Origin of the sequence: Pseudoalteromonas sp. EB27 (genome assembly GCF_001974875.1) — a bacterium.
Classification (GTDB): Bacteria; Pseudomonadota; Gammaproteobacteria; order Enterobacterales; family Alteromonadaceae; genus Pseudoalteromonas.
Genome location: NZ_MTQD01000009.1, coordinates 115344 through 173014, shown reverse-complemented (window position 1 = coordinate 173014; position 57671 = coordinate 115344). Strand labels below are relative to the sequence as shown.

General features: G+C 38.8%; 43 protein-coding genes and 1 pseudogene (2 of these 44 cut by a window edge). 27 read left to right on the top strand and 17 right to left on the bottom strand.

The genetic code is table 11. The features are described 5' to 3' along the window. Nucleotides 1-296, top strand: partial view of a hypothetical protein gene (locus tag BW142_RS11835; protein ID WP_076924966.1) — the 3' portion only. 190 nt of this gene lie to the left of the window's left edge; only the last 296 of its 486 coding nucleotides appear in the window; its start codon lies beyond the left edge, outside the window; the stop codon is at nt 294-296. 27 nt (nt 297-323) lie between these two features. On the opposite strand, the gene BW142_RS11830 is transcribed toward BW142_RS11835, so the two are convergent. Continuing rightward, entirely contained in the window at nt 324-1529 is a 1206-nt protein-coding gene (locus BW142_RS11830; RefSeq protein ID WP_076924965.1) for an anhydro-N-acetylmuramic acid kinase, read from the bottom strand. A 149-nt stretch (nt 1530-1678) separates the two neighbouring features. Between BW142_RS11830 and BW142_RS11825 the strand changes: the two genes are divergently transcribed. The 4 genes from BW142_RS11825 (at nt 1679) to BW142_RS11810 (ending at nt 5901) form a co-directional block, all read left to right on the top strand. Continuing rightward, complete coding sequence (locus BW142_RS11825; protein WP_076924964.1) at nt 1679-2167, top strand: GNAT family N-acetyltransferase; 489 nt, start codon at nt 1679-1681, stop codon at nt 2165-2167. A gap of 181 nt (nt 2168-2348) precedes the next feature. Continuing rightward, a complete protein-coding gene (locus BW142_RS11820; protein ID WP_076924963.1) occupies nt 2349-3377 on the top strand; it encodes an NADP-dependent oxidoreductase in 1029 nt (342 codons plus the stop codon). A 50-nt stretch (nt 3378-3427) separates the two neighbouring features. Then, the gene (locus tag BW142_RS11815; RefSeq protein WP_010554991.1) at nt 3428-4045 is read left to right on the top strand and encodes a glutathione S-transferase; all 618 of its coding nucleotides are present in this window, start codon (nt 3428-3430) and stop codon (nt 4043-4045) included. Nucleotides 4046-4281: 236 nt separating this feature from the next. After that, nucleotides 4282-5901, top strand: a complete 1620-nt coding sequence (locus BW142_RS11810) for a methyl-accepting chemotaxis protein (protein WP_076924962.1) — start codon at nt 4282-4284, stop codon at nt 5899-5901. A 74-nt stretch (nt 5902-5975) separates the two neighbouring features. On the opposite strand, the gene BW142_RS11805 is transcribed toward BW142_RS11810, so the two are convergent. Together BW142_RS11805 and BW142_RS11800 are read right to left on the bottom strand one after the other, a co-directional pair. After that, nucleotides 5976-6284 (bottom strand): YkgJ family cysteine cluster protein, encoded by a 309-nt coding sequence (locus BW142_RS11805; protein ID WP_010554993.1) that lies wholly within the window; start codon nt 6282-6284, stop codon nt 5976-5978. A 45-nt stretch (nt 6285-6329) separates the two neighbouring features. Beyond that, complete coding sequence (locus BW142_RS11800; RefSeq protein ID WP_076924961.1) at nt 6330-8258, bottom strand: RecQ family ATP-dependent DNA helicase; 1929 nt, start codon at nt 8256-8258, stop codon at nt 6330-6332. Nucleotides 8259-8505: 247 nt separating this feature from the next. On the opposite strand from BW142_RS11800, the gene BW142_RS11795 reads away from it, so the two are divergent. From BW142_RS11795 to BW142_RS11785, 3 genes are all read left to right on the top strand, one after another. Beyond that, the gene (locus BW142_RS11795; RefSeq protein WP_076924960.1) at nt 8506-9810 is read left to right on the top strand and encodes an NAD(P)/FAD-dependent oxidoreductase; all 1305 of its coding nucleotides are present in this window, start codon (nt 8506-8508) and stop codon (nt 9808-9810) included. Nucleotides 9811-9946: 136 nt separating this feature from the next. Beyond that, nucleotides 9947-12037 carry a cupric reductase gene (locus BW142_RS11790; RefSeq protein ID WP_076924959.1) on the top strand — a complete coding sequence of 697 codons (2091 nt, stop codon included), beginning with the start codon at nt 9947-9949 and terminating at the stop codon, nt 12035-12037. 95 nt (nt 12038-12132) lie between these two features. Beyond that, entirely contained in the window at nt 12133-13632 is a 1500-nt protein-coding gene (locus BW142_RS11785) for a DUF2235 domain-containing protein (protein ID WP_076924958.1), read from the top strand. A 492-nt stretch (nt 13633-14124) separates the two neighbouring features. Here BW142_RS11785 and BW142_RS11780 read toward each other — a convergent pair whose 3' ends face one another. Continuing rightward, nucleotides 14125-15513 (bottom strand): HipA domain-containing protein, encoded by a 1389-nt coding sequence (locus tag BW142_RS11780; protein WP_076924957.1) that lies wholly within the window; start codon nt 15511-15513, stop codon nt 14125-14127. Further along, nucleotides 15497-15823, bottom strand: a complete 327-nt coding sequence (locus BW142_RS11775) for a helix-turn-helix transcriptional regulator (RefSeq protein ID WP_029753647.1) — start codon at nt 15821-15823, stop codon at nt 15497-15499. The genes BW142_RS11780 and BW142_RS11775 overlap by 17 nt, the downstream gene beginning before the upstream one ends. A gap of 350 nt (nt 15824-16173) precedes the next feature. On the opposite strand from BW142_RS11775, the gene BW142_RS11770 reads away from it, so the two are divergent. From BW142_RS11770 to BW142_RS11755, 4 genes are all read left to right on the top strand, one after another. Next, nucleotides 16174-17178 carry a nuclease-related domain-containing protein gene (locus tag BW142_RS11770; protein ID WP_076924956.1) on the top strand — a complete coding sequence of 335 codons (1005 nt, stop codon included), beginning with the start codon at nt 16174-16176 and terminating at the stop codon, nt 17176-17178. Nucleotides 17179-17755: 577 nt separating this feature from the next. Continuing rightward, a complete protein-coding gene (locus BW142_RS11765; RefSeq protein WP_076924955.1) occupies nt 17756-18226 on the top strand; it encodes a hypothetical protein in 471 nt (156 codons plus the stop codon). Then, nucleotides 18227-18568 carry a hypothetical protein gene (locus tag BW142_RS11760; protein ID WP_076924954.1) on the top strand — a complete coding sequence of 114 codons (342 nt, stop codon included), beginning with the start codon at nt 18227-18229 and terminating at the stop codon, nt 18566-18568. Between the two features lie 1248 nt (nt 18569-19816). Further along, nucleotides 19817-21349, top strand: coding sequence for a DNA cytosine methyltransferase (locus BW142_RS11755; protein ID WP_076924953.1), 1533 nt, complete (start codon nt 19817-19819; stop codon nt 21347-21349). Here the strand turns inward: BW142_RS11755 and BW142_RS11750 are convergent. Genes BW142_RS11750 through BW142_RS11740 form a run of 3 tightly spaced genes read right to left on the bottom strand, consistent with a single transcriptional unit; the run spans nt 21327 to nt 26427 of the window. Continuing rightward, nucleotides 21327-22412, bottom strand: a complete 1086-nt coding sequence (locus BW142_RS11750) for a response regulator (protein WP_076924952.1) — start codon at nt 22410-22412, stop codon at nt 21327-21329. The two genes, BW142_RS11755 and BW142_RS11750, sit on opposite strands and share 23 nt — an antisense overlap. 1 nt (nt 22413) lies before the next feature. Beyond that, entirely contained in the window at nt 22414-24564 is a 2151-nt protein-coding gene (locus BW142_RS11745; protein ID WP_083707580.1) for an ATP-binding protein, read from the bottom strand. Nucleotides 24565-24582: 18 nt separating this feature from the next. Continuing rightward, nucleotides 24583-26427: a hypothetical protein gene (locus tag BW142_RS11740; RefSeq protein ID WP_076924950.1), complete on the bottom strand. Its 1845-nt coding sequence runs from the start codon at nt 26425-26427 to the stop codon at nt 24583-24585. A gap of 309 nt (nt 26428-26736) precedes the next feature. Between BW142_RS11740 and BW142_RS11735 the strand changes: the two are divergent. Continuing rightward, a pseudogene (locus BW142_RS11735) lies at nt 26737-27060 on the top strand (DNA cytosine methyltransferase); the annotation flags it as partial. 3 nt (nt 27061-27063) lie between these two features. Here the strand turns inward: BW142_RS11735 and BW142_RS11730 are convergent. The 6 genes from BW142_RS11730 to BW142_RS11705 form a co-directional block, all read right to left on the bottom strand. Beyond that, nucleotides 27064-29112 (bottom strand): AIPR family protein, encoded by a 2049-nt coding sequence (locus tag BW142_RS11730; RefSeq protein WP_076924948.1) that lies wholly within the window; start codon nt 29110-29112, stop codon nt 27064-27066. Continuing rightward, complete coding sequence (locus tag BW142_RS11725) at nt 29109-30062, bottom strand: PD-(D/E)XK motif protein (protein ID WP_076924947.1); 954 nt, start codon at nt 30060-30062, stop codon at nt 29109-29111. The genes BW142_RS11730 and BW142_RS11725 overlap by 4 nt, the downstream gene beginning before the upstream one ends. Then, entirely contained in the window at nt 30055-32751 is a 2697-nt protein-coding gene (locus tag BW142_RS11720; RefSeq protein ID WP_076924946.1) for a Z1 domain-containing protein, read from the bottom strand. Before BW142_RS11720 ends, BW142_RS11725 begins: the two co-directional genes overlap by 8 nt. A gap of 2 nt (nt 32752-32753) precedes the next feature. After that, nucleotides 32754-34247 (bottom strand): ATP-binding protein, encoded by a 1494-nt coding sequence (locus BW142_RS11715; RefSeq protein WP_076924945.1) that lies wholly within the window; start codon nt 34245-34247, stop codon nt 32754-32756. A 514-nt stretch (nt 34248-34761) separates the two neighbouring features. Next, on the bottom strand, nt 34762-35856 hold the full coding sequence (locus tag BW142_RS11710; protein WP_076924944.1) for an HNH endonuclease: 1095 nt from the start codon (nt 35854-35856) through the stop codon (nt 34762-34764). Next, a complete protein-coding gene (locus BW142_RS11705; RefSeq protein WP_076924943.1) occupies nt 35853-36449 on the bottom strand; it encodes a class I SAM-dependent methyltransferase in 597 nt (198 codons plus the stop codon). Before BW142_RS11705 ends, BW142_RS11710 begins: the two co-directional genes overlap by 4 nt. Before the next feature lie 334 nt (nt 36450-36783). Between BW142_RS11705 and BW142_RS11700 the strand changes: the two genes are divergently transcribed. From BW142_RS11700 to BW142_RS11660, 8 genes are all read left to right on the top strand, one after another. Further along, a complete protein-coding gene (locus BW142_RS11700; RefSeq protein WP_076924942.1) occupies nt 36784-37524 on the top strand; it encodes an ABC transporter substrate-binding protein in 741 nt (246 codons plus the stop codon). A gap of 13 nt (nt 37525-37537) precedes the next feature. Then, on the top strand, nt 37538-38278 hold the full coding sequence (locus BW142_RS11695) for a transporter substrate-binding domain-containing protein (RefSeq protein WP_076924941.1): 741 nt from the start codon (nt 37538-37540) through the stop codon (nt 38276-38278). Between the two features lie 293 nt (nt 38279-38571). Continuing rightward, the gene (locus BW142_RS11690) at nt 38572-40170 is read left to right on the top strand and encodes an ABC-F family ATPase (protein WP_076915768.1); all 1599 of its coding nucleotides are present in this window, start codon (nt 38572-38574) and stop codon (nt 40168-40170) included. A gap of 858 nt (nt 40171-41028) precedes the next feature. Further along, the gene (locus tag BW142_RS11680; RefSeq protein ID WP_076924939.1) at nt 41029-42012 is read left to right on the top strand and encodes an IS110 family transposase; all 984 of its coding nucleotides are present in this window, start codon (nt 41029-41031) and stop codon (nt 42010-42012) included. A 390-nt stretch (nt 42013-42402) separates the two neighbouring features. After that, nucleotides 42403-42864 (top strand): transposase, encoded by a 462-nt coding sequence (locus BW142_RS11675; protein ID WP_076924938.1) that lies wholly within the window; start codon nt 42403-42405, stop codon nt 42862-42864. Nucleotides 42865-43064: 200 nt separating this feature from the next. Continuing rightward, entirely contained in the window at nt 43065-43808 is a 744-nt protein-coding gene (locus tag BW142_RS11670; protein ID WP_024599410.1) for a ferredoxin--NADP reductase, read from the top strand. 251 nt (nt 43809-44059) lie between these two features. After that, a complete protein-coding gene (locus BW142_RS11665) occupies nt 44060-44803 on the top strand; it encodes a nuclear transport factor 2 family protein (protein ID WP_024599411.1) in 744 nt (247 codons plus the stop codon). A gap of 9 nt (nt 44804-44812) precedes the next feature. Beyond that, nucleotides 44813-45133, top strand: a complete 321-nt coding sequence (locus BW142_RS11660; protein ID WP_076924937.1) for a hypothetical protein — start codon at nt 44813-44815, stop codon at nt 45131-45133. Between the two features lie 415 nt (nt 45134-45548). Here the strand turns inward: BW142_RS11660 and hemH are convergent, their stop codons facing one another. Then, the gene (gene hemH / locus BW142_RS11655; RefSeq protein ID WP_076924936.1) at nt 45549-46568 is read right to left on the bottom strand and encodes a ferrochelatase; all 1020 of its coding nucleotides are present in this window, start codon (nt 46566-46568) and stop codon (nt 45549-45551) included. A 74-nt stretch (nt 46569-46642) separates the two neighbouring features. Then, nucleotides 46643-47971, bottom strand: coding sequence for an HD domain-containing phosphohydrolase (locus BW142_RS11650; protein ID WP_076924935.1), 1329 nt, complete (start codon nt 47969-47971; stop codon nt 46643-46645). 199 nt (nt 47972-48170) lie between these two features. Between BW142_RS11650 and BW142_RS11645 the strand changes: the two genes are divergently transcribed. The 3 genes from BW142_RS11645 (at nt 48171) to BW142_RS11635 (ending at nt 52322) form a co-directional block, all read left to right on the top strand. Then, entirely contained in the window at nt 48171-49124 is a 954-nt protein-coding gene (locus BW142_RS11645; RefSeq protein ID WP_024599415.1) for a HAMP domain-containing sensor histidine kinase, read from the top strand. A gap of 253 nt (nt 49125-49377) precedes the next feature. Continuing rightward, nucleotides 49378-51918: a TonB-dependent receptor gene (locus BW142_RS11640; protein ID WP_076924934.1), complete on the top strand. Its 2541-nt coding sequence runs from the start codon at nt 49378-49380 to the stop codon at nt 51916-51918. Between the two features lie 203 nt (nt 51919-52121). Continuing rightward, nucleotides 52122-52322: a ribosome alternative rescue factor ArfA gene (locus BW142_RS11635; RefSeq protein WP_024591136.1), complete on the top strand. Its 201-nt coding sequence runs from the start codon at nt 52122-52124 to the stop codon at nt 52320-52322. A 400-nt stretch (nt 52323-52722) separates the two neighbouring features. Here BW142_RS11635 and BW142_RS11630 read toward each other — a convergent pair whose 3' ends face one another. Then, the gene (locus BW142_RS11630) at nt 52723-53703 is read right to left on the bottom strand and encodes a helix-turn-helix domain-containing protein (RefSeq protein WP_076924933.1); all 981 of its coding nucleotides are present in this window, start codon (nt 53701-53703) and stop codon (nt 52723-52725) included. 219 nt (nt 53704-53922) lie between these two features. On the opposite strand from BW142_RS11630, the gene BW142_RS11625 reads away from it, so the two are divergent. The 3 genes in view from BW142_RS11625 to eat are tightly spaced (at most 59 nt apart) and all read left to right on the top strand, a layout consistent with a single transcriptional unit that may run on beyond the window. After that, entirely contained in the window at nt 53923-55329 is a 1407-nt protein-coding gene (locus BW142_RS11625) for an ethanolamine ammonia-lyase subunit EutB (protein WP_076924932.1), read from the top strand. Beyond that, on the top strand, nt 55326-56213 hold the full coding sequence (gene eutC / locus BW142_RS11620; RefSeq protein ID WP_076924931.1) for an ethanolamine ammonia-lyase subunit EutC: 888 nt from the start codon (nt 55326-55328) through the stop codon (nt 56211-56213). Before BW142_RS11625 ends, eutC begins: the two co-directional genes overlap by 4 nt. 59 nt (nt 56214-56272) lie before the next feature. Continuing rightward, a protein-coding gene (gene eat, locus BW142_RS11615) for an ethanolamine permease (protein ID WP_076924930.1) crosses the window boundary here: on the top strand, nt 56273-57671 show its 5' portion. Its footprint extends 5 nt past the window's final position; the window shows 1399 of its 1404 coding nt (coding positions 1-1399); it begins with the start codon at nt 56273-56275; its stop codon lies off the right edge, out of view.

The window sequence follows — 57671 nt, the reverse complement described above, 5'->3', positions numbered from 1 at the left end:
ATCCCAGTGCCCGTGATGCGCAATACTTTACTGAAAAAGCACTCACTAACGCCGACTTAGAGCGTGGTTATGTGTATTTAACATTAAGTAAAATTACTCAAAGCCACTGCTTAGTAATGCAATTGATGCTGCATGGCTTAAATGCCACTTTAAAAAATAGTTTACAGTTCGATATGCAAGTAAATGCGTTTGAAGCAGGTTATAAAAATCAGCAAGCACTTAAAAGCCAAACTAAGCCACATGGCGTTAAAAAATACTTTCGTAATATGAGCTCAAGTTTATTTTCGTTTTTTTAATGTGTTGATATACGAACTTATAAAACCTTAATCTGCAAAACTCACTTTACCCATAGTAACTCCCGCAATACCTTGTTCAGTATTACTTAGGTGTTGCAGCTCTCCGGCTAGGCATTCGTTAGCTAAAATGGCAAATAGTACGGCCTCTTTTGCGTCGGGATTTATGCCTAAATCATCGGTATTTTTAAAAGCCTCAATACGTGGGCAAAGCGCTGTAAGTTGCGCCATTAGTAACGGGTTATGAATACCGCCACCACTTGCATACACCACACAATTTTGTGTGCGCTCTACACACTCGTTTAATGCGTTTGCTATTACGGTTGCAGTAAAGGTATTTAAGGTGGCCATCACATCTTCATGGCTTAAATGGTGAGTATTTGTAAGCTGCTGCGCGGCGGTTAAATACGCTAAGTTAAATACCTCCGGCCCTGTGGTTTTAGGCATTGGGAGTGCAAAAAATGCGTTATTACATAATGCATTTAATAATGGCGTATTTACCTTGCCTGCTTTTGCTATTTTAGCACCATCGTCATAATGTAGCGCTGTAAAATGTTGCTGTACGTAGGCATCCATAATGGTATTACCGGGGCCAATATCGCTACTAAACACACCGTTTGCATCGCCATTTTTTGGTAAAAACGTTAAGTTTGCTATGCCGCCCATGTTTAGCAAAACACGACTCTCAGCAGCGCTCGAAAAATACAAATAATCGCCATACACAGCCAGTGGTGCGCCTTCGCCCCCTGCCGCTATATGTTTTTGCCTAAAATCACCAATGGTAGTAATACCCGTAGTAACGGCTATCTGGTCACTGTCGCCAATTTGTAAGGTGCCATTAGTAAAGCTTTTGTGGTTATGCTGCGACTGCGGGCAGTGGTAAATGGTTTGCCCATGGCTCGCTATTACATCAATACTTGCCGGGTTTACCTGCCAAGTATGTAAGCACTGATTAACTATATCGCCATGGAGTTTACCTACCCACGGATGCAGCAAGGTAACAAGCTCTAAATCGCATTCCCGCTTAGCAAATACCTGCTTTATTTTAGTTTTATAATCGTCGTTGTAGTCAACGGTGGTAAAATTTAAAACCTCAATGTGTGTATTTAAGCCCGCGCCCGTTACTTTGCAAAGCGCTACATCGAGCCCATCTAACGAGGTACCACTCATTAAACCAATAATTAAACGGCTTGGCTTTTGGGCACTATTATAAAGGGCGGCTATGTGTGGGTGCATAAAGGTATCTTAAACAGGTATCATATTTTGCTTATATTAGAGGACTTTAAAACAAAGTAATAGCCGTAAAGAGTTTAATTTAGGTTCTGATTGTTTAACGTTTAAATGATTGTTAAGTTAGTATGCATACTAAAAATTTATGAAAAAATATGATCACCCTCAGAGAGTTTAAAGTCCAAGACGCGCCTTTTATTATTAGCACCTTAAATGATGAACAGGTTACGCGTTTTCTATCGTCAAAAATTCCGTTTCCGTATACGCAAGCCGATGCTGATTGGTGGATAAACCAAGGTTCTAAAAATGGAATGGTTAAGGCCATTGTTGTAAATGGGCAATTTGCGGGCTGTATTGGTATAACTCCCGGCGAATTTGAATACAGCCACAGTGGCGAAATTGGTTATTGGCTTAATAAAGCCTATTGGGGGCAAGGCATAATTACTCGCGCTATTGAACTTATATGCAATGAAGCGTTTGCAAGCTCACACTTAAACAGAGTTTTTGGTGCAGTGTTTGCTGGTAATACCGGCTCTATGAAAGCACTTACTAAAAACGGCTTTGAACAAGAAGCTGTGCTTAAACAGGCTATTTATAAAAGCGGTGATTTTTACAATAATCATATATTTAGCAAACTTAAATAAATCGTTTAGAATAAATACTTTGTAAAGGTTGAATTATCAACCACCCGCCCAAAACTCCTTTATTAAGGTACGCATTGTACATATTCATACTGCTTAGCCGCGCATTATTGTTTAGCTGAACACGATTTTAAAAGCGTAAACATTCGGTAAGTAGTTTATTTATATTAATAGGAGATCTTATATGTCTACGACTAGTCGCCAACTTACTCTTGAATCACGCCCTAATGGCGCTCCAACAGATGAAAACTTTAAATTAAAAACGGTAGAGCTTCCTGCATTAAAAGACGGCGAAGTTTTACTACGCACTATTTACTTATCACTAGACCCATACATGCGTGGTCGTATGAGCGATGCTAAGTCGTACGCAGATCCTGTTAATATTGGTGATGTAATGGTTGGCGCAACAGTGTGCCAAGTAGAAGAGTCTAAAAACGATAAGTTTAGGATCGGTGAATGGGTACTTGCCTACACAGGTTGGCAAGACTACGCCATTACCGATGGCGAAGGCTTAATGCAATTAGGTAAAGAGCCTGAAAATCCTTCGTACGCGTTAGGTATCATGGGTATGCCAGGCTTTACAGCCTACATGGGTTTACTTGATATTGGCCAGCCTAAAGAAGGCGAAACCGTAGTTGTTGCAGCTGCAACAGGCCCAGTAGGCGCAACGGTTGGTCAAATAGCTAAAATTAAAGGCTGTAAAGTAGTGGGTGTTGCTGGTGGCAGTGAAAAATGTGCACATGCCGTTGAAAAACTAGGGTTTGATGCGTGTATTGATCACAAAGCCGATGACTTTGAAGAGCAACTAGAAAAAGCCTGCGACAAAGGCATAGATGTTTACTACGAAAATGTGGGCGGAAAAGTATTCGACGCCGTACTACCACTATTAAATACCGCAGCACGCGTACCATTGTGTGGTTTAGTATCGCAATATAACGCAACTAGCTTACCAGAAGGCCCTGACCGTTTAGGTATGCTAATGGGTCAATTGCTTACTAAGCGTATTAAAATGCAAGGCTTTATCATTTTTGATGATTACGGCGACCGTTACGACGAGTTTGCACAAGACATGCAAAAATGGCTAAAAGACGGAAAAATTCAATACCGTGAGCACATGGTAGAAGGCATCGAAAATACAGTAGGCGCGTTCAACGATATGATATGCGGTAAAAACTTTGGTAAAACTGTGGTTAAAATTAATAACCCACTTTAATTTTAAACGGCTTGTAAGGCTAAGCCCTTACAAGCCACAAAAGGACTGACATGATCAAACTACACCATTTAAATAAATCCCGTTCTAAACGTGTAATTTGGCTTTTAGAAGAGCTAAATGTTGACTACGAAATCGTCGCTTACCAGCGCAATAAAGACACTTTCTTAGCCCCTGACGAATTAAAGCATATTCATCAACTTGGTAAGTCACCAGTAATTGAAGACGGCGGCCTAATTATTGCTGAATCAGGCGCTATTACCGATTACCTTATTACTAAATACGGTAACGGTAAATTTGCTCCAAAAGTAGATACCGCTGAATACGTTGACTACCAACAGTGGCTGCACTTTGCAGAAAGCTCAGCAATTTTACCGCTTTTACTTAAAATGTTTGTACTTAAAGACGGCGCTAAAACACAGTTTTTAGAAGGCTATGCCGACGCCGAAACAGCTAAAGTAATTAGCTACTTTAACGACCGCCTTGAAGGTAAACGTTATTTAGTGGGCGATACCCTAACGGGTGCTGACTTTATGATGTCGTTTATTGTTGAAATTGTTAAAAACTCAGGTCAATTAGCGCACTTTAAAAACCTCGTTAAATACGACGAGCAATTACAAAGCCATGAGAAGTTTCATACAGCTAATGAACTAGAAGCAAAGTACGACTAACTACTTTTATATAATATTTTTATATAACACTAAGGGGCATTTAGCCCCTTTTTTATGCCTGTAAATATGCCTGCAAAATAACCCCACCAAAGTTACGCTTGTAAACTAAATTAACAAACAATCCCTTATTGCTAATAAAACTTTAATTAATAAGGCATAATGCTGCTATTATTTTAGAATAATCACTAATAATACAAGCTGCTCTTGCGCGTATTGACTCACACTTGGGATCAACCATGACCATAAACATGCGTTTAACGACCGGTTTTGGCGTAATTTTATCAATGATGCTTATTTTAACCATTATTGGAATTTCGCGCGTTAGCCTCATTAATAATAATATTACCCACATGACCGACGTAAATTCGGTAAAGCAACGTTACGCAATTAACTTTAGAGGCAGCGTACACGACAGAGCAATAGCCGTGCGCGATGTAGTGCTAATTACCGATCAAAGCAGTTTAAGCACCGTGTTAAATAGCATAAAAGAGCTAAACGCATTTTACCAAACCTCAAGCCGCTCTATGGCCGAGCTAATAGGTAATATGAATAGCGAAGAACGCGCTTTAATTAATAAAATAAATCAAATAGAGCAGCGCACTCAGCCTTTTATTCAAGGTGTAATAAACGCTAAAAACGCAGGAAACCTAAACGAAGCTGAGCGCATTTTATTAACCGATGCGCGCCCTGCGTTTACCGAGTGGCTAAATGTTATAAATCAATTTATAAACCTGCAAGAACAAGCAAATCAAGCCACCACTATTGATACTCTCGATATTGCCAGTTCATTTGAAATTTGGATGATTTCGCTCACCGCGCTTGCAGTTTTAATAGGTGCAAGCGTTGCGTATGTTATTAGCCAACTGATCAGAAACTCAGTAGGCGGCGAGCCACAAGAAGCCGCCGAAGTAATTGCCCTTATTGCCCAAGGCGACTTAAGAGGCGATGTACAGTCGTGTTGCCCAAATAGCATGATGGCTTCTGTAGGGGTGATGCAATCTAAATTAAAAACCATTGTAGATAGCATTATTAACTCATCTGAAGAGCTTTCTACCCACTCTGCAAGCGTAGCGTCTGGCTCGCAGCAAGCACTTAGTGCCGCTGACGCACAAGTTACTTATACAAACTCAGCAGTAAGCAGCCTAGAAGAAATGAGCCGCAGTATTCATGCTGTAGCCGATTCAGTTAGGCAAACAGAAGATAACTCAAAAATAACGGCGCAGTTGTCACAGCAAGGTAGTGTTGCAGTACAAAAAGTTGCCGCCGAAATTGAGCAAATTTCAGTGACCGTAAAAGCCACAGTTACTCAAGTAAACGTGTTGCAAGAACATGTAAAACACATTGGCGATATTTTAAGTGTGATCCGCAGTATTTCCGATCAAACAAACTTACTTGCACTAAATGCGGCAATAGAAGCCGCTAGAGCAGGCGAAACAGGCCGAGGTTTTGCTGTTGTTGCTGACGAAGTAAGGCAACTTGCCCAGCGTACTGGTGATGCAACAGGCGATATCGAAAAGATGATTTTGCAAGTACAAGAAAACACGCAAGCGTCGGTAACTGCTATGGAAACCACAGTACCGCAAGTAGAAAATGGCTTAACACTTACTCACGAAGCAAACGAGCTACTGCATCAAATACAGCAACAAGCCAACGACTCATTAAGTAACGTGCTTGAAATTGTTGAATCAACATCAAACCAAGTAGCCACCGTGGCGCAAATTAGTACCGGCGTAGAAGAAATTGCCAGTATGTCAAAAGAAACCAGCATGTCGCTTAACAGTAACGCGCAAGAAGCAGTTGCATTAGCTGACCTTTCAAACACACTTAAAAAGTATATTAGTTACTTTAAAGTTTAATTGTTTAGCGTTTTACAGTAATTAAAAAGGGGCTTTAAGCCCCTTTGTTGTTTATGTACTTTAATAATAGCGGACTATATACCCGCTAAATCACGCTCGGTAATGCACTCACCCGACGCCATTTCAAACTCGCGACATACTAATGGGCGGTTTTCGTAAATAGAGCACATAAGCGTATTGCGGTCGAGTGCTTGGCACCAACCGTCGTCAGCGCGTTTCATTACTTCGCTGCCCCATTTATCGTATTCTATATAGTTAAAAGGCACGCCGGTGTCGGTTACTATGCGCACTTCTAATTGGCAACAACAGGCTTGGCAGTTAGCACAGGTAACTGGCTCTGGGGTAGTAGAAATATTTTCAACGGGAATAACAATATGAGGCATAGTGGCTTACTTTTTTGAATAAGCCACTAGGATACAGTAACTAATTTAACGCGCTAGTAGTTTTGCTTTTATATCGCTGTAACGCATCTGCTCGCACAGCGCAAAACCACTCAGTTGGCGCACTTTATTACGCGCAAATAACGGCACACTCATCCCCGCTAAAAAGCGGCATTGGGTTTCAATACCCACATTGTGATTACCTTTGCCTGCCATATGCGCTAAAAACTCATCCACCTTTTGATAAATAAGTTGCTCGTCAATATATGCAGGCTCTATAGAGTATTCAAGCTTAACCGCATGCCCTCTGCATACACTGCAATGCCCGCATTGCGCTGGCGCATTTTGATCGTCAAAATAGCGCGCTAAGTTATAGCTTAAGCAACTTTGTAGCTCAAAAAAGCGAACCAATGCAGCAATACGTTTAATTTCGGCTTGTTCTTTATCGGTAAAGTAATCATGAAGTTGCTGGGCAAGTTCTGGGTTATTTATAACCTCTGCATGCACTTTGTATACTTGAGTAATACGTTTGGTTTCGAGCGTTATTAGGTTTTTTTCGGCTAGGTAATCAAGAGCAGCCACTACACGTTTTCGATCAACCTGCGCAGCTTGCGTCAGGGAGTCAAAATTTAGCGTGCCCCATATTTTTTTAAAATCGGTGTGGCTAAATATTTGTGTTAAAAACGCTTGGCGTTGCTCATCAAAATGGCCAAGTAGCTCGTTTTTATCAACCAAAAATTTATATTTAAAATCGGCGTAGTAAGCATATTGCGGCGTTATTGCGCCTTGTATTTCTAGTTGTACTAGTAAGGTTTTAAGAGCAAGTTGCCTAATATTACTTTCGCTCGATAAGCTATATTCTTGCATTTCCCATTGCTGGTGGCTTTGACGAATATCGTTAATTACGTATTCAATACCGCTAAGCTCAGGGGTGTCGCCGTATACAAAGTTTTCAACCGTATTTAGGCCGTCTAGGTTAGCAAGCGTGAAACAGTTTGATGGATTACCATCGCGCCCTGCTCGGCCAATTTCTTGGCTGTAGTTTTCAATCGATTTTGGTAAATCGTAATGTATAACAAAGCGAATATCCGATTTATCAACGCCCATACCAAAGGCAATGGTTGCCACTACGACGTTAATTTTACCCGCCATAAAGTCATCTTGAATTTGCCAGCGTAGCGTATCTTCAAGCCCCGCATGATAAGCAACAGCATGCACACCTTGCGCACTTAGCACATTAGCGACTTGCTCAGCGCTTTGCTGTAGCGTTACATACACAATACCAGGGCCACTTTGCGCGCGTACAATGTTAGCAAGCTCGGTGTTTTTATCGGCGGTTTTAACGCTCAACACACTTAAATCTAAGTTTTCTCGGTAAAAGCCCGTTTGCACAATGCGCTCAGGCGATATAGCAAATCGCTCTGCCATATCGCGTTTTACTTTTTTAGTGGCCGTTGCAGTAAGTAACAACACTAAAGGAATATTAAGCTCTTCGCGGTAACGCGGCAGTTTAAGGTAGTCGGGTCTAAAGTTATGGCCCCATTCAGATATACAGTGCGCTTCGTCGACCACTAACATCGAAAGCGCCACTTGGCTTATAAACTCTCTAAAACGCTCGTTTTTAAAACGCTCAACCGACACCATTAATACTTTAATTTTACCGTTTCGCACATCATTCATTACGGTGCTGCTTTGCATTTGATCTTGGCTCGAATCAAGGCTGGCAGCATAAATACCTTTGCTATTTAAAAAGCTAATTTGATCTTTCATCAATGCAAGCAAAGGCGAAACCACTAAGGTTAAATTTGGTAAATGCAACGCAGTTAATTGATAGCACAACGATTTACCCGAGCCGGTCGGAAATATAGCCAACGACGATTGACCATTTAAAAGCTGCTCTATAGTTTGTTGTTGCCCTGTTCTAAACTGGCTAAAACCAAAGTGCTGCTCAAGTGATTGAATTAATGGCGTGGTCATAAATGTCCTTTTCGGGGTTTTTAACAGCAATTTAACTGCACAGCTAAACGATAAGAAAGTGAGTATAACTTATATGCCTTTATTCAGCATTTTTTGCTGACATCGGTTTTATTTAGGCGCAAACTAGACACCCATAAAATGAGTAGTAACTACTTGTTGCCAAAATAATTTATTGATACCCAAGTCACCTTAAAAATCTAATAAAAAATACAGATCACTTGGGTATATTATTTTTAAGGGCAACGTTATGAGTATTACAATACCTAAAATCGTCGTTATTGGCGGTGGTGCTGGCGGATTAGAACTTGCAACCCAACTGGGGCATAAGCTAGGAAAAAAGAAACAAGCAGATATACTGTTAATAGACAAAAACCGTACCCACATATGGAAGCCGTTACTGCACGAAGTAGCGACAGGCTCTATTGACCCCGATTTAGATGGCGTTGTGTATTCAGCCCATGCCGCAAAACATCATTATCGTTTTCAACTTGGTACCTTTTGCAATATAGACCAAAGCAATAAAACAATTACTCTCTCCCCACTTAACGACGAGTTAGGCCACACTATTTTACCTGGCCGTACAGTTCGTTACGATCACCTTGTTATTGCCATTGGCAGCGTAAGTAACGACTTTAATACCCCTGGTATAAAAGAGCATTGCTACTTTTTAGATTCAAGCCAACAAGCAGAGCGCTTTCAGCACTCATTACTAGATAGCTTTACGCGCCTTCACCAAGACGATAACCAACAGCAATCACTTAATATTGCCATTGTTGGCGGTGGTGCTACGGGTGTTGAGCTTTCAGCTGAGCTTTACCATGTGTCTGAGCTATTAAAGCTGTATGGCTTAACAAATATGTCGTCTAAGCGTTTGCATATTCATTTAATAGAAGCCGGCCCGCGTATTTTACCTGCATTACCAGAGCGTATTGCCGTAAGTGCCAAGCGTGAACTATTAAAACTTGGTGTAAACGTGCGCGAGCAAACGCAAGTAAAAGAAGGCACCGCACAAGGCTTTATCACCAAAGACGAAGAACACATTGATGCCGATATTATGGTGTGGGCGGCAGGCGTAAAAGCACCTGATTTTATTAAAGACTTAGGTATTTTTGAGCTTACTCGCAGCAACCAAATTCAAGTAAACGAGTTTTTACAAAGCACCGTAGACGAAAGCATTTTTGTATTAGGCGATTGCTGCGCATTTACCCAAGCCGATGGCAAGCAAGTACCGCCACGCGCACAATCGGCGCATCAAATGGCGCAGTGCGTCGAAAAAAATCTTATCGCAACGCTAAAGCAGCAACCACTACGCGGCTTTAAATACAGCGACCATGGCTCGCTGGTTAACTTATCGAGCTATAGCACCGTGGGTAACTTAATGGGTAACCTAACCAGCAATACCTTTTTTATTGAAGGTAAAATTGCCCGCTTTATGTATATATCTTTATACCGTATGCACCAACGCGCCATACACGGCAGCGCAAAAACCTTTGCATTATGGATAAGCGAAAAAGTGCTGCGTGTAGTACGCCCAAAAATGAAATTGCACTAATAAATTAAGTACGCTCAGCAAACCACTAAAAAGCTTTAAAAGTTAATAAGTATTATCTCTTAAGGCTTTTTGCACTTTGCGTACCTAAAGTAGTACGATGTGAGAATATTTTAATAACATCAAAGGATTGGCGGTTATGAAAAAGCGACTTCTCGGACTTATAATTATAACGGCTTTGGCAGTATATCTATTTAAAACCCAGCCTAACACAGCCGCTGTAGAGCAGACCAACGTGGCTGCACCAAATGCCACTGAGCCTAATTTAGTTAATAAAAAGCAGCCCGCAGAAGGCACACAGCTAAGAATAGTCACAGATCTAAAAAAGGATATTCGCCTTTGCAGAGATCAATCACAGCAACAACATATAAAAATAAATAATTTAAACCAATCGCTTGTTTCATTTTTTGTGAGTGAGCTTAAAAAAGGGACGTCGGTCCCCACGCTTTTAAAGTATGCAACCCTATCAGGAATCTATAAGCGTCAATACATTGCCTTTTTAAGAGATGCCATAGTTGCTGAGCAAAAGCAGCAGCTTAGTATTACTAGCTCTTTAGACGAATTAGCTAATTGGCAAGGCATTGAGGCAATTAAAGGCTTCACCAATGATAAAGTAAAAGAAATGATTCAACAGCTTGGAGATAATAAACATAGCCCTTCAGGACTTACTCTGAGTGTACCCCTTGATGAAAATGTACAAAAAGAAACCCTTTATGCTTTATTAAACAACACTGATACATTTACCACTTACTCTAAAACGTTTATTAAACTTGAGGGCAGTGAAGTTATTTCCCCGGCGACATTGTTTGTGCTTAATGCAAATAAATTTACGCCAAAAGAGTTTGAGCAGGCAATTTCAACTAACCAATTTACAGTAAATGAAGTGGCTACTGCGATTAAAAACAACATTCCTAATGAGTATATTTTTGCACTTATGAAGCAGGTGCCTGCACTGGATGCTATGCCGCTGTACGAAGAAAATTCTGTTTTGTATAATATGGCTGATATTGCCGTAAGCCAGTTTAATTTACCGCTTGTAAAAGCACTACAACAACTAGGCGTAACACCAACCAATCGGCCTGGCTTATTTACTGGTTTAGATGTTGCAATAGTAAACCTGCCTAGAAGTGGTAACTTAACGCCAGCCCCTTTAGATGCAAAGCATACTCAAATGTTGGACTACCTCACAGAGCAGGGCTATAAAGCTCATAGCGGCAATGCTAATGATGACCTAAATGGCAAAGGCGTTTCTTTTGTAAGTGATTTTATTTACCAGCAAGGCGCCTATATTAATGGGCAGGAAAACCCTGAGCAATATGCTTACTTTAGCCCTATTGGTAAAATAGACAACGCCACATTGCCACAAGTGAGTGAGCCCGATGATTCTGAAATATCTCAATTTTTACAAGAAATACAACTTAAAAAAGAAGAACTAGATTCATACTCAAGCAATTGTAGTCAACTACCAAAGAAGCTATTTGCAGCCCAAAAGCTCATACAAGATAGAGACGCTTACGCAAAAGTTCGCGAAATTGAAAAAGAATATGGCAGCAACTTTGAAGACGTATTACAAGATATAGACCCTGTTTTAGTTAATTATTGGTGGAACACTCTTGCCGGTCGTACCTCTTCAGATAGAAGCGATAATGTATTTCGTGAGTATTTAGCTAAAAAAGAATTTAAAAAAGCACTTGAATACAGCCAAACAACTCCACTAAACCAAACAGAAACAAACGTGCTATTTATTAGGTTACTTGAAAATCCATATGACTTAGTTCCTATTTGGAATAGCCGAACACTACCCGTCCCTCCAAAGGATTTGGTTAGACTAAGCTGGTTTCCACTAAAAAAATGGCAAGAACTTGCACAACTTGGTTTTGATTTTTCGATTACCGATATACGTGGACGCGACGTTTATATACAAGCTGCATCATCTTCTGTCGAAGTAGTCCAATTTCTAATTGATAATAAAATACCGACTGTTCCCAGTAAACTTGGCGTAGATATACTCGACTTAGCGCTAGAACAAAGCTACACCCAAGGTGAGTTGAGCCCAATGGTCCCTTTAGCGTTGCAGCTTGTAGAAAAATTTGAACCAAACCACTTTTCTCGCGTTGCCCGATTAAAAACATTTTATCCTGAAGTTTATCAGCAGTTAGTACAACTTAACCCTGCACTAAAACCCGCCGAGGGCACAGAGCTAAATCACTATATTTTTAATAATCACTGATCTAAATAACAGGCGAGCCATTACTTGATGAATATTGTCTTTAATTTTTAACATTGTCTGTGTAGAGTATTTAAAACAACTAAGGAAATTGGGTTATGACGGGTAAAACGCTAATTTTTAACTTTGACGGCACAGGAAACGAACCCCGTGATGCAGAGCAATTTAGCTCTGATCATTTTAAAGAAGACTCTAATATTACCAACATTCTAAAATTGCATTTACTGCTTGGCGGTAAATTAGAAGACTCCCCAATTACTCCATTTGCTAACCAACTCAGTTTTTATTATCAAGGTATTGGTACCAAAGGCAGCCGCCTTAAACGCATTTTAAACCAAACCCTTGCACCTCGTGGTGACGACGTAGCCAGTATTTTAAATCAAGCGTTAAGCGACTTTAAAGCTCACTACCTAATAGGCGATACCATACTACTAACGGGTTTTAGCCGAGGCGGTGCACTTGCTAGGCGTTTTGCCAAAATCCTAGAGCCTTTAATTGCTGATAATGTTTACGTATGTGTGTTTGATACCGTCGCCTCAATTGGCTTGTCAAAAGTAAGTAAAGCCACACGCGGCGCAGAGCACGTTATTTTTGAAAACCATACCATTGCCAACAACATTACTCACGCGCTGCACTGCGTAGCCCTTGACGAAAAACGCCGCGCCTTTGAACCCACACTCATGAACCATCAAAACAATATTACTGAGCTATGGTTTGCAGGTGCGCATTCAGACATTGGCGGCGGTTACTACCGCGATGGCCTAGCCGATATTAGCTTGCGCTATGCACTTGAGTGGCTAATAGAACAACCGCTTAATATATCGTTACTCACTAGCCACGATATAGATTACGAAACCCTACTCCCCGATAGCAACTTAGTAGCACAAGATGACGTAACAGTAACGCCCGATCCGCTCGCATTAAGTCATCAACAAAATTACTTTTGGTTTAACCCGTTTTTTAAATTAGTAGATAGGCAGTGCTATATATTAATTGATGACGAAGCCAGCAACCTTGAGCCCTTAGTACACTACAGCGTAGCCGAACGTATTAATAAGCTAACCAGTTACCGCCCAGAATCGCTTAAAAAACTGCACTACAAAATTAGCTACAACGACAACACCACACTTAGCTTTATTGGTTTAAGCCAACATATAGAACTGGCTAATCAAAACATGAGTGTGCTGAGCATTAACCAAAGCCAAGATGTAATGGTATTTGCCTCTGAGCAATACAACGCAACCGGCCTCATGCTAGAGCAAGGCGCCACGTACCGCTTTACCCCATACCCAAATCAATATTGGTTTGACGATGGCATAAAGTGCACGCCATTAGGCTGGAACCGCGACAACGTACAACTTGGCGTAAAAGAAATCCCAATGGCCGTGCTTGAACCATTTAGACGATTTCCTCGCGCACAATGGTTTTCACTCATTGGTGCTATTAATAAAAACGACGACCACCTTTTTGAAATAGCCAATGGCGCCGACATTAAAGTGGATAAATCAGGCGAGTTTTGCCCATTTGCAAACGACTTAAGCCGCTTTTATGGCGCTAATGCAGGTAAAATAAAAGTGAAAGTAACGCGGTTGGAATAAGAGGAAACCGAAGCTTTTAAATTGTAGGTGCGATTTTACATCGCGCTTTGCCCTCTAGTAACTCTGGTTCATAACTCCCAATCAACGCTACAAAGCTCACCCAAACACCTGTAGGCGCTCAGCTTGCTCGCGCGAAAAGCGAAGCTTTTAAATTGTAGGCGCGATTTTACATCGCGCTTTGCCCTCTAGTAACTAGATCATTACCCCAATCAACTCTACAAAGCTCACCTAAACACCTATTCGCCTCACATGAGCAGAGTTAATTGCCTCATTACTTTTAAGCGCTACATAGAACAATAATTCACTTTTCTGTGGTAAAAAATGTATTTATAAGCGAGGTATAAAACCTCACCTACATTAATGTAAACATCACTCTTAACAAAAGCGTAGGTGTGATTTTATCTCGCGCTTTTAATTTACAAATATCGCGTTGATGCTGGCAACCAATATATGAATTTATCACTCAAAATGCGTGTATTTATTTTCTAATATTTAAATAAATGCATCCATATTTGGTAGTTGTATTATTTGCTCACTCAGCTTATTTGCAGCTTTATTAATTATTCTTATGCACAAATCAATGTGTGCTAATTCAGCAGAAGATAAGTTATTTTTAACAGCAGAAACTTTAGCCGTATCAATTGCGGCTAATACAGAATCAACGGTTTGACTCATAAGTAGTTGCATCCGTGGAAGTGAAATAGCAAATTCATCAGCAAAATCAGCTAACATGTAAGCTGTAATCTCATTAGTAAAATTGCCCGCACTTTGCGAATTATGCTCCCCCACTGACATAGCATAACACCTTGATATTTTAGGCTGTAAATAGCCCATATCACGGTCAATGCTTCCCTGCTCAATAATAGCCTCTATATTTACCAAGTCGTAAAACGGCGTAAGCTCTAAACCATTTTTACCAACAAAAAAACTAATGTTTTTGCCATGAGCATCGTAATTACGTACTAAAATATTAAATGTCATCCAACGAATAAGCTGAGCCTCATACGCTTGTACATTCGTTGTTTTAACACTAAAGAGTTTTGCAAAAGAAACGCCATCTCGAATATAAATACCATCCCCATCATCACCATGCTGACGCTCATATTTATAAGAAGGAGGTAAATTAGTGGCTTGGCAACCATCAATAATATGACGACGTAATACACGGTTTTGATCTTGTGTAACGCGCCTATCAAAGCGATCTATTACAAATACTCTTACATCTGCGTAAGTACGCAACTCAACATGGGGAACATTGAGCCCCGACTCTTTTGCCAAAAGCATGGTAAAAAGTTCATTTACTGCAATGAAAGGAGCGGTACCTGTTTCGAATTTAAAAATTTTATTAGAACATAGCTCCCCTTCACCAAATCCTAATTTACTATCGATTTCGAGTAGGTTTAGTTTGTCTTGAACGCCAGCAACAGAGAGCCGAGTTCGGCCATCCCAATGAGTAATTGGCTCGCCAACTTGTACAAAGCGTTTAAGTTTTTGGCTTAGCTCGTCACTAGTTACTTCACGAAAAGATGTTTGCTTTAAAGTACTGTTACTTGCTCTAAACGACAAAGCGCCTGACGTTTCCTCGCCAATTACTTTAATCAAACCAAACGTATTATTTTTAGAGATAGTAGTACTACTTATAATCTCATCAAGACCTTTGCCCTCGGGTAATAAGTTTTGTAAATAATTACGCACATCACGTGAGTCAAAATCACCATTGAGCGGTAAGTGTGGTGAAATAGCAAAACCCTTGTTAATCCACTCAAGCTCATAGGTAAATGCAATTTCATTTTCAGAGCCTATATCAAGGGTTATCGCACCTATCTTTTGCGTATGCCCAATAAATACATCCAAGCTATTTTTTTTAATACCACTGCTCATCGCTCACCTCATCCTTGTTATTGTGGTGCGACTCGTCATCACTGACAAGGCTAAACGACAACCCCAAGTATTCCATCACTTTGAGTACATTAAAAAACTGCACATTCACATCACCTTTTTCTATTTTTATCAGCGTAGGCTTTGAAATATTAAGTGCTTGCGATACATCAACCAGCGTAAGCTTCATGCCTGTTCGCTTTGAAGTAATCGCTTTAGCGAGTCGCACCGACGAAAACGGCTTTGATAGATCAGGCATTTCAGTGCGTTTAACAACTCTTCCAAGTGTTTTTTTTGCTGGTAATTCACTCATTAAAGGTCAACTATAGTTTACTTATACAATTTATTTTAGGGTAGCCTACCCAAAAGTCAAATATAACTTACTTTTAAGTTTGAACGTATATTTACTGCCTATAAGTAAACCATAATTTACTTATAGGCAGTAAAATAAAACCCAGCCCCATAAGTAAAACTTAAGTTACTTATGGGAAGTTAATGACATTTTGAGCTTAATAGCCAAGCTCAACACCTGTAGGCGCCCAGCTTGCTCGCGGCTTTTAAATTGTAGGCGGGAGTTTATCTCGCGTTTTTTGAACTTAAGCAGTATTCCTATTCGGTACTTCAATGATATTCTAAGCATATACATGATTGAAAGGACGCCTCATGATTCTAAAAGATAAAACCCTCATCAACAGCAACTCAGCTAAAATACAAGCAGGTCAAAAGCAAGAACTTGACGTTGCCTTTTATTTACGCCGCGCCTTTAAAGATCATGGTCAGGTATTTGTGTTTAACGATGTGAAATTTAAACACAATGGCGAAACCGCACAAATAGACCATCTAATCGCATACACCTATGGCTTTATTCTCATCGAATCTAAAAGCATTACAGGGGAAGTAACGATTAATGAGCATCAAGAATGGAGTCGCAGTTATCGCGGCAACTGGCAAGGTATGCCATCGCCAATAAAACAGGTTGAATTACAACTAGAACTATTAAAAAGCCTAATGCGCGACAATGCACCAAACCTACTCACTAAATTATTTGGCAAACTGCAACAGGGTTTTGGTGGCAGAGAGTGGCATAGTATTTGTGCCATATCGAGTAACGCCATTATCAATCGAGAAAACACACCAAAAACAATTGAAGAGAGATTAGTTAAATCAGAATTTATAACTGATAAATTACTCGAAATAATGAAGCTTCCAGCATCTAAGCCTAATGCACTTCACCTTTTTACAACAAACGTTCGGCCATGGTTCAGTGAAGAAACACTCGATAAAATTTGTCAGTTTATTTTAGAGCAAAATATATCGCCTAACTTACAAGAGCCTTCATATGTACCTGCAGAGATAAGCGAATCAGAACCTGTTTACGATGAGGCTTTAATAGCGTCTGAGCAAACCAATACTGAACAAGTAAAACCTAAAAGTGACCTAATCAAAGAGATAACATTAGCTTGTAAGCAATGTAATAGCGCGACCAATTTGCAACCTCTTTCTGGGCGCTATGGCTACTTTGTAAAATGCGGTAATTGCAGTGCAAATACACCAATGAAATCACCATGCCCTAAGTGCTCAAGCACTAATACTAAAACAAGCAAACGCAAAGAAAGTTATTCTTTAGTGTGCAAAGATTGTGAGATAAGTACGCCTATTAAGCTTTAGCATTTGTAGGTGCGATTTTACATCGCGCTTTCTCTTTAGTAACGAGCTCATTACCCCAATTAACGCTACAAAGCTCACCCAAACACCTGTAGGCGCTCAGCTTGCTCGCGCGAAAAGCGTAGCTTTTAAAATAATTTACAAATATCGCGTTGGCGATGGCAACCAAGGGGCGGTCTTCTTCAAATAAGCTCTGCTGCTAATAATTCATCCCTGAAGCCGGGTTCCTGTCAGCATCCATGCTTCCACTTCCTCAAGCTGCAAAGCTACGCTTTGGTCATTCGTCACCCACGGCGCGCCGAGGATCACATTATTTCCTCAATTCAAATTAAAGATATGAACGTAACCAGCGTAGATAGGCCATCCATGGCCAAGCTACGCTTTTAACAGCATTGCCTAAAGGGATTTAGGTACTTGGAATTTGTCGGGAACAAAATTCCGCCATGCTGTTAATTACTCATCATTAATTAAATTTCGGATGTGATCACGGGGGGGTGTCTTAGCTGTCGCGTTTAAGCTAAATTTGTCGATGTACTTAGAGTTAGGTATATTAAATTTATACATAATTTGAGTAACTTAAATGGCTAACCAAAAACAACAAGGTGAGTGGTTTTCAAGTAAAGAAACTATGAAGCTCTTAAAAATATCAGACTGTAAGTTAATGCATCGACGTGAACGTGGTGAGCTTAAGTTTGAAAAGCGCGGTCGTACGTACTTTTATTATTTTGAAATCAAGGATGAACAAGTGATATTTCACAACTTACTACAAGATATGCAAGCCAAAGAGCAAAAAGTGTCTCTTCCTCAAGGCTTTCAAAAGTATTTAAGTGCCAATAATTTAAAAGCAAATACTGCAACTGGTATTTATGTCGGAACAATTACAACAACAGCTTTAAGTTCTTTACTTATGTTAACTCCATATAGGTGGGTTATTGCGTTAGGTGTAGGGCTATATGTTGGTTTTGCAGCGAGTAATGAAATGAGCAAATTTATGAAAAAAACCTCTGAAAACATATACGACAGAAAACCTATATTTGAAGGGGTATTTTAGATGCCCGCAGCTCATTTTGCTGGGTATTCTCTTATCGTATTTATGATAGGTACCTTTGCCTCTGGCATATTGTTTTCAAGAATTTCTGTTAAACATATTAATAAAAATATGAAAAAGGATGGTGTACTTCCCCCAAATTGGGATAAAGGCATTGGCGCTAGTGTTTCATTTTATGTATTTGCGATGTTTTTTGAACGCTCCCGCATTCCAACTCCGATGTTTGATGGTCGTTTTGTAGCCAAATACGCACGTCCCGTTGATAAAACAATAGGCATGATCCACTTAATTTCAGTTACAGGGATGATGATGTGTATGTGTATTGTTTCTTATTTTTCTGACTAGTTACACATTAATGCATACCCATAATCTAATAAGCGCACCTCTTAAACGCCAACAAGTATTGCGTTTACAAGGTATAAACATAGCTATTTACTCAAGGTTGATGATTCACCGTAGGCGCTGAGCTTGCTCGCGCGAAAAGCGAAGCTTTTAAAATAATTTACAAATATCGCGTTGGCGATTGCAACTAAGGGGCGGTTTTCTTCAAATAAGCTCTGCTGCTAATAATTCATCCCTGAAGCCGGGTTCCTGTCAGCATCCATGCTTCCACTTCCTCAAGCTGCAAAGCTACGCTTTGGTCATTCGTCACCCACTGCGCACCGAGGATCACACTATTTTCTCAATTTAAATTAATAATATGAACGTAACCAGCGTAGATAGGCCATCCATAGCCAAGCTACGCTTTTAACAGCATTGCCTAAAGGGATTTAGGTACTTGGAATTTGTCGGGAACAAAATTCCGCCATGCTGTTAATTACTCATCATTAATTTAATTTAGGGTGTGATCACGGGGGAACTTTCTTAGCAGCGTTCTTAAAATTGGCTGTAGGCGCAAAGCTTGCTCGCGCGAAAAGCGAAGCTTTTAAAATAATTTACTTAATATCGCATTGGCGATGGCAACCAAGGAGCGGATACCGTCGACCGTCCCTTGGAACCCCACGACGCCCCTCAATTTCACTTATCTTTAAACACTAAATTAATATGAACGTAAACGCGATGAACGCACATCCATTTGCAAGCATCGCTTTCCTCGAATCCATGCGAGGTAATTACTCATTAATTATGTGTTTGCAGGTGAAGTTGAAGGGGGAAATGTCTGAGCAGCGGCCTTAAAATTTACTGAAGGCGCTCAGCTTACTTGCGCGAAAAGCGAAGCTTTAAAGTAATCTACTTATATCGCGTTGGCGATGGCAACCAAGGGGCGGATACCGCCGACCGCCCTTGGAACCCCACGGCGCCCCAAGGATCACACTATCTCCTCAATTTAAATTAATGATATGAACGTAACTAGCGTAAATAGGCCATCCATGGCCAAGCTACGCTTTTAACAGCATCCATGCTGTTAATTACTCATCATTCATTTAATTTCGGGTGTGATCACGGGGAGGTTTTCTTAGCAGCAGTCTTTAATTTCCAATTATTAGCTGTTATTTTGGTCGGTCGCTCAATTTATCCTATATAAAACTTTATAGGATAAATAAGGCCTGGTATGATTCATCGTCTTATTATTTTGTAGTTGTTTAGTTGGTTATGGAAAACGGTGAAATTCTTGTTATAGATTTATTCGCAGGCCCGGGTGGTCTTGGCGAAGGGATTTCAGCAGCCCAAACTTCCGATGGAAAATCACCTTTTCAAATAGGTATTTCTGTTGAGAAAGATTTCCATGCCCATAAAACTCTTACTACTCGTGCCTTCTTTCGCTCACTTAAAAAAAGATCACAGCCATTAAATAATTATTATAATTATCTGCACGGAAAAATTACAAGAGATGAGTTGTTTGCACTTCACCCCGATATTGCAACAGAAGCCAATCAAGAAACTCTCAATGGTGCTAAAGAGCTTGGCAAAGATAATAAGCTTATTCATAAGCGTATTAAAGATCTTGTAAAAGAGCATAAAGGGCCAAAATTACTAATTGGTGGGCCTCCATGCCAAGCTTATTCACTTGCAGGACGTTCTCGAAATGCTGGTAATAAAAGTTACGTTGCAGAAGAAGATACTCGCCATTTTTTATATAAAGAATACTTAGAAGTAATCTGTCTAGCGAAGCCTGATATTTTTGTGATGGAAAATGTAAGAGGAATACTTACGGCAAAAGTAAATGGCCAAGTAATGTTTCCACAAATACTGGAAGACTTGCGTAGTCCTGGTTCAGTAACAAAGCATAAAAAAATTCCAAAATATAAAATATACTCATTAGTAGTTGATGCGGAGAATCCAGAAGACCCACAATACAAAGATACAGCTGATTTTTTAATTCGTTGTGAGCAATACGGTATACCTCAAGCTAGGCATCGTGTAATTTTACTTGGTGTACGTGAGGATATTAAAGCCCCCCCAGAAATACTAAAACTATGCGAACACCAAATTACCGTAGAACAAGCTATTAGTGACTTACCAAATTTACGCAGCGGCTTTTCAAAACAAAAAGATAACGTAAAAGATTGGGAAACAGCTGTTACTAAAAATGCAGCTAAGTTAAAGCGAATTCTGAAAAAACAATTTGACCCGGAATCAGCAAATAGCCTAAACCTCGAACCAAAAATCGGGTTGTCTAGAACAGAAAATGCATTAAGCGGCAAAACCCCCATCATGCCAGAGCCACTAAAAACTTGGTATATAGACCCTAACTTAAACGTGGTGCTAAATCATGAAACCAGAGGACATATGGTTGATGACTTACTACGTTACTCATTCTGTGCTGCATACGCACAAATTCAAGGTTTATCACCTAAGTCTCGTCATTTCCCAGAAGAACTAGCCCCGGCCCACGCTAATTGGGATACTGGTACGCATTCAGATCGATTTAGGGTTCAAGTTGCTAATAAATACGCTACGACAGTCACGAGTCATATATCAAAAGATGGGCATTACTTTGTACATTATGATCCACAGCAATGCAGAAGTTTAAGCGTACGTGAAGCCGCACGCTTGCAAACATTTCCTGATAATTATATTTTCGAAGGTACGAGAACGAATCAATATGTGCAGGTAGGGAACGCTGTGCCGCCTTATTTGGCACAGCAGATAGGTAAGATTATTATGGAGTTAATCCTTCCATAAGTTCTAATAAAACTTTACTTTCTTCTAAAGTAAAATCATAGTCTGGAGAACCTTGCCTTGAGTACAAACCAGAAAAACGACTTAATAAGTCTTTGTAGAAATAACTAGATACTCCGCCTAATACTCTAAAAGTTTTGGAATACTGCTCTAAACTAAGCGAACTTATATTTTGAAAATCAACAACACTGTCATACTCAACAGCACCGAATTTTGGTAAATAATGATATCGAGCTATTTTATTCCTAACAATATTTGTAATTTTACTATTTATTCGACTTTGTTGTGATTTGCTTAGCTCTTTAGAATCGGAGGGTAGCAACTGAGTTACTTCGCGTAATGTTTTAACCGGCTCGATTTTAGCTAACTGTAAAAATTCAGCCTTGCTATTAGCTAAATCACAAGCGGGCGTCAATAAAATATAAAACTCTTTAGATTTAATCTCTTGGACTAAGGCGCCTCCTTGCAATACTTTATCATTAACAGGATAAATATATGTTTCCGCTGTGTTACTAATACTTCCAAAATCAAGATCAATATGTTCGTACATATGAGCTAAGGTAAATCGCAATAATTGCACCTGACTTATTTCAGGATTACAATTTTTTTGAAAATGCTCAATAGCTTGTGGGATATTAGTCCAAAAAACTTCATTCATCGCCTTTTCAAAAAGACCTCTCCCTCCAAGGATTTGGGTTAAACCTGTATTGTATATTTCAACTAAAAAGTTTAAAACATCGTCATATCCACGATCTCGCAAATATAAGCCAAGTAATGGATTTACTTCCTGGTCTAAGTTACTTGGCGTACCTGTAAAAACAACAATAGGTATTCTAAAATTTTCCTGTATATTTCTTATTACTTGATTACCACCTGTCACTTTTGACTCAAGTTTCAAATCGACTATGGCTCCATCAAATGAGCTATTTAACATTGAGTCCGCTTCTTCGACATTTCTAGCTATTTCGTACTGAATACTCTTATGATTTTGATGATTATACCTTTTTAAAGTTGATTTAAAATCATCTATACAACTAGCTTCATCTTCAACTAACAATATTTTCATTTTATTCTTCCATTGACTGTAATCTGAAGTAAACACCGGTATCAGACTCAAATGCTTTGAGATCTAATTTATTTCTATGTGCAGCTTCTCCTGCTATAGGTAAACCAATACCAATACCATTTACCTTAGTTGAAAATTGAGGCTCAAAAATAGATTCAGTTTCAATAAGCTCCTTTGATATTCCTGGCCCATTATCTTTATAGTCAAGAAATTCAAATAAACTGTCATTCCCTTTAACCGTTATATTTATTTCTTTTTTTTCTATACCTTTTTCAATTAACCAAAAAATACTATTATCTAATAAGTTTGTAATAATTACATATATGTCGTTAATCCAACCAACCAACTCAATATTTTCTTCGCAATTAATACTTATTAAAATATTATTCTCTTTGATTTGACTTGAAAAAACACTTATTGAGTGATGAATTGAGTCTTTTATTTTAAAACTCGTTTTTTTGCCTCGTTGTGTTGTTGCCAAGGGATCTAAGCGACTAAATAGTTCTGAAAGCACATTAGTATTTATGTTGAATTTATTAGATATATTCAAAATTTCATTTTTATTTTCTGTTGATGGTGATGAAACATATTCACCAACCCAATAATCCAAATTTTTAGACTGGTTATTAAAGAACCCAAGTGGCTTCCTAACTTCATGCATTACAACATCCACTATTTTACCTAAAGTCGCTTGTCCTTGATATATAGCAACTTTCTTTTTAATATCTTGGATTAACTTGGCACTATCAGCTTCTTTTTCATCTAGAATTTTAAATATCTCGTCTGTAGATTCTTCCGACATACCCTCTTTGATTAATGTCTTTTTAATTTGCTTCTTTACATCAATAAATGAAAAAAGCTTTTCAAAATCTTGCTCTATTTTTACAGCTCCCTTTGTCAATCCTGATTTTCTTCTATAAGCAAAACGTCTTACCTCTAACTCACTTAATACGTTTTTTACTATAGCAATAAGATTCTGGTAAGCTTTGTTATCCTTTATGCCATCTCTAGCACTAGTTTCTTTTAGATTTGAAAGCTCTTCGCTTTGTATTTTTACAAATCCAATAACTTGATTACTACCAATATGCAGAGAAGGGTTTTGGACTCGGTCACTATTTAACTTTAGCCAATCAAAGTCAGGGTTGCCTAATGGTCGTATCCTGAAACCATTTCGGTATACACCAATACCATTGGATTGATTTAATAAGCTTTTTGCTTGGCTTTTATTCAGATAGTTACCGCTTTCGTCTTTTAAACCTTTTTTAATTAGATTATCGATTGATTGGCTTTCACGATCATAAACTCTGATATCAATCTCGATATCACCGCACTTTGTTTTATTTCCAAAGTTGAATGTTATTTGATCATCCTCTACCGCTTGTTCTTTGTTATTAACAAATGTTACAAAACCCTTTCCTTGGTTATTTATTCTTCCCGATATTTTATAATCGTAATAATCCAATAAAGGAAATGGCTCAATTTTCTCATCACCTTTGAATAACCCTCCCTGTCTACTGTCTTGAATATCTAAATAGAGCTTAAAGTCATCAAATTTACTATTTTCATGTATTGGAGATATTAGTTTCTTTAATTCAAATTTTAAATTGTTGAATTCAGATTCATCCCAAAAGTCATAAAACTCTTTATCTCCGAATATATATATTTCAGTTCCAGGTTTATCACTAACTTTCGAGGTCTCAATTGGTAACTCCACCTCATCCATAAATTCAGCATTATCAAAGTCACTCCAGTTAATATTGACAAGAGTCTGATAACCAGTTTGATCAACAGTCTGCATTTTTAATGTATTACCTAAAATAGCTGCAGCATAGCGGCCTAAACCTTTTCGCCCCTGCATCACTCTTCCTTTAGGGCTTTTTTTTCTTTTTAATTTATCGTCAGTTGAAGGTATTAACCACTTTTTTAAAACTGTTTCTCGGCTCATACCATGGCCAAAATCTTTTATGATGATTTTTATATTTTTGTTAATATGGTCAAGCTCAAATTTCATTTTCACTGATTCTGAATCAGCATCATAAGCATTTTTAACTAACTCCATAACAGCTGAATAATTATCTTTAATCAACTCTCTACCCATAGCTAGAATATGTCTACCAGCTGGTCTTAATTTAAATAAATTATTATTTTCCAAATTTTTTCTCCAAAATATCTATATATTCTTTGCTATCAATTCAGCTTTCAACAAGCCGCCTTTTGTTAGCAATTTAGGTGCGAAACTTGGGTTACGCTTTGACTTATAAGCATCAAGTATTAACTTAAGCCCATGCGCTTCAAGTAGTGAAATATTCACTTCAGTATCCATTTCGGCAGACTCTATGAAATCATCTGAAAAGCTAGGGGCAATTATTAATACCTGTGCTACGCGTTTACCTTGATTTTCAGCGCGGGTTACATAGGCTTTTACTTGGCGAGACGTTGTTGAGTATTTTGCAAAGTCACCATTTTTACAGGTTTTTGCTTCACCAATAATTATGTCGTTATCACTGAGTGAAATTACAATATCTGCTTTATCTTTTGTGGTGTTTAAGTCTTTACGGAGATCTTCGTCGATATTGAGCTCTAATAGTTCAAAAATGGCTTTTGTAACTTCTTCGAACTTAACGCCAATATCAGCCTCAGTTACATCTGCTCCAGCCTCTCTTAATGCGTTAATATCACGACGCGCTAGAGCGTCGTAATTTTCAATCAGTTTATCTGTCGCGTTTGCGAAACTTTCTAAAATAGCAAAACGTGCATTTCCACGCTTAGAAAGCCCCATGCTATCGCGAACTTCTCTTACTTCATCATTTGATAGTAAATATAAAATATCATGTGGCGTAATGCTTAACGCACGCAATTTTTCGGTATCAATAACTTCGTTCGCTTCAAGTTCAAACGCTTCTTTTAGCACTGCTTGCATAGTTGGAAAGTGTTCTTCTAGTGTTTTTAAAAGCTGTTTAAAGCCGCTTGCGCTTAGCGAATCAAACTCTTTTTCTGTGGCGCCTGATAATGATGAAAGTATTAGACCAATGCGCTCATCTAAAGTAGTCCCTAGTTTTTCTGTATCAATTTCTAAATCTTGTATCAGCTGCTTTAATCTGTCTTTACGTTGATTTTGGTTATCTTCAACGTTATGAATATCGTCTGATAATAATTTAGCTGCGCTAATTCCTGAATGTATAATTGTCTGAATTTTATCAGTTCTGCTTACGCCTCTAATTTTACGACCATGGGCTTTTAGCGCGTTGGAAAGTTCGGCATCGGTTAGCGTTCTAAGTATTCTTAGCACGTATTTATCAGCTAAATCTTTTCCTTGGATCTCATTCAATAGCGTAACTATTTCATCAGGAATGAATACTTCTTGTCGCTTTTTGCTGATAAATAATAACCCCATATCTCTGAGGCTATTTAAGGCATCTAGCACTCCATTTTTAGGAATAACATCAACTAAATGCTCTACAGCAGCGCATTCATCAGTAGTTAAATTAAGTTCATTAGCCAGAACGTTGAGAACACTGCGCTCATCATCTGTAACTTTAGCTTCTCGATTATTTTTTTCATCATTAAAGTATGCTTCTTTCATACAAGCATGGTAAATTTGTAAGGCTCGGTTTCGCTCTAAAACACTTTCGGCTGCGCCTTGCTGGATACACTCTTTGAGCTCTTTTGATAGCTTAGATAACTCAACCCATTCTTTTTCATAAAGTGACTCTATCCAACTAATTCTTGCTACACCATTCCCGTCTCGACTTAAAATATTCACCAATAAGTTAAGCTGAGCGCTACTCATTAATATTTGTTCTTGGACAGAGATTTTGAAGAAGTCACGAACAGTATTGAACAGTTGAGTAATTTCACTACCTGAGGCATTTTTAATTTGACCGTCGATATTATCGATTGTTTTAGCCAGTTTTTTATTGTTTTTAGCGGCATCAGAACAAAGACGATCGAGGCATGAAATGAATTTTGATTTTTCTACTTGGTTAACAACTGATAAAACTTGGTTGAGTTTCATTTTATAGAGTCCTTTCTAATTATGTTTCAAATAAGGTAACAGTAAATTACTACTAGGGCAACAATCGTTCAGCTAGTGTTAATCTTAATACCCAGCAAGAATAGAAAACCTTCTATTCATAAACACCAATCTACCAACACACTCCAATTCCCCGTGATCATACCTGAAACGATCGTAACGATGAGTGATTAACAGAATGGAGCTGTACAAAGCGTAGATAGGCCATGGATGGCCTATCTACGCTGGTTACGTTCACATCATTAAAGTAAGTTGAAGACACAGTGTGATCCTCCGGTGCACCGTGGGATTCCAAAAGATTTAGCGCCAGCTCATACAAATTGCGATACAAGAGCACACGCTGACCATTTTAGAGTTCAAGTCGCAGATAAATATGCTACGACAGTAACAAGTCATATCTCAAAAGATGGGCATTACTTTGTTCATTATGAACCACAGCAGTGCAGAAGTTTAAGTGTCCGTGAAGCAGCACGCTTACAAACATTCCCTGATAACTACATTTTTGAAAGGACGAGAACTAACCAGTATGTACAAGTAGGGAATGCTGTACCGCCCTATTTAGCATTCCAAATAGGGCAATTAATAAGTAATTTTTTACTTTACATAAAACTATAGCTGTTAATCAAAATGAAAACCTTCTTCGTAGGCTTTCCTTTCAGCATCTAATAAAGATAAACATTGTTTCTCGCTAGGTATTTTCACCGGAATGGCAGCCGCAATATCTAGTATGCTTTTTTCTTTATGACTTAGGACAAATGAAGCTTTATTCCAAGCTTGCATTTTCTTCCAGTATTTATCAGTCTTATCGAAAACATATCTCTGAGCCTCAATACCATTATCAATACTTTGCACGTTAGCAGCTTCTTTTTCACGCTCTTTAGCTGTGCTTGGGTCAATCAGTAAGTTTTCTACATCAGTACTAAGTTGAATATGAGTCTGTATTAAGTTTTCCCAACAGTCTTCTTTTTTACACCACTCACCAATATTGGTTACGTGCAGAGGTGTATCTTTTATCACTTCATTGACTTTTTCTGCAATATCCAAAAGGCTACTGAGTATTTCGTTAGGTAGCGACTGACTTTTCCAAATTGATATAAAGTCTAGTAACTTCCCTTTACAATCAAGCATGTGTTGAAACTTTGATATTGTATAAGTAACAAGGTTTGCTTTATACCCACCGTACCAAGACTGCTTCATAATTTTTTTATCTAGTTCTTTGAACATAATCGCTTTTGCAATAGATTCTTTAAAGAATAATTCATTAAATTGTTTTTCGTCATTGTTCCATCGTTCAGTCATAACATCAGCAAACCTACCAAAGTTTTTTTGAGCACCTAAACTGACCACATGTGGCAACTTTTCCCAAGAATTACAATATTTCGCGAGATCTGTTTTAGTTATCATTTGGGATTTTGGATTTATTTTTTCAAATTTTTTCTGTTCCGCTGGGGTTAACTTAGTTTTGGCAGTCATATACTGACCTCGGGCCCTTTCATAGAACCAGTGAGTTTCTTGAAGTCCACCTTCGGACGATGGTGCCCAGATTCGCCTCGATAACTCTTCAAATCTCCAATGGAAAGGACTATTAGAGAAAAAGTCAGCAGCGTTTACCTTATTTTGCGTATTCGCATACTCTGATATTTTAGGGACAATAGTTTCGACAAATTCAGGCGGAACAATAGTCAACTTAACTTGAATAAATACTTGGGACAAATCCGCTTTTTCTTTTTTTAGCGTATTGTATATCGATGCAGTCGTTTGACCTCCATTAACAATTTGCAAGTTTTTCAATTTTGATATCATGGTGTTGCCATGCTCTTCTAGCGTCGTTATTTCTTCTGCTGTAGCTGTCAAACCATTATTAAATGCAAAAAACATATTAGGCTGATTAATGATTGTATTTCTCATCCCTTTATTTACTTTGCCTTTAAATTGAAGAAATGTTCTAACATTTTGCTCTAAAAGTCGTTCGGTATATTTGTCATAAAGTTGAGATAGAAGTTCTCCTGGTAACACCAATAAATATGACTGATACTCATCTGTTTTTGAAAATGCTTTTAAGCACGGTAGGTAGTCTCCAAACTCCGCTTTAAAATCAATTTCAATTGCTTCTTTACCGCTACTTGAAGAGTCAATTCTATAAATTCTCTCAATGTCCCAAATATCGAAAATAATTTTAATACCATTGCAGTTATCCATAGGTCCGATAGATTTAATTGATTTACTAATTTCACCATTTGTAATTATAAGAATTCTGACACTTGTAATTCCTGACGATTTGAGACATATATCTCGTACAAGGGGATAAGCTAGATCTGTCTCTTCCATCGTTTGGTAGAAATTGCTATCTAGGCTTTTTTCGAAAAAACGTACAGCTCTCTTGGATATTTGCATAGCTAACGAAGTTGTTAATGTTTCAAGACTATCTTTATAGTGAGACACGATGAGAGTAAGTACACCATTTTCCTCATTTTGATGCCATGCATCTAGCTTTAGGCCTAGTGAATCCTTTTTATAACTACAGAGATGGTAATTTTCTATTACAGCTTGATCTACTAAATAGTCGCAAACCTTTTCTACAAAAACAGGTTCATTAAACTTACTTCCTACTTCAGCTTCGCTATAAATTTCCTGCATAAAGTTTGTGTAAAATAATTCTAAACTCATATTGTTGAAATCCAAGGTTCATCTATTAAAAACGGTTCGCAATTTATTAACTCTAAGTCATACGTAACGTTACAAACCCCATTTGGAATATTGGATAAAGAAATCCTGGGAAAATCTCCTGAAACTTTATAAAACCTCTTAGAAGCAACTATATAGCTATATGAGAGATACTCTTCACTAAATATATACCCAATATTTAGCAAAGAATCTTGGAGCTTTTCAAGTTGCTGAGAATGTCCACCTTCTTCAAGGGCATTTTGGATATTTAGAATTAACGTTGGTAACGAGAGTGAGTCTGTTGCTTCAGGCTCAGTTCGACCTAAAGTAACTACAAATAGGTAAAGTTCATCAAGTTGTCCACATAGTTGATCAGCGGAAGAAATTTTTATTTTCGGTGCAGATGTACCTATTTGGCATTTTACCTCTAAAGCTGCATTCTGAATATTGAAGTCTTGAGGACTACCTTCCGGTCCAGTCCAAAAGTCTATTGCTTGGGCCATACCATATTTTTTTGCCAAATGGTGTTCTAAGTATACTAATTCACCTATAAGTCCTTTGATGACTCTCTCTGATAGAAGTTTTTCTTTATCTTTTTTTAAAAACTCTCTCCAGCGTTCAATTCTCCTAAATATTACGGGTACTACAGCTGATTGCTTTAATATCCTCGTAGCTGAAATAATATCGTTGCATAAAGAAAAAAATAACTCCCAGTCGCTAGGATTTTTGAGACTCAAAACTAATTGTTTAGTCTCAGCTATAGAGGCAACCTCTACTCCTAATAGAGAAGGATATTTAAATGGCAATTTAAATTCATCAGTTAATTTACAAACAAATAAATATTTCCCCAAACGGTCTTTAGCCCAGTAAATATCTAAAGGGTGCTTATGGTCAATTCTTCTTGCTGATAAATCTGCTTTAGGTGTTTTAATACTCTCCCAAGGATTAATCATTTTCTAATTCATCCTCTTCTTCGAGTAAACTAGAAAACTCTTGCTTCCACCATGTAGTATTAACGATGTATTCGACAAGGTTTTCCGGTTTTCCTTTACCTGCTTCCCCCGGAAAGCTAATGCTCCATGCTAGAGCTGTATGCTCTAACGCTGGCTCTTTGGTTTCACCTAGCTCACAATCTAACAGGTAAACGGTCAGTAATGGACGCTCTCTAAGTTGCCTTAATAACTTCCCAGATAGGGATTTTATATTATCTAGTGTTTCAATATGCGCATCTATTATGGCTTTATTCACTCCGGCTTTTTCCCATTTCGGATCACTAAATCGCCTTTTGCTAGATGTAATAGCACTTTTAGTTTGCTTATATAGGCTTACGGTTCGCATTAAAGGATGCATGACAATATTCTGTCTAGAGTGAGCCTTATGCTCATCATGAGGCTTAGAATTACTGATCAATTGAACATCCCAATTGCAATTAATCTTTCCGATGTAATCTAAAAGAGGCTTAGGTTCTGTCATTATAGAAGCTGGATGATTTGTATAGGCATCTATAAACCTCTTAACAGGCTCATCGTTAATATCTTGAAATAAATAATTGGTACTTGAGGTATTAATCAGGCTGTTAGTCTGCAACAAATCTTTTATTAAGTAATCTAAAGCTGTTTTGTTGTTGTCTTGTAAGCTATTAGCAGTACCTAAAACAGTAGTTTCAACATGTCGTCCATGTAGACTAATTTGTCTTAACACACTTGTACCTGTGCGCATCTTATTTCTTGCAGTTACAATAAGTGACTCAGGGTGGCTGCGTACACATAAACCAAACTCCTCAGGCGTGAGCTTGGCATTTTCCATTCTTTTAAATTCATCTCTTAGTTCTTCGGTTACATCAGAGATATGTTCATACCAAGAGATTGCCTCACAAGGCATATATAACCTACAAAGCTCAGCAAAACCGTCTCTATAGCCAAACCAGCGGCCCATTTGCATTAAAGTATCATACATCTGCGTATTGCGAATAAAATAGCTAACTGTCAAACCTTCTAAAGTTAAGCCCCTCGATAGGCTTAAACCACCAACAGCTATAATGCTCCTTCCTTTAGGGTAATTTTCTTTACTGTAATCTAAAGGCTCTGAACTTTTTGAGGCATTGACCTCGATTGTTTTAATTGGCGATACTGCTTTTTTTAAAGTTAATTGAACTGTTTTCCAATCAAATTCAACTCCTGAAAACTCTTTGTCAAAAGTTTCTTTCAAGTTTCTAATAGATTCATTTTTAATTGCTTGCAATTCATCTAATCCATAATGATTAATTATGTTTCTTCTAAGTTCATCAACATAGTCATGTACTAATAATTTGATATGACTTTGTACATCAGTAAATCTACTAACGTTTATCAACATAGAATTATGTTTACATTCTTGCTCTCTTAATATGCGAATAGCTCTAATTAAGGTAAATACCCTAATTGCTTCCTCTAGTGACGCAGGAATAGCTTCTGGTAAATAATCCTTTTTATGGGAGGTTGGAAGTAAATCTTCAAAATCTAGCAGTTCTCGAACTATGTCTAAATCAGAATCTGAGCTAAATATTCTCTTCGAGCCAACATAATTTGACGGAGCGTCTAAGCTAATAATAAAATCTCTTGGGAAAAGTTCATCACCTATCATTTCATCATTATTATTGGGATCGATAAAAATGTTTGCAAAGGGTGTAGCTGTATACCCTAAATACATATTTTGTCGAAATAGCTTAAGCAACTCGCGGATTTTGCTATTAATTGCTGTAGAATCAGTGTCTTCTTTGTTTGTATTAATTGAAGCGTGATCAGCTTCATCATCAATTAAAAGAAACGGAAACTGATCTAAATTAAGGTTATTGTTTTTTAGCCAGTTTATGAGGTTTTGTAGTATAGCTTTATTCTTTTTAATGACTAGGACAACAGGCTGATTAAAATTATCAAGGGTTGAGCCTATTTGTTTAGCAATACTATTTTTAAAGTCATGAACAGTAGTTGTAAATGAAATTGGAACTTTGTCATGTGAATATTTGCCGACACCAACAAGTCTATCTCTCAATGGAATATCATGTAATTGCTTAGAGCTATCTACTCCTCTAAAGCCTTCATCAATCCTTTCTTGTGTCTGACTTCTAAGCGCACTCAATATGCCAGCAAGTACAATAATAACTTTATAACCAGCATCTGCCGCTTTATTTAAAACACCAGTATAGTTCGCTGTCTTACCTGATTGCACATGACCAACAACTAATCCCTTTCTTGACCAATCACCTTCTTTTTTAGGGTTTTCTAAATGGTCCAATATTTTGTCTGTAACTACATCTAACTGTGTGACTACTTTCGGTGGAAAATTTGTATGCGATAAGTGTCTTTTATATCTATTCCAGAAGTACCAATCAATGTCACCACGGCTTTCTTCTAACCACGGAATATAGTCTTTTGCTTCAAAATATGACCCTAAAGTCATGCTTATATCAAATCGCTCTTCCAGCTTTGTAACTATTACATTAATATCGTTTTCATTAGTGACAGATAAACTATGCGCCATCATTTTTACTGTCTCAAAAATCATTTCTGAGTCAATCTGATCTAGTTCATTCTCTCCAACTTTAGCGACTAAAAATTTTTCACTTAAATCTTCTATTTGGTTTAGTTTAACGATGTCGGTCATAATTAGATTTCCATTCCGTCTATTATTTCAATGCTTAAATCAACATGTGAAGCCATTGGTTCTATCTGAATAATCTTTTCGATAACTTCTTCTTTGGATAATTCTTCATTTTTGTAAATAAGCAAAAATACTTGAATAATATTTTTCAATTCCTCTGCTGGCACGCTTGGTTTAACAACATTTTCAGGTGAATTTGCAAAGTCATTAAAATATAAGTCTGAAGGAAAAGAAGACTCTACAGACGTTAAAATATTGATAAACTCTTTTTGTAAGTCATCTCCCAGCTTATTTTTGAGAGATTCAATTAAAGGGTGGCTTTTGCTTATTTCATAACTCACCTTCCCAGAAGCTACACTCCTATTCCAAAATGGTTCTAAAATTTTTGACTTAAGTTGATGACCTTTTTGCTTAAATACCCGTTTTCCTGAATATTCAACCTCTGAGATGATTTGCTTTAATCCTTTTCTTACTACTTCAGGGGGGCTTGCATTCGATTTTTTAACATCAATTTTCCAAATATGATCTAGTGAATTCGGTATATCTACTCTTACTCGTATTAACTTAGTTAACTCTTCTTTAGGCATTAATCTAAACCAAGTACTTTTGATAATTAATCTTTTGTTTCTATATACATAAAAACCTTGGTTATGAAGGTACCCCCCTTCTCCAGAATATTTTTCATACTCCTGAGGAGAAACTTTCGTATAATGAGGAAGTACGAATGGTTGGACTATAATTTCTTTGGAGTCTACATAAATAGACTGTGATGGAAGCTCTAATGTAGCATTATGAGAAACATTAAACGGATCAATACCTTCAAGATTGCCACCATTTAAAAAAATTCGTACAGATTTTTTTCCTGTCCCAGCATTGAGAAAACGATGATATGTTAATTCAAGATGTTTTCTTGAATGATCGATTATTAAATTTAGTTTTTTTTCCCTGATAGCAAGAGAATCAAATGAATCTAATCTATCTAGCTGCCTCCATAATACAATTGTGCCGGAAGGTTTTTGATCAAGGGTTAAGAGTAGCTCCCTTAACTCCAAAACTTGATGTAAATCATTTGAGTCTAAAATTTTTACTTTCCAACCTGTATCAGGGTTTTCCGTTATTTGGTCGAGATCCCATTCCATAGCTGATACGATATTTTCTTTTTTGGATACTACTGTAAGTTTTCTGCACTGGGAAAAAGAAGCTGTTTTGAGGCCCAGTCCAAATCTACCTAAATCATTATCTTTTCTCGACTCTAGTGGGCTTAGGCTGCCAAGTTTCATTGCGAGTAGCAACTCTTGGTAATTCATTCCGTGTCCATTATCAGAAATTGCCAACCAAGGTTCTGCATCATTCCAAGAAAAGTCTATGTGGATGGCTGTTGCTTGTGCAGTGATACTATTATCAATTACATCAGCTAAAGCTGTTTCCATTGAGTAACCTATATCACGCAATGACTCCATCAATGAAGATGGTGATGGGTAAAGGTTCTCATAATGCATTTTAAATCCTTTTATAATTAAGTAGAGCAAATCTGTTTGAGCTTTGCTATTAAATACTTATGTTTGTAAAACTATAAACACCAATCTACCAACACACTCCAATTCCCCGTGATCACACCTGAAACTTACTTAATGATGAGTAATTTACAGCATGGATGCTGTACAAAGCGTAGCTTGGCCATGGATGGCCTATCTACGCTGGTTACGTTCACATCATTAACGTAAGTTGAAGATAAAGTGTGATCCTCGGGTGCGCCGTGGGATTCCAAAGGGCAGTCGGTGGCAGCCGCCCTTTGGTTGCCATCGCCAACGCGATAAAACCTCGAATAGAGGTTTTTAAAATCCTTTAAATCTTCACGATAAAACACCAATTTATGAGCGCGATATAAAATCGCACCTACACATTAATTACACCGAAGTTTAAAAGCTTCGCTTTTCGCGCGAGCAAGCTCTGCGCCTACAAGTTAAAGCGCGAGATAAACTAACGCCTACAGCACAAACTACAAATTATCGATTACACGTCATACCTTGGCTTTTCTTCCGCTACTAAATCCAGCCCTGTACTTGGTTGCTGATATTTAAAACTAGCCGCTTCTTCAAAATAACCTTTTTTTACCCATAACTTTGCGCTGTTAGTCTGCGCAACCTGATATGCCCAATTACTGACTGCAAGTGACTTATCGACGTCGCAATGAAAATAGGCGCTTAATTCCTTGCTAATAGTTTGGCTATTAATAACTAAGTTTTGATTATGCCAACGCTCACGGTGTTGCTGTGCCGCTAAAAAGTCGCGTTTGTTGTTATTGCATGCACTGTGCGCAGCTACAAAGTTGTGGCCTAGGTCGTTTGCGTAGCGGGAAAACGGTATAAAGTGATCAACCTCAACATCGTTTTTCATTGGCTTTTGGCAATAAAAGCAGGTATTTGATTGCAGCTCTACTAAAACAGGTTTTGCTTTAGTGAGTGCGTTACGGTCTACGCCAAACAAAAATTCTTGCAGCTGGCTTTGCGGGCCAATAAGTGCTTGGTTGTGTTTTATACTTTGAATTTTTTGCAGCCAAGCATTTTTAGCTAAATATACAACTAGGTCGTAAAAGCGCCTAAAGCAGCTAGCAATACCTGCATTTAAAGTAATAAATTGAGTGCTGTTTGTATGCGGGTATAAAAAGCATTCTTCTTGCTTAGCGAGAATTTGTAAGCGCCAAAGCGGCCCTGTTTTTAGTGTTGCCATAGCAGCGCTAAATGTGGGTTTGTAAAATGGGCTTTGCTTCAACTGGCGAAAGTTACGTATGTTGTTTTGTTGGCATTCAAACAATACGCTAATGACTTTTGATTGTGCGCCTGTATTTTGCTTAAGTAAGGCACTTTCGCCTGTATGCTCTGACGAAAACGGCATAGCATGATGCCAATACAAAGTAATTAGCTTATCAGCGAGTGCTGGCAGCTCTATGACTAATTCGCTTTGCTCTGATAATAGTGGCTGCTCTACACATACATCAGCAATAGCGTGTAAAAGCGCAAACTTATAAGTAGCGCTAAAATCACCTTCAACTAATAAGCGCTGAATATATGCAATAAAGTCGAGCTGTTGCTGCATTGCTCCAATCATAAAACGTGCACTACTTTAATAAGCGCATTTAGCCACACTTCGCTTTCGCGCTCTGGCCGCCTGTCAACGCTTTGCCATTGTTTAATGGCTTTTAGCTGCGTATGGCTAAGTAAATGCGTTAAAGCATTTTCGTTTAAATCTGTAAATTCACGACCATTATGCACACGCTCTGTATCGCCATATTTAAACGATACATACAAAACGCCATTCGGTTTAAGCGCAAGTTGTAGATTTAAAAACACCTGCGGTAACTCAGCCTTCGGAACGTGCAATAAACTAGCGCAGCACCAAATACCATCGTACTGATTTACACAATTTAGCTCTTGGAATGTTTTAACCGCTACAGGTTGTTGTAAGTAACTGCTTGCCAACTCTGCCAGCTCTGGGCTTGCATCAAACGCACTTACAGTAAAACCCTGTGCTTTAAAAAATGCGGCATCACGAGCGCTGCCACAACCGGCGTCCAAAATACTCCCATGCTGTGCAACGTGCGGTAAAAACTCAGCATAAAGCGCCGCCATATCAACGTTAAGTGTTGAATCGCTAAAAGCTTTGGCATTTTGGTTATAATAAGTAAGTGTGGTGTTTGACACGAGACTCACCGCTCCTTGGCTAATCGTTTAACAGCTAAGACACTGTTAATACTGCATTCATTATTTGTTTAATCTACAGGAACAAGCGCATTAAATATAGGCTTAATAAGTAGAAATTTTTAAATTAATACGCCGTTGTTATTAAGCACTGATGCTGAGTGACACACGCTGTATAAAATATAAAATACAACCACCCTTCTATAAACACCTACATACTAGGCATTCTCATAATTACGGATGGTTTTTACATCTTTAAACAATCCCGCGCCGCTAAAATACAAAAGCTGGTTTATACTGTTGTAATAATAAGCAAAAATAATAACTATGAGGCGCAATGAATAAATTAATTACCGTATTTTTATGTTTGCTGTTTACGGCTCCGTTTAATGTATTTGCTTGTGAGAGAACCTTTAGCGTGGCATCGCACGATGCTTTTTGGCCGCCTTATGTAATGGGTATTAATGGTAAGCTGCAAGGCTCGGAGGTTGATGCGCTCAACATTATATTTGCTGACTCCCCTTTTTGTTTTGAAGTTAAGTTACTGCCAAATTCTAAGCGGGCTTTTATTGAACTTAAATACGGCCGTATTGATTTAGGATGGGCTGCAAGTTATACCGATAAACGCGCTAAATATGTGCACTTTAGTGATACCTACCGAACTGAAGTTATGCGTTTGTACGAAAATACAAACAATCAGCATAACGTTAAAAACCTCGAAGATATTTTTAAACAAGGCCTTACCGTGGGCGCTAACTTTGGGAGCTACTACGGCGAAGAGTTTGAGCAATATAAAACTAAATATAAAAAACAAATTGAATACACTAGTGCAACTAGTAAGCGCTTTGAAATGCTTAATAAACAACGTATTGATTTTGCTATTGAAGACGAATTAGTAGGTGCTCACTTTGGTGAAAAAAGCACTAACATAAAATTAGTAACCAGTATTGAGTATGTAAACAAGGACGACATTTACTTAATGTTTAGCAAAAATACGGTGTCGGTTACTGAGCTTGCGGTAATTAATGAATATATAAACAAAAATAAAACAGCACTTAAAGTGTTGTTTGAACACTAATTTAAGGAGTGTAATGAAAACTTTATTTTTAGCGTTTACTACACTGTTATTTACTCAATTTAATGCCTTAGCATGTACAAAAACATTGGTGATGGGCACTAACGAAACCAATTGGCCGCCTTATCTTGTTAAACAAGGTGATACATTTTTAGGCGCAGAAGTGGATGCTGCAGACGCTATTTTTAAAGATTCAAAATTTTGTATTAAATGGACTTATTTTCCGAGTTTTTCACGTGTTCAAGCTGAGCTTAAAAATGGCCGAGTAGATATAACCTACGCGGCAAGTTATACAGAACAACGCGCTCAATATGCGCATTTTAGTCTGCCTTACCGCGACGAGGTTATGCGGCTTTATAAACATAAAGATTCGCCTGATGTAACAAGCTTAGCTGAGCTTTTTAGTAAAAAGTTTACAGCGGGTATTAACCGAGGGAGCTTTTTTGGTAACGAGCTTGAACAGTTAAAAACTAAGTATCCAACACAGGTGGTGCTTACTGCTCAAGCAAATAATCGATTTAGCATGTTAGATAAAAAACGAATTGACTATGTTATTGAAGACTCTGCTGTTGCGCAGTACTTTGTAAAAAAACACCCCTCAATTACGCAGGTAAAGTCTATTACACCGATTAACGTTAACAACGTACATTTTATGCTAAGTAAAGAGTCGCTAACTCTTGATGACGTAGCGACGGTTAATCAACTAATTATCAAAAATGCGACCGCTATAAAATTAATTTATCAGCCTGTGCATTAAAGCTTGGGGAGTAACTTGGCTATTTGGCTGCAACACTTATTTAATGTTATTGGCGGTAGTGGTTATTTATATTCCTGTTATAGGTAAACCTAACACCACTTATGCTAAAAATAGTGACTTAAAATTGAGAATTGCCGTTATTTTCGCTTGGTTATAAATTAGCTACCTTTTATCTTTCATTCGTTGTGGCTGATCTGTATAATTCGCCAGCTAATTTACCCTATTGTCTGGTTCTTGTTTGTGGCGTTTTGCTGCAGCGTACTCCTGTCAGTACTAATCTAGGATTACCCTTTTTGATCTCCACCGCAAATATTACGATGCAGTTTGGCGCAGAGCCGTTGTTTGAAAACATTTCAGCTAAATTTGGTAACGGTAACCGTTACGGTTTAATTGGCGCTAACGGCTGCGGCAAGTCGACTTTCATGAAAATTTTAAGCGGTGCGCTTGTTCCAAGTGCGGGTAATGTATCTATTACTCCAGGGTTAAAAGTAGGTAACCTAAGCCAAGACCAGTTTGCTTTTGAGCAATACAGCGTTGTAGACGCGGTAATTATGGGCGACGTGGAGCTTTGGAAAGTAAAGCAAGAGCGCGAACGTATTTACTCGTTACCAGAAATGAGCGAAGACGACGGCATGAAAGTAGCCGATCTTGAAAGCGTATTTGCTGAAATGGACGGTTACACGGCAGAAAGCCGCGCTGAAGAGATTTTGCTTGAAGCGGGTATCGATAAAGAATTTCATTACGGGTTAATGGCAAACGTTGCTCCAGGTTGGAAACTACGCGTGCTTTTAGCACAAGCGTTATTTGCAAATCCTGACATTTTACTACTTGATGAGCCTACCAATAACTTGGACATTCATACAATTACGTGGCTTGCTAACGAGCTTAACAAACGTAAATGTACGATGATTATTATTTCGCATGACCGTCACTTTTTAAACTCGGTATGTACGCATATGGCCGATATTGATTACGGCGAATTACGTATTTACCCTGGTAACTACGAGAAGTTTTTAGAAGCTGCGGGCTTACAACGCGAGCAACTTTTAGCTGAAAACGCTAAAAAGAGCGCTGAAATTGACGAGCTACAAGACTTTGTTAACCGTTTTGGTGCTAACGCTTCTAAAGCTAAACAAGCAAGTTCGCGCGCTAAAAAAATGGATAAAATTAAGCTTGATGAAGTTAAATCTTCAAGCCGTATGAGCCCATCACTTTCGTTTGACGAAGGTAAAAAAATGTATCGTCAAGCGCTTGAAGTTAATAAGCTTGGCCATGGTTTTGATGGCGAAACGTTATTTACTGGTGGCGACTTACTACTAGAAGCTGGCGCTAAGCTTGCTGTAATTGGCGAAAATGGTGTGGGTAAAACAACATTTTTACGCTGTTTAGTAGACGAGCTTAAAAGTAATGAAGGCGAAATTAAATGGTCTGAAAATGCGACCTTTGGTTACTGCCCGCAAGACAGCACAAAAGATTTTGATAACGATTTAACGTTGTTTGATTGGATGTCGCAATGGCGTACAGCTAAGCATAACGATTTAATGGTTCGTGGCATGTTAGGCCGTTTGTTGTTTACAGCAGACGATTCAAACAAAAAAGCGCGTAACTGTTCTGGTGGTGAAAAAAACCGCCTGTTATTCGGTAAGTTAATGATGCAAGACGTTAATGTTCTTGTTATGGACGAACCAACTAACCACATGGATATGGAAGCTATTGAAGCGCTTAACAATGCGCTTAAAGACTTTGAAGGTACGCTTATTTTTGTAAGCCATGACCGTGAGTTTGTATCGTCATTAGCTACGCGTATCATTGATATTAAAGATAAAAAAGTAATCGATTTCCAAGGTACGTTTGACGAATACCTAGCAAGTTGTGAAGAGAAAAAAGCGTAAACTTTTTTCTAATTGCTTATAAAAACGGTGCTAAATTTAGCGCCGTTTTTTTATGTGTAAAATTTGAGTTTAACTATAAAATTAATTAATAATGGCTTAAATAAATAATTCACTAAGAGGTTAAGAGACGCTACGCTTTTAGAGAAGCACTTAGGGAATAAAATAATAAATACAATGAGAAGCTTCGCTTCTTACGTGAGCAAGCTCAACGTCTACAAGGCATACTCTTAAACTTGGGTTAAAACACCTGTAGACGCGCTGCTTGCTGGCGTTTAAAAGCAACGCTTTTACAATAGGTGATTGAGCAATTAGAAGCTACGCTTCTCGCGTGAGCAAGCTCAACGCCTACCACAAAACTTGACACTGTGGTTTGATTTAACTTGTAGACGTGCAGCTTGCTGGCGTTTAAAAGCAACGCTTTTACAAAAATTATTAAACCACACATAAATTGACTCCTATATATACAAAGTAATTAGAAGCTACGCTTCTCGCGTGAGCAAGCTCTGCGCCTACCACAAAACTTGACACTGTGGTTTGATTTAACTTGTAGACGTGCAGCTTGCTGGCGTTTAAAAGCAACGCTTTTACAAAATTCAAACCACACATACAATTACTCCTATATATACAAAGTAATTAGAAGCTGCGCTTCTCGCGTGAGCAAGCTCTACGCCTTGTATCTCTCATTGATAAATGATTAGCTATCATTTATCACATCGAAGTCAGTGAGCTTGCCTTTACGCCTAGTATTTAATACTGCGCCGTAGATAAAGCCCTGACTTTCTATTCTCACAAACTGAATGGTATCCAAGCACGATTTTATTTAAGTAGATGCTGTATGTACAAGGGGAGTAAGTAGAGATGATGTTTATCGGCATTGATATTAGTAAAGAGAAAATTGATTTATCGTGGTTGAGAGACCAGCTTACAAACAAGATTAAAACAAAAGTCTTTAAAAACAAGCATCAAGACTTTTTAGCAATAGAAAAATGGCTTTTAAATACAACAAAAAGCGCTGCTAATGAGCTCGTTATCACTCTCGAACCAACGGGTGTTTATCATGAAGCACTGATGTATTTTTTACACGAGCAAGGCTTTAAAATTATTTTAGCGAATCCAGGTAAAGCTAAAAAGTATGCAGACGCTTTAAACATAATTCACAAAACAGACAAATCTGATGCAACGATGCTTGCTCATTATGGCTGTGCCAAGCACGCAGTCGTTAATTATTGGCAACCTGAAGCGTTAGCAATTAGAGAGCTTAAAGCCCTTATTCGTCGTTTAGATGCGCTTGAGAGTAACCGACAACGAGAAGCTAACCGATTAGAAGCAAGTGAATTCAGTAGCGTTTCAGCACGTGTTTGCCAATCGATAAAAGTGACTATCGCGTTTTTAGACGATGAAATTAAACAGCTTAAATCTGACATTGATAACCACATAGATAATGAACCTGATTTAAAAAGAAACAGAAAACTACTTGAGTCTATCCCTGGCATTGGACCCGTATTATCGAGAGAGCTGACGTATTTGTTTGCGGCTAAAAAATTTAATAAAGCCAAAGAAGCGGCAGCTTATTGCGGATTAATTCCACGGCATAATGAATCGGGTAAATTAAAAGGGCGAACGTCAATCAGTAAACTTGGGCCAGCCAGAATTCGATGCAAACTTTATATGGCGGCGATTGTTGCTGGGCAATGGAATAAAACAATAAAGAGACACAAGTTAACGTTAATAAATAATGGTAAAACACCGATGCAAGCTGTGTGTGCAAATATGCGAAAGCTAATTCATATATGTTTTGGTGTAATAAAAAACCAAGAAGCGTTTAAGCTTCAAGAAAGTTAAATACGACCTTGAAGCTTAAAATGAGAGATGGTATCTACCACAAAACTTGACACTGTGGTTTGATTTAACTTGTAGACGCGCTGCTTGCTGGCGTTTAAAAGCAACGCTTTTACAATAGGTGATTGAGCAATTAGAAGCTGCGCTTCTCGCGTGAGCAAGCTCTACGCCTACCACAAAACTTGACACTGTGGTTTGATTTAACTTGTAGACGTGCAGCTTGCTGGCGTTTAAAAGCAACGCTTTTACTATAGGTGGTTGAGTAATTAGAAGCTGCGCTTCTCGCGTGAGCAAGCTCTACGCCTACCACAAAACTTAACGCCGTGGTTTGATTTAACTTGTCGTATAACACATTTTATCTATATTTATAAAAACCAAAAAATTAAAATCTTTATGTATTCCTCTAAAAAGCTATTAACAGGACGTCACTCTTCAAAAAATAAATTTTACTCTGTAACAATATGCACAAAACAAAGAACTCCGTTATTTAAGAGCTTTGAAAATGCATGTATTGCCACAAGAGGTTTGGTTTATATGCAAAATAAGGTGAATACAATCTGCTATACCCTAATGCCAGATCATCTCCATTGGTTGTTTCAATTGAAAGATTTACCTCTTACTGACGTTGTAAGGCAATATAAAAGTATTACCACGGTGAACATTAATAAGTTTAATTGTTCTAATGGGCAAATTTGGCAGCAAAACTATTTTGAGCACCAGCTTAGAGCAGAAGATGATTTAATTAACCAAGCACGTTATATAATCGCTAACCCTTTACGCGCTGAGCTTGTGAATAAAGCTGAGGAGTATCCATTTTGGGATTGTGTTTATCTTTTTGATCATGAGTCTATGTAATTAGAAGCTTCACTTCCGACGTGAGCAAGCTCAACGTATACAGCATCGCAGAGCTAATTATTCACATTATTTTATTGGTAAATACTGCATACATCACTGCTTTAAATCTAGTCATATTCTCCTGTAAGTCTTTGTCACTTAATGCTAATGTTTATGGGGTGAGTTATTTAAAACTTTAATGGCTAAACCAAGAGGTAACTATGTCTAATTGGGTTGAAGCAACAGTAAAAAGCGTAACATGGTGGAGCGAAACGCTCTTTAGCTTAACCGTTAATGCAAATGTAGAACCGTTTAAAGCAGGGCAATTTACAAAGCTTTCTATAATGGATGGCGACAAACGCATTGCTCGGGCTTACTCATATGTGAATGCCCCTGAAAACCCCGACCTCGAGTTTTACCTTATTAACGTTATTGATGGTTTATTATCGCCCTGTTTAGCTAAATTACAGCCAGGCGAAACCGTACTTATAGAGCAACGCGCAACTGGCTTTTTTACCCTTGATGAAATACCACAAAGCGATCAGCTTTGGATGTTAGGTACTGGGACTGCCATAGGGCCTTTTTTATCAATATTACAACAGCCCGATGTGTGGAAAAAATACAAAAGCATAAACTTAGTGCATGGCGTACGTTTTAATAACGATTTGAGCTATCAGGCACTTATTAACGAGCTATTACGAGTGTACCCAGCACAACTTAACTATATTCCTGTTGTAAGTAGAGAAGAGCCATTGCAAGGCTTAAGTGGGCGAATTACTAGCGCTATTGAGAGCAACCGCTTGTTTGAACATGTAAAATTAAACCCAGAACCTAGTAACGCGCAATTTATGATTTGCGGAAACCCACAAATGGTAAAAGACACAACCGCGCTACTTATCGATAAAAACTTTACGCGTAACCGCCGCAAAGCACCCGGTAACATTACAGTAGAGCAGTACTGGTAAGCTACAGTGGTGGTATTAACTACCCGATAACGTTAAAATTTGCTATGTTGCACCCTTATACCAATTTCATCAAAAATATGATCATTCTATCGCATTAAATAACTCACTAACTGCGTTAAAAATTATTCATATAGAACAACTATATGTCATAATTTTCGCCTTGTTATAGTGCTATTTTCTTAACGCTATAATAGGTTACTTATTTAATGCAATTGGTATTACACGTATTTAGTGTTCATTTTAGGAAAGTTATGAAACCGTTATCTATTATTTTTGCCTCGTTAATTACTACCGTTGCGCTTATTACTTACGCCGCAGAACAAAGCGAGCCAGAGCAAAAAGAGCAGCAAGTTGAAGCTCAAGCAAACGTTGAAAAACCGAAAGTTGAAGATGAGCAATCAACAACTCAGGCTAAAGCTGACGAGAAAGTAAATACGCTTGAATACAAAGCACCTGAGCTTAAAAAGCCAACAATTGATGCGACTAAACCAGACGATTCAAAAGTATTGGGTAACGAGCAGATTAAACCCACTGAAAAGCCTAAAAATAAAATAGAAAAAGCAGTGGCTGTAGCCGAAGCTGAAAAAGCAGTTACGCAAGCAAAAGAAGCGCTAACAGTTAAGCAGCAAACCAAAGCTAAGCAATCGCGCGAATCACTTGCGGTAGTAGAGCAGTTAGTTAAAGCCTATAACGCACGCAACATTGAAGAGTTTCTTCGTGTATATGCCGAAGATGTTGAGTTTTATATTTTCCCTAATGAGCTATTATTTAAAGGTAAAGAAAAACTAATAGAACGTTATGGACTAATGTTTAAAAAGTTAAAGTGTATTCACTCATCACCCATTAAGCGCATAGTGCACGGTGATATAGTGATTGATCACGAACTATCAGAAACCTGTTCAACTGACGAAAACGTGATTGATAAACGCTCAGAACTTATTTCGAGCTACCAAATTAAAGATGGGAAAATAGTACGCGTACTGTTTTTTAGATAAAGGCTATTAATGCAAATAAATGACGACAAAAAAATCCGCTTAATGTATCGCATTGAGCCCGGTTGCCTCGGCCCTAAGGGGGCTGAGCATGTTGAAGATTTTTGTCGTTTTGCAAATAAGCATATTAAGTCACCATTTTATGGCCAATTTGTATTTTTACCTCGTTACGATAAAACCATAGACGAGCGACAATACAGCGTTAACAGCCGTAATTTATCACTTGCTCAGGCTCGGGCTTATTTAAAACACTTTGATATTAATATTGAAGAATTTGAAGAACAGCTCGACGAGCTTCTCACCAAAGCGATTGATTTATATTTTAAACGATAGCATTGAATTGCTGTTGCTTAGGTATTGTCTCCCCTCAAAAGTACACTTTAATTATTATTAAAAGTATAAGTAATGTCTTTCACAAAGATAAGGTAATCAGTAATAACTGAGAAAAACCATATCGGCCAATATGTATCACTTACTCTAAAAGCGCAGCGCCTCTTAACCTCTTTGTGGATAATTAGCCCTTTAAAAGCTTTTATTTGCACAATGAGAAGTAAAAGAGGAGTAAATGAGAAAAGCCGAAAACAAAAAACAGTATTTTTATGTTTTATCACTACTCTAAAAGCGCAGCGCCTCTTAACCTCTTTGTGAATTAATTAACTAAATATTTTAAAAGCCCTAAAAACAAAAAGCGGTGTTAATTTTAACACCGCTTAATGCGAAATATATATTTAGCTTTAGTAAGCTTGGGTTACAACATAGGTTTTATAACATCAAACACAGCTTCTATATGGTCGTCTCTGTCGTTTAGTGCCGCTATGTAACGGTATTTTTCGCCGCCTGCGTTTTCGAATATTTCACGGTTTTCGCCTTCTAGCTCTTCAAGTGTTTCTAGGCAGTCGGCGCTAAAAGCAGGACTGATAATAGCTACATCGGTAATACCTTCATCAGGTAATGCTGCAAGAGTTGCGTCGGTGTAGGGCTTTAACCACTCAGCTTTACCAAATCGACTTTGAAAAGTGCTAATTACTTTGTCTTTATCAAGGCCTAGTTTTTCGACAACTAAGCGTGTGGTTTGTAAACATAAGCAGTGGTACGGGTCGCCGCGCTCTAAAAACAATTTAGGCATACCGTGATACGAAAAAACAATTTTTTGTGGCATACCATTCGCTTCTAAATCCTCACTAATACTATTAGCAAGGGATTCAATGTAACGGGTGTTTTTATGATAACCATTAACAAAATGCAGCTCTGGCACCCAGCGCCATTTACGCAGTACGCTCGATACGGCATCAAAGGTTGAGCCTGTAGTTGGGCTAGAATATTGCGGATACATTGGCAGTATAATAATACGCGTTAAGCCTTTATCTCGTAGTTCTTCAAGGCCTGCCTCTATTGAAGGATTGCCATAACGCATAGCCATTACCACTTCAGTATTTGTATACCCTTGCTCTTTTAATAAGGCATTTAGCTTTACGCTTTGTTGGCGAGTGATGTGAGTAAGCGGTGAACCATTTTCGGTCCATATACTTTCGTATAATTTAGCCGAACGCTTAGGGCGCACACGCAAAATAATGCCATGTAATATTATCATCCATACTAGGCGTGGTATTTCTACAATGCGTGGATCTGATAAAAACTCACGTAAATATGTACGAAGCGCAGCCGCTGTTGGTGCATCGGGGCTACCTAAGTTAGTAAGCAGTATTCCCGTTTTTTGGTTAAAACGCCCATCATGGGGATTGTCAGTAACCGCAGAAAATCGCGACACAGAGAGCTCCTTCAAGCAAATTCAATTATGTATTTTATGCACATTGTAACGAAAAAAACTGCCGTTTAGATCAATCATTTAGCAGTTTTAACCATTATTCTAAACGGGGTTGGCTTTTTAGATTCTAACTGTTGGAGTTTTTCTATCGATTTGCGGCTAAATACGTGGCCTTTTGGCAGCAACATTATACCTGCATGGCTGTGCAGAGCATGGCCAAGTGTCATTTGATCTTTTAGTTCATGGGCATTACAAATTAGCACTGATCCTGCTGAACTTTTTTGTTCGTGTAGTTTTGCATGGCTTGCTTCAAGCGCACGTACAATTTTGGGGTGATAAAACGAACCACTGTAAAGCTTTACACTTTCAAGTGCGTCATCGTGGCGCTGCTTTTCATCGCTTGCATTGCTCTGCTCAAATGCATCCCAGTAATCGCGCGCTAACCCCAATACCATAGCTCCTATTGGTATGTCGTTTCCGGCAAGACCTTTGGGCATTCCATTACCGTTAAAACGTTCAAACTGATAATAAATAGCATCTGATAAATCGTGTAAATGTATTGCTGGCATTAGCATTAATTGTGCAGTACTTGGGTGAGTATAAAAGGTCTTACGTTGTTGCTCATTTAACCTGTTTAGCGGTTTTTTATAAAGCTCAGGGTCCATAGCAAGCAAACCTATTTGCGCTAAATAGCCAGCCATTGGGGCAAGATCAATGCTTTTTTGCGACAGGTTTAAATAAAGCGCTATTTGTGTGCAGGTATTTGCAATGTTTTGTGCTTTGTTGCCGTCTAGGTAGGGGTTTGCGTTAATAAAATTATATAGTAACTCTACAGTTGATTTGTGCTCTTGTTTTTCACGCTCGTTGGCGTCTTCAAGCTTTTTTAAAACTTGTTTTATTTGTAAAGTACGTTTATCTACTCGCTGCTCTAACGTGTTGTTTAGCTCTAGCAGTTCTTGGTTTTGCGCCTTAACTTGTGCTTCTAACTTTTGATTTTGTTTTTTTAGCGCAAACTTTTCAAGGCTATCTTTAATGCTTCGAAGTAATAAGTCGTTTTGCCAAGGCTTTTGAATATAGCCATTTATTTGACCTTGGTTAACAGCCGCTAGGGTTGTTTGTATATCGGCGTAACCGGTTAACAAAATACGTTGGGTGTCGGGTGCCAGCGCGCGCGCTTTTTCTAAAAACTCGGCACCGTTCATTACTGGCATACGCATGTCGCTAATAATTAAACCAAACTCATGATTTTTAAAAAGTGTTAATGCGTTTTGCGGATTATCGCAAACAATAACCGACAGGCCATTTACTTCAAGTAAACGGGTTAACGTGCGTAGTACTATTTCATCATCATCAATGCAAAGTACATCAACCTGATTCATCGGTGTGTTTGGTGTTGCTTGAGTCATTGCGCCGCCTTTAAATTACTTCTGGCTAAATAATAGCTTAAAAAAATATTCTATGGTGAGTTTGTCCTGCCTTTATTTATAGCTGAATCTAAGTAATGTAGTTATTACCCATAAGTAGATAGTTGCTAACACTAAAGTTGCAAATTTGCGTGTAACCAACTAAACATTAAGTATAAAGTTATCTATATGGATGAAAGGAATGAATGGATCAGATGGTAATTTTGAACGTGCTTTTTTAAACGAACAAAAGCTGCGCTTGGCCGCAGAACAATTACTTAAAGATAAAAGCACCGTTTTAGTTGCCATAAATAATGAATTACAAAAAAAAGTAGCCGATTTAGAACATCAACAAATGCTGTTTGTGCAAACCGAAAAAATGGCGACCTTAGGAACGCTTTGTGCAGGCGTAGCGCACGAAATAAATACCCCGCTTGCCTATGCAATGAGTAATATAGAAAGCTTACAAAACTCTACCCCTTTGCTCATCACGCTGCTAAAACTTAACGAGCAATACTTAAATAACGAAATTAAAGAGAGCCGTTTTAAACACGAAATCGACATACTCAATTTACAGTATCCGTATGCGTGGCTTTATAACAATTTACAGGGGCAAGTTAACGACAGCGTTGAAGGACTCAAACGAATAAAACAAATTGTGCATGACTTATTAAACTTTGCTCACCCCACCTCTTCGCAAGATAAACAACTCACCGATATAACGACTGGCGCTAATAACGCTTTAAGATTATTGAGTAACAAACTTAAGTTATGCGAAATAAAAACACGCTTTGAACCACTACCACTTATTTGGTGCAATTTATCATCTATTAATCAGATTTTTGTAAATTTATTAATGAACGCTTGGCAAGCATGCGAGCTTGATTTAGAAAAAGGCTGCATTATTGAGGTGAGTATTTTTGAACAAGGCACAAATATATGTATTGAGGTAAAAGATAATGGCTGTGGAATGAGTGAAGACACAATAGCACATATGTTTGACCCTTTTTACACGACAAAAGAAGTTGGAAAAGGTACCGGTATGGGTATGACACTTGTATACGCTATGGTGAACGATCATGGTGGAAAAATAGAAGTTAACAGCACATTAGGGACAGGTACGACCATCCGCTGCCTATTACCTCTAAAAGTATAAATAAACGAGCAAAACCACATTGCAAATAAAAAGTTAACCGACTAGCTTTTGAAGTTTAATGCTCTTTTAGCGTGTATTTTAATCTATTTGATGTGGTTTTTTCTCATCTTGAAATTTATTTGCATACTTAGACCAATAATTTAGTTTTTTTCATTTCTTTTTGTTTGCATATGTTGCTAGGATGTTTGCAACAGGTTGTGAGTATCATAACCACACACATATTATAAGAACACAAAAAAACAGGGTCGTCACTATGCCAACATACCGTTTAAACACACTTGCTGTAGCCGTTGCTTTCGCGTTTAGCGCACCAAGCATTGTTAACGCAGAAGAAGCACCCGTGCAAGCTGCTAAAAACATTGAGCAAATTTCTGTATTAGGATCGCGTGTATCTAACCGTACCTCTACTGAGTCTTCTTCTCCTATTGATTTAATTGACGCTGATGATTTAACTAAAGGTGGTTTTACCGAATTAGGCCAAAGCCTGCAAGCGACAGCGCCTTCATTTAACTTTTCGCGTACACAAGTATCTGACGGTTCTGACCTATTTAGACCCGCAACACTTCGCGGCTTACAGCCAGATCAAACCCTTGTATTAGTAAATGGTAAACGTCGTCATAACCAATCAATTTTTGGCCTTAACGGTACAGTAGGCGCAGGCGCTGCGGGTACCGATATGAATGCTATTCCACTAACCGCACTTAAAGGCGTTGAAGTATTACGCGATGGCGCAGCGGCTCAGTATGGCTCTGACGCTATTGCAGGCGTAATTAACTTATCACTTAATAACTCAACAGGTATTACTACTGGCTTTGTGCAATATGGTGGCACTAGCGAAGGTGACGGCGATACAATTTCAGCAGGTTTAAATCGTGGTTTTGATATAGGCAGCGAAGGCGGCTTTATTAATTTATCACTTGAATACCGAGATGCTGATGGCACTAACCGCGCAGAGCGAGATACGGGTGGTTCGCTTGATGTTGAGCCTGGCACGCTAAGTGAAGATGTACGCTGGAGCCAAGGTAATTCAGAAAGTGAGTTTACGTCATTATTTTATAATATGGCCTTACCAATGGGCGACGGCGAGCTTTACTCGTTTGGTGGCTACTCAGAGCGTACGGCCCTAGGTAATGGCTTTTACCGTAACTTTAACGAAGCCTCTAAAAACGTAACACAAGTATACAGCGATGGTTTTTTACCGCGCATATATAACGAAGCACAAGATATTTCTATAGCGGTTGGTTTTAAAGGCGATATTAACCCAGATTGGAATTACGATGTATCGGCTGTTTATGGCGAAAACCAATACGATTTTACATCACGTAATACAATTAACGCTTCTTACGCGGCTGAGTATTTATTTAATAACCCTAGTGCAAGTGATGCCGACATTGCTGCAAACTCGGGCCCTAGTGGCGGTTACTCAGGTGGTTTTAGGTTTGATCAAACAACCGTTAACCTTGATGTAAACGGTATTGTAGATATTGGCCGCAGTGAGCCTTTATATGTAACTGTGGGCGCCGAGTACCGTAAAGAAAACTACGAAATAGTTGCAGGCGATGAAGCATCATACGCGTGTGGGTTAGCAAATACAGATACCTCTTACCCATCAGTAAACGACCCGAATCAATTTGCTGAGTGTGGTTTTCAGGCTTATAACGGCCTGCGCCCAGAGGCAACTAACGACAGCGATCGCAACAGCTACGCAGTTTATGTAGATGTAGAAACTATGGTCACAGACGCATGGAACGTAAGTGGTGCGCTACGTTATGAAGATTTCTCAGATGCTGGCGACGATTTAATTGGTAAATTAGCAACACGCTATGAATTTTCAGATGACTTTGCAGTACGTGGTGCGGTATCTACTGGTTTTAGAGCGCCATCGCTTCAACAAAGTGGTTATACAGCCTTTACAACTAACTTAGGCTCAGACGGTACACTAACGCAGTCGTTTACGGCAAACACAGGTACAGCTTTTCCAAGTGCGTTAGGTGTAGATAGCCTAGAGCTTGAAACATCAACAAACTACAGTGCTGGTTTTGTTTACGATGTAACAAGCGAGCTTTCGTTAACGGTTGATTTTTACCGCGTAGAAATTGAAGACCGTATTACACTTGGCAGCTTACTTAGCGCTGACGATGTATCGTTTAGCAGTGAAGCAGTTGCAGCGCTACAAGCAACGGGTGCAGTACAAGCTAACTACTTTTCAAACTCGGTTGATTCTACTACGCAGGGCGTTGATATTATTGCATCGTACCGTACAGACGTTGAAGGCGGTAATTTTGGTGTAACCTTTGCGGGCAACCTAAACGATACTAAAATTGACGGCGTAAATGCAGAAGACGGTATTCCTGAAGCAGTTGCATTTGACGACCTACAACGTAGCTTTTTTACAGACGGACAACCAAGTGAGCGTGCAACGCTTACCTTTGATTACGAGCGCGATGCATACACATCAACTATTCGCTTTAACTACTTTGGCGAAACAGACGTAAAATACTTTGGTAACGACCATATTTCATTACCAGGTGAGCTTTCGCCTACCGGTTCGTTTAAACCAACAAGTACGGTTGAATCTGCTGTGTTAGTTGATTTAAATGTTAGTTACCAAATTAACGACATGTTTGCGCTTTCGGTGGGTGCCGATAACGTGTTTGACGAAACGCCAGACGAGCTAGGTGACGACGAAGTACTTAACTTTATCACCAATGGTGCATTTAAATATCCTGTACGCGCATTGCCATACGGCTTTGACGGCAGAACGTACTATGCAAAAGTAAGCTTTAGCTTTTAATTTTTAAAGCAAATTAAACCACATTAAGCGCGGTTATTAACTGCGCTTTTTTTATGCGTTTTTATTATTAAAATACGACCAAAAGAATGTTAAAAATACTTGCGCGGTTGAAAATTAAGCCTACAATCGCCATCTATTAAATAGGCTAATATAAAAGCCTCTTTATAATTTTTTTAAATAATCAATTAGTTGATAGGAAATATATGACTAAAAAATCTAAAGCAAAAACCGCAAGCAACAGCGCGGTAGATACAGGACGAGGCGTTATAAACCACAATGCACTAGCAGCGTTGGTAACCTCTAAATTATTTAAACCACAAGTGGTTAAAGCTAAAAAAGGCAAAGGTTCGTTTAAACGCAGCAACAAACATTCAGGACAAGAGTCCTATTTAATCGCGGCTTAAATAGCACCGATCAAATAGGGCTTTTGAATATAGTAAGCGAGGTTTTATACCTCGCTTTTACTTTTAAAGCATTAAAGCCACGTTACATGAGCGCGAAATAAATTCGCACCTACGGGTTTGGTGTTTGCACGATGTAGGTGAGGTTTTATACCTCGCTATTAAAGCATTGAAGCCACATTACCTGAGCGCGAAATAAATTCGCACCTACGGGCTTGGTGTTTGCACGATGTAGGTGAGGTTTTATACCTCGCTTTTACTTTTAAAGCATTAAAGCCACGTTACATGAGCGCGAAATAAATTCGCACCTACGGGTTTGGTATTTGCACGATTGTAGGTGAGGTTTTATACCTCGTTTTAAAACATTAAAGCTACGTTACATGAGGGCGATGTAAAATCGCACCTACAAGTTTGTAGAGCACGGTGGTTCAAACTGCTGTGCTGAATTTTTAACTGTTTGTGATGGGTTTTCACCAAAAAGTTGCGTGTAATCTTTAGCAAATTGTCCCGCGTGCCAAAATCCCCAATTGGCTGCTATTACTGAAATTGGCTTATCTTGGTTTAATTTTTTCAGTTCCCGCCTTACATTATTTAAACGTGTTAAACGTAAAAACCGCAAAGGGTTAATTCCTAAAATACTCTCAAAGCTATATTGAAGTGTGCGCCTACTTACAAAGGCAAGCTCGCACAGCTCGGTTATGGTTATTGTTTTTTGTGGATTTGTGGTCACATACTCTTTTACTTTATCTACCACGGCTTTTCGACGTTTATAACTTGCCGCAATATTTTGCTGTGGATTATCCGCTTGTAATAAGTGTAGCGCCAACATGTTTAGCATATCTTGTTGTGATTCGGTTTTAAGTCCAAAGCCCTTGCCTACAACCATACTATTAATTATTTGCCTTGCCGTTTGCAATGATGAGTTGCTCACCGATAAGCGAGCTGATTGCGCAGATGACAAGTTTTTCAATGTTACACCTTGTAGCTGCGCCATATATTCAATTGAGTTCCAATCGATTACCAAACCATAAATATTAAATTGCTCAGGGGTTATCAGTTCAAAGTCATTATCACTTGTACGGCACATAAATTGATTACTTGCCACATTTAGGCCATTAATTCTACTTTGCTGCGACTGATAAGGGATGCCGAGCCAAACAGAATTGGGGGCTATGTTACATTGCTGACGAAGCGCTCGCTCGGTGTATTCTTTAAACACGTGAATATTGGCGTAATCCGTTTCTTCAATAAAACCATAAAAGCTGCCGTCGCTCATTTGATCGTATTTTTGCTGCCATTGAGTAAGGCTATGCGCTTGCTCGTCTATGTCATGTGTTTGCACCTTGCTCTTAAGTGGTGCGCCGTACCTATTTTGCTGCGCCATATAGGGGATGCTCTTTTTCGTTACACTTTTATTATGCTTAAGTTAACACCGCTTTGCGTATGCAACCAATTGAATTGGATTAATAAATAATCTTTTGCCAAAATTCGATAGTTACTTGGTACAAAATAAGCTGTCTTGTAACTATTCAAAATTGATTTATAGCTAAAATATAGCAAAACCTATACCAAGGTTTGTCATGTTAGTTATGTGGAGTAAATCATGGGGCAAGCGTACAGTTACACTTTAGGTACACATACTTATAAATTCAATAACTTAGCCCAGTTAATGGCTAAAGCAACGCCGCAGCGTTCGGGTGATCGCTTAGCGGGTGTAATTGCACAGTCGGCGCAAGAGCGCGCTGTAGCACAAATGGCATTGGCCGATGTACCTCTTAAAACATTTTTAAATGAGGTACTTATTCCCTATGAAGATGACGAAATTACACGTTTAATTATTGACGAGCATGATGCGAATGCTTTTATGGCTATTGCACATTTAACCGTAGGTGACTTTCGTAATTGGCTTTTAAGCGACTTTGCAACACCCGCTGTGCTTGCAAGTATAAGGCAGGGTATTACACCCGAAATGGCTGCAGCTGTTAGCAAAATAATGCGCAATCAAGATCTCATATTAATTGCTAAAAAGTGCCATGTTACGAGTGCTTTTAGAAATACCATTGGCCTTCCTGGGCATTTATCTACACGTTTACAACCAAACCACCCTACTGATGATATTAACGGTATTGCTGCATGCATGCTCGATGGTCTGCTATACGGTAATGGCGATGCAGTAATAGGTATCAACCCTGCAACCGATAATGTTGCTCAAGCCATTAAATTAATGACGCTAATGGATGATGTTATTCAAAAATATGAAATACCAACCCAAAGCTGTGTACTCACCCATGTTACTAACACGATTGAATGCATAGAAGCAGGTGCACCGGTTGATTTAGTGTTTCAGTCGATTGGCGGCACAGAGGCTACTAATTCAAGTTTTGGCTTTAATTTAAATACCTTAGCCGAAGCGCAAGATGCGGCCTTGAGTTTAAAGCGCGGTACTGTTGGCAATAACGTGATGTATTTTGAAACCGGGCAAGGCAGTTCGCTTTCAGCAAATGCGCATCATGGGCTTGATCAGCAAACGTGTGAAGCTCGCGCTTATGCCGTTGCTCGTAAGTTTAACCCGTTACTGGTAAATACCGTGGTGGGGTTTATTGGCCCTGAATATTTGTTTGATGGTAAGGAAATTACTCGAGCAGGACTTGAGGATCATTTTTGCGCTAAGTTACTAGGTATACCGATGGGGTGCGACGTGTGTTACACCAATCATGCAGAGGCCGATCAAAACGATATGGATAACTTGCTAACGCTATTAGGCGTTGCAGGTTGCTCGTTTGTAATGGGAATACCTGGCTCTGACGACATTATGCTTAATTACCAAACTACGTCGTTTCATGATGCATTATATGTTCGTCGTGTTCTTGGCTCTAGACCCGCCCCTGAGTTTGAGGCATGGCTGAGCAAAATGAAAATTATGCAAAGCACTTCCGATATTACACTTTCAGATACTTTGCCTCCCGCTTTTGCCAAACCTCTGGGTGCAATTACTGGAGGTGGCTCATGAAATCAAGTTCAAAACAGAGCACTCCTTTAGATAACTCAGTAAACGAGCATAAAAATAACGGTAATGTAGTGCACAACCCTTGGAGTGATTTACGCCGTTTTACCGACGCGCGTATTGGTCTTGGGCGTGCGGGTATAAGTTTGCCCACCTCAGAAATGCTGGCTTTTCAGCTATCTCATGCACAAGCGCGCGATGCGGTGAGCTTTCCGCTAGATATTAACGAAATGACTGAGCAACTGGGTAGTATTAGTGCTCTAAAAGAGGTTGCTCCTCCCCTTCATTTACACAGCCAAGCTACTGACAGGGTTACTTACCTTCAGCGACCCGATTTAGGCCGCAAGCTTAATGACAATGGTAGGCAAATACTTCTCAGCTATATGAATAAACAAAAACACACTACGCAGGCTAAATACGATTTAGCGATTGTCGTGGTTGATGGACTCTCGTCGTTGGCGGTACAAAAAAATGCATACCCATTTATAACAGAGCTATTAACGCACCTCACAACAGACAAGCAATTTAAAATTGCTCCCATTACTTTGGTTGAGCAAGGGCGAGTAGCGATTGGCGACGATATAGGTGAGCTGCTAAATGCGCAGGTGGTTATGGTGTTAATAGGAGAGCGCCCAGGACTTAGTTCGCCAGATAGCCTTGGCTTGTATTTAACGTGGGAGCCCAAAACAGGACTTAACGATGCATGTCGTAATTGCATATCGAATATTCGCCCTGCAGGCCTGCCTTATGCTGAAGCGGCTAGGCGTGCACTGTACTTATTACGTGAAGCTAAAAAACTAAAACTAACTGGGGTTAATTTAAAAGACCGCACACAAGACGATGTCATTGAGCATCAGGTTTCAACCACTAACTTTTTAATTGCTGAGTAATTTTAATTAAAAACACGTGAAATAAAACAATAAAAACTAAACATCAACGGAGAAGGGTTATGTCTACTAATAATACAGAGTACCTTGCTAAAAGACAGTTAAAACGGGGTACTGCGGGATGGTTATTACTCGCAGGTTTGGGTGTGTCGTATGTAATATCGGGTGACTTTGCAGGCTGGAACTTTGGTATTGCCGAAGCCGGTTGGGGTGGCTTTGCCATTGCAGCAGTATTAATGGCAATTATGTATTTAGCGCTAGTATTGTCGCTTGCTGAAATGTCAGCTGCAATACCTGCTGCAGGCGGTGGTTATAGTTTTGCGCGTCAAGCTATCGGGCCAGCGGGAGGCTATTTAACCGGGCTTGCCGTATTAATTGAATATGCCTTAGCGCCCGCTGCTATTGTTATTTTTATAGGCTCTGCAGTTGAAGCCCTTACCGGATTTAATGGCCCATGGGTATATGCATTATTTTACTTACTATTTGTGGGCATTCATTTAGCAGGCGTAGGAGAAGCACTTAAAGTAATGATGGTAATAAGTGGTTTAGCGGTATTAGCTATTATTGCGACCGCATTTGTATTAATCACAAATTTTGATGCATCACGCTTATTTGACGTCCCCGTAACCGATGCAGTGGGAGCCAGTGAGTTTTTACCTTTAGGTTGGTACGGAGTTTGGGCTGCATTACCGTTTGCCATGTGGTTGTTTTTAGCGGTTGAAGGTGTACCGCTTGCTGCAGAAGAAGCAAAAGATCCCGCTAAAGATGTGCCTAAAGGCATAATTGGTGCAATGATCTTTTTGTTATTTACTGCATTTTTAGTGGTAGTTTTAGTACCAGGTGCTGGCGGTGCGGCTGCAATGGGCGCAAGTGCAGTGCCTTTAGTTGATGCATTAAACGCATCGGGTAGTGAGGGCTTAGCAACCGTTGTAAATATATTAGGGCTTGCGGGGTTAGTCGCTTCATTCTTTTCTATAATTTATGGTTATAGTCGCTTAGTGTTTGCTTTATCTAGAGCCGGTTATTTACCGCGTTCGTTGTCTATTACTACTAATCGCAAAGTGCCAGCACGTGCGTTAATTGTACCGGCAGTATTTGGTTTTTTAGTATCACTCAGTGGCGAGGGTGACTTAATACTCGCAATGGCTGTAGTGGGAGCAACGGTATCGTATGCATTAATGGCGCTGAGCCATATTTTGCTACGCGTTAAACAACCTGATTTACCTCGCCCGTACAAAACTCCTGGTGGTGTAGTTACTTCAAGTATTGCTTTAGTGCTTTCGCTTATAGCATTAACGGGTGTGTATGCATTTGACCCTCGTGCATTTTTATACACTATGGTGCTGTTTATTGTGGGTGCGGCTTATTACTTTGGCTATAGCTCAAAGCACTTAGTTGCTAAAAGCGCGGACGAAGAATTTGCAATGCTGGCGGATGCAGAATCTGATTTAGAAATGGCTA

Coding starts and splice junctions, on each gene's coding strand:
- BW142_RS11800 (WP_076924961.1), bottom strand. CDS start 8,258: ATGACCACGCCATTAATTCAATCACTTGAGCAGCACTTTGGTTTTAGC.
- BW142_RS11665 (WP_024599411.1), top strand. CDS start 44,060: ATGAAACCGTTATCTATTATTTTTGCCTCGTTAATTACTACCGTTGCG.
- BW142_RS11630 (WP_076924933.1), bottom strand. CDS start 53,703: ATGGCGCAGCAAAATAGGTACGGCGCACCACTTAAGAGCAAGGTGCAA.
- BW142_RS11700 (WP_076924942.1), top strand. CDS start 36,784: ATGAATAAATTAATTACCGTATTTTTATGTTTGCTGTTTACGGCTCCG.
- BW142_RS11830 (WP_076924965.1), bottom strand. CDS start 1,529: ATGCACCCACACATAGCCGCCCTTTATAATAGTGCCCAAAAGCCAAGC.
- BW142_RS11720 (WP_076924946.1), bottom strand. CDS start 32,751: ATGACCGACATCGTTAAACTAAACCAAATAGAAGATTTAAGTGAAAAA.
- BW142_RS11805 (WP_010554993.1), bottom strand. CDS start 6,284: ATGCCTCATATTGTTATTCCCGTTGAAAATATTTCTACTACCCCAGAG.
- BW142_RS11770 (WP_076924956.1), top strand. CDS start 16,174: ATGATTCTAAAAGATAAAACCCTCATCAACAGCAACTCAGCTAAAATA.
- BW142_RS11785 (WP_076924958.1), top strand. CDS start 12,133: ATGACGGGTAAAACGCTAATTTTTAACTTTGACGGCACAGGAAACGAA.
- BW142_RS11670 (WP_024599410.1), top strand. CDS start 43,065: ATGTCTAATTGGGTTGAAGCAACAGTAAAAAGCGTAACATGGTGGAGC.
- BW142_RS11820 (WP_076924963.1), top strand. CDS start 2,349: ATGTCTACGACTAGTCGCCAACTTACTCTTGAATCACGCCCTAATGGC.
- BW142_RS11825 (WP_076924964.1), top strand. CDS start 1,679: ATGATCACCCTCAGAGAGTTTAAAGTCCAAGACGCGCCTTTTATTATT.
- BW142_RS11730 (WP_076924948.1), bottom strand. CDS start 29,112: ATGAGTTTAGAATTATTTTACACAAACTTTATGCAGGAAATTTATAGC.
- BW142_RS11695 (WP_076924941.1), top strand. CDS start 37,538: ATGAAAACTTTATTTTTAGCGTTTACTACACTGTTATTTACTCAATTT.
- BW142_RS11760 (WP_076924954.1), top strand. CDS start 18,227: ATGCCCGCAGCTCATTTTGCTGGGTATTCTCTTATCGTATTTATGATA.
- BW142_RS11675 (WP_076924938.1), top strand. CDS start 42,403: ATGTATTCCTCTAAAAAGCTATTAACAGGACGTCACTCTTCAAAAAAT.
- BW142_RS11715 (WP_076924945.1), bottom strand. CDS start 34,247: ATGCATTATGAGAACCTTTACCCATCACCATCTTCATTGATGGAGTCA.
- BW142_RS11635 (WP_024591136.1), top strand. CDS start 52,122: ATGACTAAAAAATCTAAAGCAAAAACCGCAAGCAACAGCGCGGTAGAT.
- BW142_RS11625 (WP_076924932.1), top strand. CDS start 53,923: ATGGGGCAAGCGTACAGTTACACTTTAGGTACACATACTTATAAATTC.
- BW142_RS11725 (WP_076924947.1), bottom strand. CDS start 30,062: ATGATTAATCCTTGGGAGAGTATTAAAACACCTAAAGCAGATTTATCA.
- BW142_RS11755 (WP_076924953.1), top strand. CDS start 19,817: ATGGAAAACGGTGAAATTCTTGTTATAGATTTATTCGCAGGCCCGGGT.
- BW142_RS11650 (WP_076924935.1), bottom strand. CDS start 47,971: ATGACTCAAGCAACACCAAACACACCGATGAATCAGGTTGATGTACTT.
- BW142_RS11750 (WP_076924952.1), bottom strand. CDS start 22,412: ATGAAAATATTGTTAGTTGAAGATGAAGCTAGTTGTATAGATGATTTT.
- BW142_RS11640 (WP_076924934.1), top strand. CDS start 49,378: ATGCCAACATACCGTTTAAACACACTTGCTGTAGCCGTTGCTTTCGCG.
- BW142_RS11660 (WP_076924937.1), top strand. CDS start 44,813: ATGCAAATAAATGACGACAAAAAAATCCGCTTAATGTATCGCATTGAG.
- BW142_RS11775 (WP_029753647.1), bottom strand. CDS start 15,823: ATGAGTGAATTACCAGCAAAAAAAACACTTGGAAGAGTTGTTAAACGC.
- BW142_RS11795 (WP_076924960.1), top strand. CDS start 8,506: ATGAGTATTACAATACCTAAAATCGTCGTTATTGGCGGTGGTGCTGGC.
- BW142_RS11780 (WP_076924957.1), bottom strand. CDS start 15,513: ATGAGCAGTGGTATTAAAAAAAATAGCTTGGATGTATTTATTGGGCAT.
- BW142_RS11765 (WP_076924955.1), top strand. CDS start 17,756: ATGGCTAACCAAAAACAACAAGGTGAGTGGTTTTCAAGTAAAGAAACT.
- BW142_RS11645 (WP_024599415.1), top strand. CDS start 48,171: ATGAATGGATCAGATGGTAATTTTGAACGTGCTTTTTTAAACGAACAA.
- BW142_RS11810 (WP_076924962.1), top strand. CDS start 4,282: ATGACCATAAACATGCGTTTAACGACCGGTTTTGGCGTAATTTTATCA.
- BW142_RS11815 (WP_010554991.1), top strand. CDS start 3,428: ATGATCAAACTACACCATTTAAATAAATCCCGTTCTAAACGTGTAATT.
- eutC (WP_076924931.1), top strand. CDS start 55,326: ATGAAATCAAGTTCAAAACAGAGCACTCCTTTAGATAACTCAGTAAAC.
- BW142_RS11710 (WP_076924944.1), bottom strand. CDS start 35,856: ATGATTGGAGCAATGCAGCAACAGCTCGACTTTATTGCATATATTCAG.
- BW142_RS11740 (WP_076924950.1), bottom strand. CDS start 26,427: ATGAAACTCAACCAAGTTTTATCAGTTGTTAACCAAGTAGAAAAATCA.
- BW142_RS11790 (WP_076924959.1), top strand. CDS start 9,947: ATGAAAAAGCGACTTCTCGGACTTATAATTATAACGGCTTTGGCAGTA.
- BW142_RS11680 (WP_076924939.1), top strand. CDS start 41,029: ATGATGTTTATCGGCATTGATATTAGTAAAGAGAAAATTGATTTATCG.